The 57,671-nt window shown below is 42.8% G+C and carries 54 protein-coding genes and 6 tRNA genes (2 of these 60 cut by a window edge); 46 read left to right on the top strand and 14 right to left on the bottom strand.

Annotation, left to right across the window (positions count from 1 at the left end):
- Positions 1–416, top strand: the 3' portion of a protein-coding gene (locus M0C34_RS10410) for a VolA/Pla-1 family phospholipase (RefSeq protein WP_248715541.1). Its footprint begins 2,014 nt before the window's first position; only the last 416 of its 2,430 coding nucleotides appear in the window; its start codon lies off the left edge, out of view; its stop codon occupies positions 414–416.
- Positions 417–525: 109 nt separating this feature from the next.
- Positions 526–1,551: a protease SohB gene (sohB, locus tag M0C34_RS10405; protein ID WP_248715540.1), complete on the top strand. Its 1,026-nt coding sequence runs from the start codon at positions 526–528 to the stop codon at positions 1,549–1,551.
- Positions 1,552–1,611: 60 nt separating this feature from the next.
- On the opposite strand, the gene astB is transcribed toward sohB, so the two are convergent.
- Positions 1,612–2,952, bottom strand: a complete 1,341-nt coding sequence (gene astB / locus M0C34_RS10400) for an N-succinylarginine dihydrolase (RefSeq protein WP_248715539.1) — start codon at positions 2,950–2,952, stop codon at positions 1,612–1,614.
- A gap of 305 nt (positions 2,953–3,257) precedes the next feature.
- Between astB and topA the strand changes: the two genes are divergently transcribed.
- A complete protein-coding gene (topA, locus tag M0C34_RS10395; protein WP_248715538.1) occupies positions 3,258–5,888 on the top strand; it encodes a type I DNA topoisomerase in 2,631 nt (876 codons plus the stop codon).
- Positions 5,889–5,950: 62 nt separating this feature from the next.
- Here topA and M0C34_RS10390 read toward each other — a convergent pair whose 3' ends face one another.
- From M0C34_RS10390 to M0C34_RS10380, 3 genes are all read right to left on the bottom strand, one after another.
- The gene (locus M0C34_RS10390; RefSeq protein WP_248715628.1) at positions 5,951–6,910 is read right to left on the bottom strand and encodes a methylenetetrahydrofolate reductase; all 960 of its coding nucleotides are present in this window, start codon (positions 6,908–6,910) and stop codon (positions 5,951–5,953) included.
- Between the two features lie 97 nt (positions 6,911–7,007).
- Positions 7,008–7,772: a DNA repair protein gene (locus M0C34_RS10385; RefSeq protein WP_248715537.1), complete on the bottom strand. Its 765-nt coding sequence runs from the start codon at positions 7,770–7,772 to the stop codon at positions 7,008–7,010.
- A gap of 31 nt (positions 7,773–7,803) precedes the next feature.
- The gene (locus tag M0C34_RS10380; RefSeq protein WP_248715536.1) at positions 7,804–8,496 is read right to left on the bottom strand and encodes a sensor histidine kinase; all 693 of its coding nucleotides are present in this window, start codon (positions 8,494–8,496) and stop codon (positions 7,804–7,806) included.
- A 152-nt stretch (positions 8,497–8,648) separates the two neighbouring features.
- Here M0C34_RS10380 and M0C34_RS10375 point away from each other — a divergent pair, with 152 nt between their 5' ends.
- The 4 genes from M0C34_RS10375 to M0C34_RS10360 all read left to right on the top strand — a co-directional run bounded on the left by M0C34_RS10375 (position 8,649) and on the right by M0C34_RS10360 (position 12,001).
- Complete coding sequence (locus M0C34_RS10375) at positions 8,649–9,659, top strand: DUF2817 domain-containing protein (RefSeq protein ID WP_248715535.1); 1,011 nt, start codon at positions 8,649–8,651, stop codon at positions 9,657–9,659.
- Between the two features lie 59 nt (positions 9,660–9,718).
- Positions 9,719–10,471, top strand: coding sequence for an alpha/beta fold hydrolase (locus M0C34_RS10370; RefSeq protein WP_248715534.1), 753 nt, complete (start codon positions 9,719–9,721; stop codon positions 10,469–10,471).
- A gap of 39 nt (positions 10,472–10,510) precedes the next feature.
- Positions 10,511–11,092, top strand: coding sequence for a hypothetical protein (locus M0C34_RS10365; RefSeq protein WP_248715533.1), 582 nt, complete (start codon positions 10,511–10,513; stop codon positions 11,090–11,092).
- Positions 11,093–11,221: 129 nt separating this feature from the next.
- On the top strand, positions 11,222–12,001 hold the full coding sequence (locus M0C34_RS10360; RefSeq protein WP_248715532.1) for a lipase family protein: 780 nt from the start codon (positions 11,222–11,224) through the stop codon (positions 11,999–12,001).
- On the opposite strand, the gene M0C34_RS10355 is transcribed toward M0C34_RS10360, so the two are convergent.
- From M0C34_RS10355 to rssA, 3 genes are all read right to left on the bottom strand, one after another.
- Complete coding sequence (locus M0C34_RS10355; RefSeq protein ID WP_248715531.1) at positions 11,998–12,495, bottom strand: hypothetical protein; 498 nt, start codon at positions 12,493–12,495, stop codon at positions 11,998–12,000. The two genes, M0C34_RS10360 and M0C34_RS10355, sit on opposite strands and share 4 nt — an antisense overlap.
- Before the next feature lie 454 nt (positions 12,496–12,949).
- A complete protein-coding gene (locus M0C34_RS10350) occupies positions 12,950–13,891 on the bottom strand; it encodes a YeiH family protein (protein ID WP_248715530.1) in 942 nt (313 codons plus the stop codon).
- A gap of 158 nt (positions 13,892–14,049) precedes the next feature.
- The gene (gene rssA / locus M0C34_RS10345; protein WP_248715529.1) at positions 14,050–14,991 is read right to left on the bottom strand and encodes a patatin-like phospholipase RssA; all 942 of its coding nucleotides are present in this window, start codon (positions 14,989–14,991) and stop codon (positions 14,050–14,052) included.
- 231 nt (positions 14,992–15,222) lie between these two features.
- Between rssA and M0C34_RS10340 the strand changes: the two genes are divergently transcribed.
- The 19 genes from M0C34_RS10340 (at position 15,223) to nadA (ending at position 29,343) form a co-directional block, all read left to right on the top strand.
- Positions 15,223–15,822, top strand: coding sequence for a TetR/AcrR family transcriptional regulator (locus M0C34_RS10340; protein WP_248715528.1), 600 nt, complete (start codon positions 15,223–15,225; stop codon positions 15,820–15,822).
- Positions 15,809–17,110: an efflux RND transporter periplasmic adaptor subunit gene (locus M0C34_RS10335; RefSeq protein WP_248715527.1), complete on the top strand. Its 1,302-nt coding sequence runs from the start codon at positions 15,809–15,811 to the stop codon at positions 17,108–17,110. The genes M0C34_RS10340 and M0C34_RS10335 overlap by 14 nt, the downstream gene beginning before the upstream one ends.
- Positions 17,103–20,207, top strand: coding sequence for an efflux RND transporter permease subunit (locus M0C34_RS10330; protein WP_248715526.1), 3,105 nt, complete (start codon positions 17,103–17,105; stop codon positions 20,205–20,207). Before M0C34_RS10335 ends, M0C34_RS10330 begins: the two co-directional genes overlap by 8 nt.
- An 82-nt stretch (positions 20,208–20,289) precedes the next feature.
- Complete coding sequence (gene ruvA / locus M0C34_RS10325; protein ID WP_248715525.1) at positions 20,290–20,910, top strand: Holliday junction branch migration protein RuvA; 621 nt, start codon at positions 20,290–20,292, stop codon at positions 20,908–20,910.
- 15 nt (positions 20,911–20,925) lie between these two features.
- Entirely contained in the window at positions 20,926–21,933 is a 1,008-nt protein-coding gene (gene ruvB, locus M0C34_RS10320) for a Holliday junction branch migration DNA helicase RuvB (protein WP_248715524.1), read from the top strand.
- A 173-nt stretch (positions 21,934–22,106) separates the two neighbouring features.
- Complete coding sequence (gene ybgC, locus M0C34_RS10315) at positions 22,107–22,505, top strand: tol-pal system-associated acyl-CoA thioesterase (RefSeq protein ID WP_248715523.1); 399 nt, start codon at positions 22,107–22,109, stop codon at positions 22,503–22,505.
- The gene (gene tolQ, locus M0C34_RS10310) at positions 22,495–23,178 is read left to right on the top strand and encodes a protein TolQ (RefSeq protein WP_248715522.1); all 684 of its coding nucleotides are present in this window, start codon (positions 22,495–22,497) and stop codon (positions 23,176–23,178) included. The genes ybgC and tolQ overlap by 11 nt, the downstream gene beginning before the upstream one ends.
- Before the next feature lie 12 nt (positions 23,179–23,190).
- The gene (gene tolR, locus M0C34_RS10305) at positions 23,191–23,628 is read left to right on the top strand and encodes a protein TolR (RefSeq protein WP_248715521.1); all 438 of its coding nucleotides are present in this window, start codon (positions 23,191–23,193) and stop codon (positions 23,626–23,628) included.
- A 13-nt stretch (positions 23,629–23,641) separates the two neighbouring features.
- Positions 23,642–24,658 carry a cell envelope integrity protein TolA gene (gene tolA / locus M0C34_RS10300; RefSeq protein ID WP_248715520.1) on the top strand — a complete coding sequence of 339 codons (1,017 nt, stop codon included), beginning with the start codon at positions 23,642–23,644 and terminating at the stop codon, positions 24,656–24,658.
- A gap of 5 nt (positions 24,659–24,663) precedes the next feature.
- Positions 24,664–26,013 carry a Tol-Pal system beta propeller repeat protein TolB gene (tolB, locus tag M0C34_RS10295; RefSeq protein WP_248715519.1) on the top strand — a complete coding sequence of 450 codons (1,350 nt, stop codon included), beginning with the start codon at positions 24,664–24,666 and terminating at the stop codon, positions 26,011–26,013.
- Positions 26,014–26,041: 28 nt separating this feature from the next.
- Entirely contained in the window at positions 26,042–26,599 is a 558-nt protein-coding gene (gene pal, locus M0C34_RS10290; RefSeq protein ID WP_248715518.1) for a peptidoglycan-associated lipoprotein Pal, read from the top strand.
- Between the two features lie 25 nt (positions 26,600–26,624).
- On the top strand, positions 26,625–27,395 hold the full coding sequence (gene ybgF, locus M0C34_RS10285) for a tol-pal system protein YbgF (RefSeq protein WP_248715517.1): 771 nt from the start codon (positions 26,625–26,627) through the stop codon (positions 27,393–27,395).
- 196 nt (positions 27,396–27,591) lie between these two features.
- Positions 27,592–27,667: transfer RNA gene (locus M0C34_RS10280), tRNA-Lys, on the top strand.
- 30 nt (positions 27,668–27,697) lie between these two features.
- Positions 27,698–27,773: transfer RNA gene (locus tag M0C34_RS10275), tRNA-Lys, on the top strand.
- A 19-nt stretch (positions 27,774–27,792) separates the two neighbouring features.
- Positions 27,793–27,868: transfer RNA gene (locus M0C34_RS10270), tRNA-Lys, on the top strand.
- A 17-nt stretch (positions 27,869–27,885) separates the two neighbouring features.
- Positions 27,886–27,961, top strand: a tRNA-Lys gene (locus M0C34_RS10265).
- Between the two features lie 34 nt (positions 27,962–27,995).
- Positions 27,996–28,071, top strand: a tRNA-Lys gene (locus M0C34_RS10260).
- A gap of 25 nt (positions 28,072–28,096) precedes the next feature.
- Positions 28,097–28,172 (top strand) — tRNA-Lys (locus M0C34_RS10255).
- A gap of 112 nt (positions 28,173–28,284) precedes the next feature.
- Complete coding sequence (gene nadA / locus M0C34_RS10250) at positions 28,285–29,343, top strand: quinolinate synthase NadA (RefSeq protein ID WP_248715516.1); 1,059 nt, start codon at positions 28,285–28,287, stop codon at positions 29,341–29,343.
- Positions 29,344–29,833: 490 nt separating this feature from the next.
- Here nadA and rne read toward each other — a convergent pair whose 3' ends face one another.
- Positions 29,834–32,770 carry a ribonuclease E gene (rne, locus tag M0C34_RS10245; protein ID WP_248715515.1) on the bottom strand — a complete coding sequence of 979 codons (2,937 nt, stop codon included), beginning with the start codon at positions 32,768–32,770 and terminating at the stop codon, positions 29,834–29,836.
- 417 nt (positions 32,771–33,187) lie between these two features.
- Between rne and rluC the strand changes: the two genes are divergently transcribed.
- Positions 33,188–34,138 (top strand): 23S rRNA pseudouridine(955/2504/2580) synthase RluC, encoded by a 951-nt coding sequence (gene rluC / locus M0C34_RS10240; protein WP_256469372.1) that lies wholly within the window; start codon positions 33,188–33,190, stop codon positions 34,136–34,138.
- Positions 34,139–34,171: 33 nt separating this feature from the next.
- Here rluC and M0C34_RS10235 read toward each other — a convergent pair whose 3' ends face one another.
- Positions 34,172–34,759 (bottom strand): Maf family protein, encoded by a 588-nt coding sequence (locus M0C34_RS10235; RefSeq protein ID WP_248715627.1) that lies wholly within the window; start codon positions 34,757–34,759, stop codon positions 34,172–34,174.
- Between the two features lie 129 nt (positions 34,760–34,888).
- Between M0C34_RS10235 and yceD the strand changes: the two genes are divergently transcribed.
- The 13 genes from yceD (at position 34,889) to M0C34_RS10170 (ending at position 45,230) form a co-directional block, all read left to right on the top strand.
- Positions 34,889–35,419 (top strand): 23S rRNA accumulation protein YceD, encoded by a 531-nt coding sequence (yceD, locus tag M0C34_RS10230; RefSeq protein ID WP_248715513.1) that lies wholly within the window; start codon positions 34,889–34,891, stop codon positions 35,417–35,419.
- A gap of 12 nt (positions 35,420–35,431) precedes the next feature.
- Complete coding sequence (rpmF, locus tag M0C34_RS10225; protein WP_248715512.1) at positions 35,432–35,605, top strand: 50S ribosomal protein L32; 174 nt, start codon at positions 35,432–35,434, stop codon at positions 35,603–35,605.
- 11 nt (positions 35,606–35,616) lie between these two features.
- Positions 35,617–36,642: a phosphate acyltransferase PlsX gene (plsX, locus tag M0C34_RS10220; protein WP_248715511.1), complete on the top strand. Its 1,026-nt coding sequence runs from the start codon at positions 35,617–35,619 to the stop codon at positions 36,640–36,642.
- Between the two features lie 7 nt (positions 36,643–36,649).
- Positions 36,650–37,609, top strand: a complete 960-nt coding sequence (locus M0C34_RS10215; protein WP_248715510.1) for a beta-ketoacyl-ACP synthase III — start codon at positions 36,650–36,652, stop codon at positions 37,607–37,609.
- A gap of 15 nt (positions 37,610–37,624) precedes the next feature.
- The gene (gene fabD, locus M0C34_RS10210) at positions 37,625–38,557 is read left to right on the top strand and encodes an ACP S-malonyltransferase (protein ID WP_248715509.1); all 933 of its coding nucleotides are present in this window, start codon (positions 37,625–37,627) and stop codon (positions 38,555–38,557) included.
- Positions 38,558–38,570: 13 nt separating this feature from the next.
- Complete coding sequence (gene fabG, locus M0C34_RS10205; protein WP_248715508.1) at positions 38,571–39,305, top strand: 3-oxoacyl-ACP reductase FabG; 735 nt, start codon at positions 38,571–38,573, stop codon at positions 39,303–39,305.
- Between the two features lie 165 nt (positions 39,306–39,470).
- The gene (gene acpP / locus M0C34_RS10200) at positions 39,471–39,707 is read left to right on the top strand and encodes an acyl carrier protein (protein WP_248715507.1); all 237 of its coding nucleotides are present in this window, start codon (positions 39,471–39,473) and stop codon (positions 39,705–39,707) included.
- A gap of 75 nt (positions 39,708–39,782) precedes the next feature.
- Positions 39,783–41,027 carry a beta-ketoacyl-ACP synthase II gene (gene fabF, locus M0C34_RS10195; protein ID WP_248715506.1) on the top strand — a complete coding sequence of 415 codons (1,245 nt, stop codon included), beginning with the start codon at positions 39,783–39,785 and terminating at the stop codon, positions 41,025–41,027.
- 73 nt (positions 41,028–41,100) lie between these two features.
- Complete coding sequence (gene pabC / locus M0C34_RS10190; RefSeq protein ID WP_248715505.1) at positions 41,101–41,892, top strand: aminodeoxychorismate lyase; 792 nt, start codon at positions 41,101–41,103, stop codon at positions 41,890–41,892.
- Positions 41,882–42,874 (top strand): endolytic transglycosylase MltG, encoded by a 993-nt coding sequence (mltG, locus tag M0C34_RS10185; RefSeq protein WP_248715504.1) that lies wholly within the window; start codon positions 41,882–41,884, stop codon positions 42,872–42,874. The genes pabC and mltG overlap by 11 nt, the downstream gene beginning before the upstream one ends.
- A 3-nt stretch (positions 42,875–42,877) precedes the next feature.
- Positions 42,878–43,507 (top strand): dTMP kinase, encoded by a 630-nt coding sequence (tmk, locus tag M0C34_RS10180; protein ID WP_248715503.1) that lies wholly within the window; start codon positions 42,878–42,880, stop codon positions 43,505–43,507.
- 14 nt (positions 43,508–43,521) lie between these two features.
- The gene (locus M0C34_RS10175) at positions 43,522–44,445 is read left to right on the top strand and encodes a DNA polymerase III subunit delta' C-terminal domain-containing protein (RefSeq protein ID WP_248715502.1); all 924 of its coding nucleotides are present in this window, start codon (positions 43,522–43,524) and stop codon (positions 44,443–44,445) included.
- 5 nt (positions 44,446–44,450) lie between these two features.
- On the top strand, positions 44,451–45,230 hold the full coding sequence (locus tag M0C34_RS10170; RefSeq protein WP_248715501.1) for a TatD family hydrolase: 780 nt from the start codon (positions 44,451–44,453) through the stop codon (positions 45,228–45,230).
- A gap of 109 nt (positions 45,231–45,339) precedes the next feature.
- On the opposite strand, the gene rsmF is transcribed toward M0C34_RS10170, so the two are convergent.
- The 4 genes from rsmF to M0C34_RS10150 are packed head-to-tail and all read right to left on the bottom strand — an operon-like array spanning position 45,340 to position 50,582.
- Positions 45,340–46,767 carry a 16S rRNA (cytosine(1407)-C(5))-methyltransferase RsmF gene (gene rsmF / locus M0C34_RS10165; protein ID WP_248715500.1) on the bottom strand — a complete coding sequence of 476 codons (1,428 nt, stop codon included), beginning with the start codon at positions 46,765–46,767 and terminating at the stop codon, positions 45,340–45,342.
- 12 nt (positions 46,768–46,779) lie between these two features.
- Complete coding sequence (locus tag M0C34_RS10160; protein ID WP_248715499.1) at positions 46,780–49,344, bottom strand: MlaD family protein; 2,565 nt, start codon at positions 49,342–49,344, stop codon at positions 46,780–46,782.
- 25 nt (positions 49,345–49,369) lie between these two features.
- The gene (locus M0C34_RS10155) at positions 49,370–49,978 is read right to left on the bottom strand and encodes a paraquat-inducible protein A (RefSeq protein WP_248715498.1); all 609 of its coding nucleotides are present in this window, start codon (positions 49,976–49,978) and stop codon (positions 49,370–49,372) included.
- Positions 49,962–50,582, bottom strand: a complete 621-nt coding sequence (locus M0C34_RS10150) for a paraquat-inducible protein A (RefSeq protein WP_248715497.1) — start codon at positions 50,580–50,582, stop codon at positions 49,962–49,964. Before M0C34_RS10150 ends, M0C34_RS10155 begins: the two co-directional genes overlap by 17 nt.
- A gap of 114 nt (positions 50,583–50,696) precedes the next feature.
- On the opposite strand from M0C34_RS10150, the gene M0C34_RS10145 reads away from it, so the two are divergent.
- The 4 genes from M0C34_RS10145 to prc all read left to right on the top strand — a co-directional run bounded on the left by M0C34_RS10145 (position 50,697) and on the right by prc (position 54,180).
- Positions 50,697–50,960 (top strand): YebG family protein, encoded by a 264-nt coding sequence (locus M0C34_RS10145; RefSeq protein WP_248715496.1) that lies wholly within the window; start codon positions 50,697–50,699, stop codon positions 50,958–50,960.
- Position 50,961: 1 nt separating this feature from the next.
- Positions 50,962–51,441 (top strand): GAF domain-containing protein, encoded by a 480-nt coding sequence (locus M0C34_RS10140; protein ID WP_305883161.1) that lies wholly within the window; start codon positions 50,962–50,964, stop codon positions 51,439–51,441.
- Between the two features lie 81 nt (positions 51,442–51,522).
- Positions 51,523–52,140, top strand: a complete 618-nt coding sequence (proQ, locus tag M0C34_RS10135) for an RNA chaperone ProQ (RefSeq protein WP_248715495.1) — start codon at positions 51,523–51,525, stop codon at positions 52,138–52,140.
- Positions 52,141–52,167: 27 nt separating this feature from the next.
- Complete coding sequence (prc, locus tag M0C34_RS10130) at positions 52,168–54,180, top strand: carboxy terminal-processing peptidase (RefSeq protein WP_248715494.1); 2,013 nt, start codon at positions 52,168–52,170, stop codon at positions 54,178–54,180.
- 89 nt (positions 54,181–54,269) lie between these two features.
- On the opposite strand, the gene M0C34_RS10125 is transcribed toward prc, so the two are convergent.
- Complete coding sequence (locus M0C34_RS10125; protein WP_248715493.1) at positions 54,270–56,198, bottom strand: exoribonuclease II; 1,929 nt, start codon at positions 56,196–56,198, stop codon at positions 54,270–54,272.
- 130 nt (positions 56,199–56,328) lie between these two features.
- On the opposite strand from M0C34_RS10125, the gene cobO reads away from it, so the two are divergent.
- Both cobO and M0C34_RS10115 read left to right on the top strand, forming a co-directional pair.
- Positions 56,329–56,925 (top strand): cob(I)yrinic acid a,c-diamide adenosyltransferase, encoded by a 597-nt coding sequence (gene cobO, locus M0C34_RS10120; RefSeq protein WP_248715492.1) that lies wholly within the window; start codon positions 56,329–56,331, stop codon positions 56,923–56,925.
- Positions 56,926–57,120: 195 nt separating this feature from the next.
- Positions 57,121–57,671 carry the 5' end (the start) of an L-cysteine desulfidase family protein gene (locus tag M0C34_RS10115; protein WP_248715491.1) on the top strand. The gene runs 730 nt beyond the window's last position, so only the first 551 of its 1,281 coding nucleotides appear in the window; it begins with the start codon at positions 57,121–57,123; its stop codon lies beyond the right edge, outside the window.

Genomic DNA, 57,671 nt, shown 5'->3' with positions numbered 1-57,671 from the left:
CACAATTAGTCATTGATTCAAACTATTCAGCTTTTGCCAGTGTATTTGGTTCACTCGCTCAAACGGTTGTCGACGGAGCTGACCCACTAAACTACGCACAATCTAACTTAACAATGCCGGTATTGGTGCACGAAGTGATTGGCGACCAAGTTATTCCAAACAGTTTAGCGACACTGCCATTAGTTGGCACCAACCCTCTAATTGAAACAATGGGCCTAGATGCAACAGAAGTCACCTCTGCCGGCAGTTATGCTATTCGGTTTAACGCTGGCGCGCATAGCTCACTACTTGCACCTACAGCGAGCTTAGCAACGACGGTTGAAATGCAAACTCAGTTTGTTTCTTACGCTGTAAGCGCCGATGCTGGAAACGCCACTGTGGTGGTTAATGATAATTCGGTGATTGCTGCACCATAAGCTTAATGCTTCTCAATCTAAGGCCTGCATCGCGCAGGCCTTTTTTGTTGCTTGGTTAGTGATTAAAGCTATGGTACTAATAGCTGCTTGAAAATAAGAGGGCATAAGTTTGGATTTTTTGATTGAGTTTGGATTGTTTTTTGCGAAGGCTTTAACCATTGTTATCGCCATTATTGCCGTGGTTGTTGTCGTTATTGCAGCATCGTCTAAAACTAAACATAAAAGTGGTGAGTTAGAGGTTACCGACCTTAGTGAGCGACAAGATGATTTAGAAGATAAGCTGAACAATAACTTAATGAGTAAAGATCAGCTCAAGCAACATAAAAAACAATTAAAGCAGCAACATAAACAAGATAAGAAAAATGCCGATGCTCAAGCTAAGCCTCGTGTATTTGTTATTGATTTCAAGGGTAGCATTGACGCTAAAGAAGTGACTAGCCTGCGTGAAGAAGTGACCGCAGTATTAATTGCCGCTGGTCCGCAAGACGAAGTTCTGGTTCGTTTAGAGAGTGGTGGCGGTATGGTTCATGGTTATGGCTTAGCGGCTTCCCAGCTGAAACGCATAAAAGCTAAAGGTATTAAGCTAACCATCTCTGTAGACAAAGTTGCAGCGAGTGGCGGCTACATGATGGCCTGCATTGCAGACAAGATTATCGCCGCACCATTTTCTATTGTTGGTTCTATTGGCGTGATCGCTCAGATCCCTAATTTTAATAAAGTACTAAAAAATCATGATATTGAGTTTGAGCAGGTGACGGCTGGTGAATTTAAGCGCACCTTGACAATGTTTGGGGAAAATACTGACGAAGCTCGCGCTAAGTTTAAAACTGAATTAGAAGAAACCCACGTATTGTTTAAAGAGTTTGTGCAAGAGTTTCGTCCTCAGTTAGATATCGCTAAAGTAGCGACAGGGGAACATTGGTATGGCACCCAGGCCTTTGGTCTTAAACTTGTAGACGAAGTAAGTACCAGTGATGATTACTTAATGAGCCAATTTGCTGACAAGCAAGTCATCCAATTTAAATATCATGCTAAGAAAAAGTTTGCAGAAAAACTAAGCCAAGCTGCGAGTGTCGGGGTAGAGCGCGGAGTAATGAAATTAGTGCAATCTCAATCTTGGGATTGGACGAAATAAGCTGCCAAAGATGAAAGTAAAAGCCTGATAATTATCAGGCTTTTTTTATATCTATAATCTTTAGGCTTGCTGAAAAGGATACACCGAACCTAAATGCAAAATCTGCGTGAGTTGGTCTAAAGCGGTATTAACCTCGGTGATCAGCTGTGGGTCTCGCAAATCATCAAACACTAGGCTATCTCGGTAATGTTTATCTACCCACTGATTTAGCGTGTTAAACAGCTGCTGGTTCATCAAGGTATGTTGATTTACGGCAGCTAACTCCATATCGTTTAAAGCTACTCTCAGGCGCAGGCAAGCAGGTCCTCCACCGTTACTCATGCTTTGTTTTACATCGAAGTAAAGCACTTGTTTTATTGGTGTATCACGTGCCACTAATTGTTCTAAGTAGCGGCGTACTGGTTCTGATTCTTGACAGTTTGTTGGCGCGATTATGGCCATTTCACCTGGTGCAATGGTAATAATTTGGGTATTAAATAAGTAGCTTTTCACTGCTTCACTTAAAGCCACTTCTTTGTCGCTAACTTCTATAAAATATAGCTTATTTTCGCCGAAACGCTGCTGAATACGCTGGAGTTGCTGCTGCGTATTCAAAAATGCTTGCTGATGATAGAACAGCACATTTTGGTTACCAACGGCAATAACGTCGTTATGGAAAACCCCTTGGTCTATCACCTCTGGATTTTGTTGGATAAACAATGCTGTTTCATTATCCAAGCCATGCAAACGTGCCACTGCTTGACTGGCTTCAAGAGTTTGTCTGGCAGGGAACTTGCGCGGAGCGGGAGCATTGCTATCAGCAGCTTTTCGTCCGTACACAAAGAGTTCTAATCCGGCTTCGCCATAGTTATTACACAAGCGAGTATGATTCGCGGCGCCTTCATCTCCGTAATAGTCATTTTCTGGAAGATGCTGGTGATGTTCAAAATGCTTACTGTCGGCAAAAACCGCTTGTAAAATATTACCGGTAACTTGTGGCTCGATAGAGCGATGCAGTTTGTTGGTTAAATTTGCCGGAGTAAAATGTACTTTACCGTTTTCAGTATCAGCGCTAGGTGACACAGTGGCAGCATTTGCTGTCCACATGCTAGAAGCAGAATAACTGGCGAGTAGGGCGTCTGGCGCTCTTTTCGCGGCTTGTTCTAGTACATGGGCATCATTCCCAGAAAAGCCAATGCGTCTTAGTAGGTTAAGGTCAGGTCGCTGTTGAGGCGCGAGTACCCCTTGAGTAAGGCCTAAATCATTCAAGGCTTTCATTTTTAACAAGCCTTGCTTTGCGGCTTCTCTTGGGTTCGAGGCATTTTGGGCGTTAGACAATGAAGCGACATTGCCGAATGAAAGACCAGCGTAGTTATGGGTAGGCCCCACTAGACCGTCGAAATTGACTTCAAAATGTTTCATATAATTCCTTTTACTACACTTATCGCAAAAATGAGTTGCCTTTTATTGCAAAAGTTTCAAACAATGGTTATTTATATTGGCATATAGACAAAATCAAGCGTATAACTCTAGCCAAATTTGAGAGTTGCCGATGTTATCAGTTTGTATCTTTGTGGTCGAGTGCTTAATTATTCGCCCAATAAACCAAAGAATTAAAAAAGTTATTGACCTATGCTAACTCTCAAGCGTTATATAAAAAAGAACCAATAACTACTGCTTTCCGTCAGTGGGCCACTTATGACGGACATAATGGTAAAAAGAATAATATGAGTAAATCTCTGGTAATAGTAGAATCACCAGCTAAAGCAAAAACGATTAACAAATACTTGGGTCGCCAATATGTGGTGAAGTCGAGTGTTGGTCATATTCGTGATTTGCCTAGTAGTGGTAGCGCGACAAATAAAAAGAAAGCCGCACCTGTTTCAACCAAAGGAATGAGCGCAGAAGAAAAAGCCAAACTCAAAGCTGCTAAAGATAAAAAAGCCTTAGTGGCTCGTATGGGGGTAGACCCTGAGAAAGATTGGAAGGCTAATTATCAAATTCTTCCCGGTAAAGAAAAAGTCGTTAATGAGCTCAAAACTCTCGCCGAAAATGCTGACACCATCTATCTCGCAACCGATTTAGACCGCGAAGGAGAGGCAATAGCGTGGCACTTGAAAGAAATCATTGGTGGGGACGATAGTCGCTTTAAGCGCGTGGTATTTAACGAAATCACCAAGTCTGCGATTAAAGATGCATTTTCTCAGCCTAGCGAATTGAACATGGACCGAGTTAATGCCCAACAAGCTCGTCGCTTTCTAGATCGCGTAGTGGGTTACATGGTTTCACCGCTGCTTTGGAAAAAAATAGCGCGCGGCTTATCTGCTGGCCGTGTTCAATCCGTTGCCGTTCGTTTAGTGGTAGAGAAAGAACGAGAAATTAAAGCATTTGTTCCTGAAGAGTACTGGGATATTCATGCTGATTTAGCAACCCAATTAGGTGAAGGCTTCCGTCTAGAGGTGGCCAAAGAAAATGGTCAAGCATTTAAACCGGTTAATCAACAGCAGGCTACCGCTGCCATTGATAGTTTAAAAGGCGCAGATTACCAAGTGGCCAAGCGTGAAGATAAGCCGACACGCTCTAAACCCAAAGCCCCTTACATCACCTCTACACTGCAACAAGCTGCAAGCACCCGTTTAAGCTTTGGCGTAAAACGCACCATGATGTTAGCTCAAAGGCTCTATGAGGCCGGTTACATCACTTACATGCGTACAGACTCAACTAACTTGAGTAACGATGCTGTAGAGGCTGCCAGGGGCTATATTGTCGATAATTTTGGCGATAAGTATCTTCCAGAAAATCCTTTGCGCTACTCAAGCAAAGAAGGCGCCCAAGAAGCACACGAAGCAATTCGACCATCAGACGTCACAGTAGTGAGTGAGCATCTAGATGGCGTAGATGCCGATGCAAAACGACTTTACGATCTTATCTGGCGCCAATTTGTGGCATGTCAGATGACTGACGCTCAATACGATGCAACTACTATTACAGTCACTGCCGCACAATTTGAACTGCGGGCTCGCGGCAAGATTTTGCGCTTCGAAGGTTGGACTAAAGTACAGCCAGTTGGCAAAGCTAACAAAGCAGAAGATGGCGTGTTACCCGCGGTAACCAAGGGTGATTCGCTCAAGCTTGTTGAACTCGATCCAAAACAACACTTTACTAAGCCACCAGCGCGTTTTAACGAAGCTTCGCTAGTACGAGAATTAGAAAAAAGAGGCATAGGGCGACCATCGACTTACGCATCTATCATCTCTACCATTCAAGACCGTGGTTATGTACGTACCGACGCGCGTCGCTTTTATGCCGAAAAAATGGGCGAGATTGTCGCTGAACGCTTAACCGAAAGTTTCCAAGATCTAATGAGCTATGACTTCACTGCCGAGATGGAAGAGCGTCTTGACGAAGTCGCGGATGGCAGCTTTGAGTGGAAACAAGTGTTAAATGAATTCTATAAAAATTTCAAAGGTCAGTTAAGTAAAGCTGATGACGATGAAAATGGAATGCGTAGCAATACCCCGGTGATCACCGATATCAAATGTCCAGATTGTGAAAGACCTATGGGCATTCGCACTGCGAGCACGGGTGTTTTCTTGGGTTGTTCAGGTTATGCACTGCCGCCAAAAGAACGTTGTAAGTGTACGATCAATTTGATCCCAGGCGAGGAGGCGGTGGCCGCCGACTCAGAAGAACAAGAAACCGAAGCGTTAAGGGCTAAAGAACGTTGCCCAATCTGTGGCACTGCCATGGATAGCTATTTAATCGACGAGACGCGTAAACTGCACGTCTGTGGTAATAACCCCGATTGTGAAGGTTATGTTGTCGAGCAGGGTAGCTTTAAGATAAAAGGCTACGATGGCCCCATTGTCGAGTGTGAGAAGTGCGGTAGTGACATGCAATTGCGTACTGGCCGCTTTGGTAAATACATGGCTTGCACTGGTGAAGATTGCAGCAACACCCGTAAAATTCTTAAGAGTGGGGAAGTTGCACCACCACGGGAAGATCCTGTTCACCTCCCTGAATTAGAATGTGTTAATAGCGATGCTTACTTCGTATTACGGGACGGTGCCTCGGGTATCTTTATGGCGGCGAGTAACTTCCCACGCTCCCGGGAGACTCGTGCTCCTTTAGTGGAGGAGTTAAAACGCTTTAGAGATCGCCTACCTGAGAAATTCTACTATTTAGCCGATGGGCCAGTCGCTGATCCCGATGGGGTAAAATCGTTAGTGCGATACAGCCGTAAAACCAAAGAGCAGTACTTAAGTACTGAAGTTGAAGGCAAAGCAACCGGTTGGCGCGCCTATCACACCGATGGTAAGTGGGTGATAGAAGACAAACGTAAAAAGCCGAAGAAATAGAGAAGGCTTAAATATAAAAAAGGAAGCTTAGGCTTCCTTTTTTAATGCTGTGATACGGGTAATTAGCCGTTTAATTGTAATTGCGCGAGCTTTTTGTCCATGGTGGCTTTTAGTAGTTTATAAAGAAGGATTGCCGCGTCAATTTCTTCCTTACGATTGGTTAGGCTTTCAATGTTCAAACCTAATGGTATACCCAGTGGTAAACAGGCTTCTAAAATCTGCACCAAATTGTTATAGCAAATTAGAATGGATTCTTTTAAGGGTTTATCTGCGTTCAAGATACGTAAACTTGTCGCTTCCGGGACTGATATACCTAACCATTCGATAAACTCTAAGGTTTTAGCGCTACCACAGGGAGAGAAAGTAAGAATAATCCGCTGAGGCTGTTGCTGATGTTCTCGGCACTGATGAGCGTAGCGAGTTAACATATCGATGGTGGCTTGAGCGTTATATACCGCTTGAGACACAAAATACTGGCAACCTTGGTGTGTTTTATTCACCAACCTAGTATGTTCATCCCCTTTTTTAGCATGCCGCTCTGCAATAGTAACGCCACCTAGATAAAATTCTGAGGCATGTTGGCCGATGGCAGCGTAAGCATCAGCCAAACTTAATTGAATATCATTGCTGGCTGCTGGGCTACCCACTAACACCAAGTCTCTAATACCGTATTGGTGCCAAGCTTCCTTTAGCCATGCGACAAAGTCAGCTTGATTGCGTTGCGATACACTTTTGTAGGTGATTACCGCACGCTGGCTCTTTTGCATCAGCAATTGCGCATACAAGCGAGGATCATGGGTTTGCATGTAGGGGAAAGGACGAGGTTTATCAATGCGACTGCTTTCGTCTTGAATGTCATAAACAATCAAACCGTCGTATTCTATTTCATCTAATCGTGATAGCAATTTGTCTGCTATATCGCTAACTTTAGCAATATCAGTATTACTTTTAGGCGGGGTCGTACCGATAAAATAAACCCCGTGGTAAGGGTCACTTGAAATTTGTTGAAGTGTTTTGCGCATCATTTTTTAAATTTGTATTTTGATTGAGGCTATTCTCGCATAGCTTCAATCAAAAATCTTTAGGCGAAACAACATGAATAAGTAGACCCGTTGCGAATTACCACTTTTTCTTGGGTTGAAAAAGCACGTCTAATTCATCGGTTTCTTTATCGGCTTTGTCTTGCGCTTCTTGCTTACTGGCCGATTTTAACTTATCGCTCATCTCTTGATTCATTTGCTTCATGTTTTCCAGTTTCTTTTCTAAATAAGCATCTCGATCTGAAATGTTGCTAAGTGCAGAAATACCTTTATTAAGAAGCTGTCGAGCAGTACCCCATTGGCGTAGGGCTTGAGCTTCGATCGCACGTTTAAGAGCATTTTCGATATTGATTTTTAATTGCATCAACTCTAGACGCCGATCTTCTAATACAAATACTTGGGTATTTAACCGACCTTTAGCGTGCTCTGAACGGACTACCGCGCGAATTTTTTTAACTATTTGCAACATTTGTAGTGCGTCTTTGTCGGTATCGGGGGCTCTAAAAGCGCTGTCGCTAATTTCGCTAGCATTGCTCATTTGGTTTAATTGCCCTTGAGTCGCTCGAATTCGATTGTTTAAGCCTTTCACCGTAGGGTCGATGGCTCGAATTTGATTCAAAGCGTCCAACATTCGTTTGTGTAGCAGTTCTACCAATTCTTTACTGTACGGCAAAATCGAAGAGTGCAGCAACAATTCTTCGGTTTCGTTAATGATCGCTTTATGTTTAGCGATAGCCAAACGGCGCTCAGCTTCTTGTTTTTGTTTGAATTGCTGCACCATGTTATAGCCAATGATCAAAAATAACAGGGCACCAACACCGAGCAAGACTAAGGTAAATACCATAATTGGACCGAATAATTCCTAATTGTTCTTTTTAAGGAAGAAATAAACTGAAACGACTGCCACCTAGCGCACTATCATTTTCAAGTTGTATTCTACCTTCTTTACCATTATTGATGTGTGCTTTAGCGATCAATTTCGCGAAAAATAGACCTAAACCACTGCGATTCTTAACAAAATTCAAATGTGATGCATTTTCACTATTGGCTAATTCAATAATTTCCGATGGAAAACCATCACCGTCGTCTTCGACTTGTATACAAAGACAGTTATCGGCCTGAGTGGCAGAAATTTTAATTTGTTTTTTCGAATAACGTAACGCATTCATGACAATGTCGTTAAGCATGTAATCAACTAACACCCCATCAAAGTACCAACTTAACGAATCATCAACCTCAATGAGCACTTTCATGTCTGCTTGTTCTATAAAGGTTTGGTTTTTGAAGTAAATATCATTGAGTAAATCTCCGATATAGTTTTCTTCAATGGTCATTGGCATTTGTTCTTTTTCGAAACGATACAGTGCCAAAAGTTGCATTAAGCTCCCATTTAAACGCGATACTTCATAATGTAGCCGGGATAACTCTTCGCTATCTTCTCGACCTAATTGCTTAGAGCGAAGGGCTATCGTTTCTGTTGATTGGGTCAACATACATAGTGAATTTTTCATATCGTGTACTGCTGTAGCCAGTACCGATGAAAAATCTAAACTGTCATTTGATAGCATTTTAGCTCCTTTCGACGACTTAAACTCAGTGTAACTGATGCGCAGCTTCCTCGCAAAATCAACAATTTCAGAATGTTAGTTAGGGAAAAAAGACCGTTCACAAATTTGTCATTCGGGATTGTTAGTGTAGTAAATTTTAAACTAGACGAAAAATGCCAACCCAACATTATTTGCCCGAGCTAGAACAATTAGCTGCACTAACAAATCAGTACGCAAACTACCTAAGTGTAGAGCGGCTCTGTGAGGTATCTCATCTGAATATGCGCTTTCCTGTTGAGGCAATATCTTTGGGAATAAAGGATAAATCTAAGCCCTGTATTTGTTTTATAGGTGGCGTGCATGGCGTAGAACGGATCGGTAGCCAAGTGGTGTTGTCATTCATGAGCAACTTACTGTCGCGCTTAAGTTGGGACCAGCAACTCAATCAATTACTTACTAAGATTTGCGTTTATTTTATCCCGATAGTTAACCCGATAGGTATGGCGTTACAACGTCGGTCAAACGGTAATGGTGTTGATTTAATGAGAAACTCTCCGACAATAGCGCCTTTTGGAGCGAGCTTGTTAGTCGGTGGGCAACGTTTTTCAAAGCATTTCCCTTGGTATCAAGGTGACAAGAATCAACCAATGGAACTGGAATCCCAAGCATTATGTGAGTTTGTTAAACGTAGCTTGTTGGGAAGTCCGTATAGTCTGGTACTTGATTGCCATAGCGGTTTTGGTCAACATGACCGAATCTGGTTCCCTTACGCGAAATCTGCTAAAGCGCCAATTGACGACATTGCTTCGGTCTACCGTTTAAGAGAAGTGTTTTTTGAAAGCTTTCCCCATCAAAACTATTTATTTGAACCGCAAACTAAACACTATACTTGTCACGGAGACCTCTGGGACTATTGCTACGATCAATCCTTACAACAGCCCGGAATATTTATCCCCTTAACCTTGGAAATGGGCTCTTGGCGATGGCTAAAGAAAAACCCACTGCAGCTATTTAGTGGTGTAGGGTTATTTCACCCAATGAAAAAACATCGCGTACAAAGGGTATTGCGACAGCACCTAGTTTTAATGGAGTTTCTAATGAATAGCTGTTACTCATGGCGTCACGTAAACCAAGCAAACCGTTTGCTAGCAGCACAGCAACAGGCTAAGCAATTTTGGTATTAGAATCTACAGTCAGCTATCAAAGCGGACCAATAAGCCCGTATGCACGGCCAATACTGTTAGTGAGAGGTTTGATAAGGGAACGTCGTCACTGGGGGGCGATCTACTCAGTATTAAGTCGTCTATTTCCATCACGGCCGATATTAAGTTTTGATATCCCTGGCAACGGTTCTATGGCACATTTGAAAAGCGCCTCAACGATAGCCGAATTAAGGCAAAGTTTGCGTATTCAGCTACGCTTACAGGCCATGAGCATAAGTAGTATTGATATAGTCGCTATTTCTTTAGGTGGGATGTTAGCACTTGATTGGCAACATAATTACCCAAATGAAATAAACTCTATAGTGTTGATCAATTCTAGCAACGCGCGATTTTCGCCTTTTTTTCATAGGTTAAGCTGGCGCAGCTACCATCGCATAATTTTAGCGTTGGCGTCACGCACCATTCGGCAACGGCAACAGCGTATACTTTGTTTAACCAGCAACGCTGTCTACCGCCATCAAGATACCTTAAATCAATGGGTGGAATGGGCAGGGCAAAGTCCAACCTCTCTAAGCAACGCCTGTTACCAATTAAAAGCTGCGGCTACATTTAACTTTCCACATCAGCCCAAGGTACCGACTCTTATTGTCAGTAGTAAGCAGGACCGCCTAGTAAATTCAGCGTGTAGTGAAGCCTTAGCTTGCCATTGGAAAGTCAATCACAAACAACATCCTACGGCTGGTCATGATTTACCTCTAGATGCGCCAGATTGGTTAATTAAACAATTAAGCAATTGGTTTAGGCTTGTTGACCCTGATACCCCTCTACACTAAGTTGTAAGCACATGGATAAATAGGAAGGTAGGCATAGTGATGAAAAAATGGACATTGTTACTGTTGTTTTATTGCCCGTTAATTTGGGCAAATCAAGTATCTATTGAGGTCATTACAGAGGCTTACCCGAAACTCAGTGTATTGATAGAAAATACCAAACAAACCGTATTACGCGAGTTCGTTGCTCAAAACAATGAGAGTAGTTACACCCAACAGCAACATGTTCTCGCGCTTGAAACTGCTTCGACGGCTCATTGTCTTTCGGACTCTTTAGATAAATTGAATGGTCGTATGATTATTTTGGATTTTCATCTTAGTAACACTGTGAATAAACAGCTAAATGTAATAAGTCAAAATGCTAACCGTTCCGATCTAGAGTATTTGGTTAGTTTCCCTAATGGTGTGACTGACTGCCTACACCCAATAGTACAATTACATTTCCCTAGCTTGTTTCAATTTTCCAGCGCTTGGGGGCGAGTAGAAAATCATGAGGATTCTTCTAGCCACGCCAGCAATTTTTTTGTTATCCACAAAGTAGGCGCGGTTTACAGGTTTCAATTAGCGCCCCCCGAACCGCAACGAGCCCAGAGTTACTGGCTTAACTATTACGCTGAACAATGACCCTAGCATATTAATTAAATTGTCATAATTGATTGCAATCTATGTGGTTCAATAAACTACCCTTATTTGCTGTTGAACCTACACTTGCCACAAACCAAGAGCAACCAAACGAGTCAAAAGTTTAAGCCATTGAAACGCTACCAGTATGAACGGTATGCGCTGTTATGTCGGCTTGCTTATCCTTCAGCGATAGATTCAACACCATCTAAATTAAAAAATTACGTTTCAGTTGATGTCTTTGACCAATGGGGGCGACCGACGAGTAGAGTGTTATGGAAAGCCAGCAAAAATGAAGTCATCGTGGTGTCTCGTGGTTCGACAAATTTTACTGATTGGCTGGTTAATTTGGCTCTTTTCCCGACCAAGTATACGGTTCAACCGGGCTTGTCTTATTTCGTACATTGGGGCTATTTACAGTTATTGGAGCAGCCAAACTGTGACCCAAGTAGAGAGCAACAAACGCTTAGTGTTTATCAAAAAATAGAAGATATTTTACTCCCTCTTATTAATAGCGGTAAACGCGTTACCTTTACAGGGCATTCGTCGGGCGGAGCGATGGCGGTTCTAATGGCAGATAGGTTTGAACGTAAATGTCCAAACAAGGTAAAAAGAGTGGTTACTTTTGGCCAACCCGCTATCGGCTTATCGAGCTTCAAACGCCATTATCTATTGCACCGTAAGACCTACCGAATATGTTGCGATTTGGATATTGTGACTTTCTTACCTCCGTTGCCTTTAGTGTATTGGCACGTAGGGCGAATGTTATGGCTGCACGACGAAACTATCTACGAAAACACACCCAGTGGCTATCGTTTATACAAATCAATTATCAGTTGGTTATTACGTCCATTTACCTACCACTATATGCGCAAGTATATTCGTAATAAAGATTACTTTGATGAGATCTAATACGGGTTAGTTGAACCAAAAGACTGCGCAGCTCTAATACCTTTCTTACTCACACTAACCACTTCGGTTCTTGGCCATCTTCCGCAAAGTAGGGTGATATCTTGCTCGCTTTCTTTGTAGTAAACATATCTTTGGCCTTTGCCTAAGGCGCAACAAACGGGTTTATTATCTAAATAACTAATGCTTACAAACCCCTCTTCAGAGCGAACACTAGGGCACCAATCTTTAGTCGTTCCGCCATGGTGATTTGGTTGTTGTGCTAACAGTACAGTTTCTACATCCAATGTATTTGCAGGATGTGTTGAGAACCAATTTAGGTAGTCAGTGAAACTTAGTTGCTTCTCATAGAATTTAGCTAAGGTGACTTTTTGCATCTGTAAGATGAGTAAAACCATCACGAGTAACACGATGATGAAAGGGAACAAAATTCTATAAAGGAAAGTCGCTAGCATATTTTCTGCAGTAGAGTGAACAATGGGCGTTGATTCTAACAAAAATGTGACATATGTCTAATTAATATTCCATTAGATGATCACTTATGACTGTTGGGGAACTCTAATAAAACCTGCTAAACCTACACGGTATTTTTGTGTTAACTGGCTCTAGGAGTCCTTAATGATCAGCCTAATAGCTTATAAGTTAGTGGACTAGCTTATAGTCAAAGCGAATTTGTATAGCAGACCTGCTTGAGTAGTATGTTACCTCACCGAGGAGGGCTTATGTTTCGAAATCTTGTACTTATCTTTGTGTTGCTATGTTTAATCATCGCTTGGTTTAGTAGTGACTTGACGAGAGCGATATTCGAAGCATTGGCATTTTTCGCTGTTCTAATTATGTTGGCATTCTCCTTCACGAGCAAGAAGACTAAACAAACGAACTAACTAAACTGTTTAGTGTTATTGACTACTCTCATCTAGGGCAAAGAGTCGTTGAGAGTACAACAATTAGCTAATAAAAATTTACGATTACCCATAGCGATGAACAAGCTATAGATACCCAAAGCCCAATTCCTAATAGCAAGGGTTTTAGCCCTGCCATTTGCAAGTTTTTTGCAGTAAGTCCATAACCAATAAAAAACAGGCAAACACCCAGTAGCTCTTTCGAAAGAGTAAACAATCCCTCATACACGCGACTAAATTGCGGTACATAGTTACTGATAAGCATCGCTAAAATATAGAAAAAGATGAAGTAGGGAACAGAGAATTTACTGTCTTTTTCTTTAAAAATTACCGCACTTAATAAAGCCACAGGTATTATCCATAAGGCGCGGGCTAATTTAACGGTGGTGGCTACGGTTAAGGCCTCGTCTCCGTAGGCAGCAGCGGCGCCAACAACAGAAGAAGTGTCATGTATGGCGATGGCTGCCCAGTAACCAAATTGAAGTTGATTTAGCTCGAGTAGATGGCCTAATAATGGAAAAATGAAAAGGCCACATGCGTTAAGGATAAACACTGTCGCTAAAGCCAAAGACATTTGTTTGCTGCTGGCATTAATTGCAGGCGATACCGCTGCAATCGCACTTCCTCCGCAAATAGCTGTACCAGTAGAAATAAGGTAGCCGGTTTTTTTATCTATATCTAAAGCTTTTGTGGCTAAGCCCCCTAATATTAAGGTAAATAAGATAGAACCCACGATTAGACCAAAGCCGTGTTGTGTATATTCAATGGCTTGACCGATGGATATACCAAATCCCAAACCAACTACAGAAATAGCCAGTAAACGCTTAGTGAGGTTGCTAACATTTATTGCCTTTGGGCTTAAGCCTATACTGGCTAGGCATGCGCCGAAAACTAATGCTGCGGGTCCATTGACCCAGGGGCTTAACACCAGTAAAGCGACTAAGACGCAGACAACATCAGCCTTGCTATATGCTTGTAACTTTTTCAGCATGATTCCCCCTAAATAACTAACAGTATTATAAAGTCTTTGGCTTTGTGGGGATATCAATATAAAAAGCCGACCTAAACGACATGAAGCACCGTTAGTTATTGATATTCATTAAAAAAATAATTAATTATCAATAATATTGATTAAAGTTATCGATATTATTATTGCCGCTTTTGGGCTGTTTTTGACAAAAATAGTTCTTCTTCGATTTGTGGGCGCATCAATTCTGTGACGCGTTTTCCTTCGGCAATCGCTTCTTCTGCACGGTGAAAATCCATGGTGCTAATGTTACCTAGTTTAGGCGATAGCAAAATATCGGGAGGATCACCAGCCATGCGAGTGCGGGTTAGGCGCTCTTGCATAATATTAATCGATGTAGACATCACGCCAATCATTCCTGGAGAGCGGTGACTTTGTTGTTTAAGGTTTGCCAGCATTGAGTTTAAGAAATCTTTACCGCCGCCTAGCAATCGCCAAAATGCTTGATTGTTACCATCATTATGTTTCGAATCGTCTATATCGCCATCAAGCAAATTTAGCCGTGATTTATCACTATTAAGGTTTACCGCGATTACCACATCCGCTCCCATAGCTCTAACCAATGATACCGGCACAGGATTAACCACGGCACCATCCACAAGCCATTGTCCGTTTAACTGATAGGGCGCCATTAAACCCGGCATAGCACAAGAGGCGCGCACTGCATCGCGTACCTTGCCGCTTTGTAGCCAAATCTCTTTGCCCGATTCCAAGCCCGTTGCAACACAGCCAAATGGAATCTTGAGTTGTTCTATATTACTCGCGCCAATGTACTTCTCTGCGGCATTAAACACTTTTTCACCGGTTAATAAGCCTCCTCGATTAAGGGAAATATCAAGTAAATTAAAAACCTGCCAACTTGATAAACTTAAGGCCCATTCAGTTAACTCATCAACTCTTTGGCATGCGTAAGCGGCCCCAACCAAAGAACCAATAGAACAACCTCCAATCACCTGTGGCTGCACGCCCATTTCTCGCAAGGCCATAATGACCCCCAAATGAGCCCAGCCTCTTGCCGCGCCGCTACCTAGTGCTAGGCCTACTACAATATTCTTATTCGCCACTACATTCCCCCTGTAAAAGACAATCAATCTACATGTTGTTGCCGTTAAACAATTAATAACGCTTAACAAATTGGCCTAAATTCATGGAACTGGCAACAATAAAGAATTTAACTTAACGCATCTTAGACGGTTATTGTCTAAAATATTCTTCAAGTGAGGAATATTGGCTAATAAATGAGACATAAAAACAAAGTCGGTCGCCCCAAAGGGGACAGTCAGGCAAGGCAAGAGTTGATAAAAGCTGCCACCATTCTGTTTGTGTTGCACGATTACGACAAAGTATCTATACGAATGATTGCTGCTGAAGCTGCCGTTGATCCAGCACTCATCCGCTACTACTTTGGCAACAAAGCCAATTTATTTGGGGAAATGTTAAACAGCGTAGCCAAACCGGTATTTGCATCATTAGATGGACCTGTTAACCATCTAAATACCAGCAACCTGACAAACCTAATGCGTAATTACTATAAAACGATGGTCGATAACCCTAATTTCCCCAAGCTAATTTTTAAACTGGGATCAATGCCAAATGGACATGAAAGTACCCAGCAATTTGAGCACGTGATCAATAATATGGGTAAATTTAAAAGTAAGCGGCTTTTTGAACATTTGTGTAAGGATAATTCTTTTATCGATGGCGTTGATGCCGAGCTTGCGCAACTCAGCTTTATGAGCCTAATGGTCTTTCCATTTTTGATGCCTCAACGTTTATTAGAAAAAAATGGAATACAACTTTCAAAAGACAAATTTATAAAACTTGCCGAACACAATATTCAGTTGTTAGAGCGCGGACTATTTAAACAAAAGGATGATAACAATGAGAGTAGCTAAGCCATGGTTAATACTGCCCGGTGTCGCAGTGGGGATACTATTGCTTGCTGTAGCGATAATGACTAAAGAAGTGGTTCCACTTAATAGTGAACACCAAAACTCTCGTTTAGTGGAGGTCCGCATATTAGAAAAGATGGAGAGTGCGCCTGTTGCACTGGGCTATGGGAAAGTTGAGCCAAAAAATACTTGGGAGGCTGTGGCAGAAGTCTCAGGCAGTCTAGTTTATCGTCATCCGCAACTCGAAGAGGGCCGGTTTCTAGAAAAGGGCAGTTTGTTGTTAAAAATTGACCCACTTGAATACCATCTTCAAATGACTCAAGCAGAAGCAAACTTAAACGCTAGCAAAACTCAACTGGCAAGGTTAGAACAAGAATTGGCTAACTATCAAACCAGCTTAGACATCGAACAACAACGAGCAGTTTTGATTGAAGAAGAGTTTTCACGCAAGCAAAAACTAAAAGACCAGAACTTGATCTCTAGTTCAGAATTAGAAACCGAAAAACAAAATGTACTTACTCAAAACAAAGTCATACAAGATTTAGAAAACGCCTTGCAATTGGTGCCAGATGATAGACGGGTACTAGAAGCGCAATATGCAGTAGAGCAGGCTAAATACCAAGACGCTCAACGCCAATTAAGTAAAACCGAGATTGTGTTGCCTTATGACGCAAAAATAGCCGAAGTAAATATTGAAACTAATCAGGTCGTGAACCTGCAATCAGTGATGGTGGTTGCTCAGAAGTTAGATACCATGGTGGCTCACGTACAATTGTCATTGACTGATATTAGAAAGCTAATGGAGAGTGTCCAGCACTATCGTAGTCAAGCAGGTTTGCCCTCTATCGACGATTTAGAATTTACTGCGAGCATCAGCTTAGTGGCGTCTGGTATCGAGTATCGTTGGCCAGCTAAAGTGGCGCGAGTTGCAGAATCTGTCGATGTAGAGCAGGCGACTGTAGGCATGTTTTTAGAAGTCGAACAAAACCTAGCTAATATGGATTTTGCCAATCAAATCCCGCTTACCAAAGGGATGTTTGTGGAGGCTGAGATTACAGGCTACCCCCAAAGTCAGTTTGTTGTACCAGAAAAAGCCTTACACGGTGACAGTATCTATTTAATTGACGAAAACAACCAATTAAGAATTCAACCGGTTAACATCTTATTTAGAAGCAAAAATGGGGTAGCGATTAGTGGTGATCTGCAACCTGGCCTGCGCCTAATATTGAACGACCTTATCCCAGCGGTGAACGGCATGGATTTGCGGGTAGAGGGTGAAAGCAATGCTTAACTTTTTTATTCGTCATCCAACTCTAGCCAACTTATGTATGGTGAGTTTTCTGCTATTGGGTTTAAGCAGTTTAGGAACGCTAAAACGCGAAACCTTTCCAGAATTTACCAACCCTTTTGTTATCGCTACTGTCGTTTATCCTGGCGCGTCTCCTAGTGAAGTTGAAGAAAGTCTCTGTATGCGTATGGAAGATGCTGTTGACGGCTTATCGAATATAGAAGAAACACGCTGTGAAGCGGTTGAAGGGCTAGGTTCGTTAATCGTAAAACTTGATGGTAAAGCTGATGTAGGCCGTATGTTAGTCGACATTCAAACTGAAATTAATGCGATTAAAGATTTTCCCTTAGAAATCGAACCGCCCGTGGTTAAAGAAATGGATTGGGCTGAACCGGTTGTTGATATTGCCATTAGCGCTCCGGCTTCTTGGCCAGATCTGAAAGCCTACGCTGAACAACTTAAACATACTTTGAAAGTAGATTACGGAGTGGCGATTGTGACGGTCAGTGGTTTTTCCGACCACCAACTTCGTGTTGAACTCGACCACACCGCGTTACGCAGGCTTAACTTAAGCGTCACGGATGTTGCCGATGCTATCAGCAATCAAAATATCAATTTGCCAGCCGGTACCATTGAACTATTCGAAAAGAACTTACTTATACGTTTTGACCAACGAAAACGTGATCCGGTGGCGTTAGCCAAAACCGTGATAGCCGCCGACCCTAAAGGTAGTGTGGTGTATCTTGGTGACATCGCAACCATCACTGACCGTTTTGAGTTAGACGAAGAGAAAATACTGTTTAACAATCTGCCGTCAGCGGTGCTTAAAATTAGTAAAAACAAAGCCGATGATGCACTGCGTATTAAAGCTTCTGTGCAACAATTTGTCGATGATCAGCTTTTGATAGCGCCAACAGGGGTCCAGCTTACCTTAACCAATGACATGTCCTCTTTGCTCAACGACCGCTTAACCATGATGCTTAAAAATGGCTGGCAAGGAATAATTTTGGTTTTCTTAAGCATGTGGTTGTTCTTCTCGTTACGCTATTCTTTTTGGATTGCAGCAGGATTGCCAGTTGCTTTTATGGGTGGCTTGTTTTTGATGTCAGTGGTTGGCTTATCGATCAATGTCATGACACTGGTTGGCCTGTTAATGGCTATCGGCATTATGATGGATGACGCAATTGTGATCGCTGAATCGATTGCTTCTCATCTTGAAAGAGGCATGAATGCCGATCAAGCCGTAATAGAAGGTGTTAAAAAGGCCGCACCCGGTGTGATATCGTCGTTCTTTACCACCATCTTTGTACTTGGCAGTTTAATGTGGTTGGACGGGCAAATGGGAGCAGTGCTGAGTGTCGTACCCATGGCCTTGCTATTGGTGTTGTGTATTAGTCTTATTGAAGCATTTTTGATTTTGCCTAACCATTTACGCCATACCTTGCAGCATCAACCCATCGAAAAACCTGTTTCAGGTCTGAAAGCACGATTTTTAGCAAGTTTTGAAAATTTCAGATTATATAAATTAGTACCAGCGGTAGCTTGGGTAGTTAAATGGCGCTATGCGTCTTTGGGCGTTGTATTTGCGTTGTTTTTAATGTCGTTATCTTTAGTAGTAAGTGGCGCTTTAAAATTTACCGCATTTCCCGAGCTAGATGGAGATATTGCAGAAGCAAGACTGATTTTACCACCGGGTTCCAGCTTGTCACAAACCGAGGCCATGGTAGAAGAAATCGTCAATGCAGCCACGCTTGTCGGTCAACAATTCACTAAAGATAACAATGAGCCGCAAGCGCTTATTCACGATATTACCGCGCAATATAACTTTAACGCCAATGCCGGCGAAGTTGGGCCACACGTCGCTACTGTGCGTCTAGACTTGCTGTCGGCAGAAGTCCGTAACAGCTATATTGAAGACTTTATCAGTGCTTGGCGAGACAAGGTAGGAGAGCAGGCATTGCCGGTGTCTCTGGCGTTTACTCAGCCAACTATGGGGCCAGCTGGCAGAGCAATTGAAGTTCGATTGCAGCATTCTGATCTAGATACATTAAAAGCCGCGTCAGTTGATTTGCAAAATTATCTTGGTCAGTTTTCTGGGGTAAATAGCATATTAGATGATATGCGTCCCGGTAAAGAAGAGGTTGTCGTGTCTCTGCGTAATGGGGCTGAGTCATTTAACATTAATGGACAATTGGTGGCTCAACAATTACGAGCGGCTTATCAAGGCGCTATCGCAGACGAGTTTCAACTGGGTGCTGAAAATATCCAAATTGATGTCAGACTTAACAAACTACAAGCGGGAAATTTGCAGTCATTAGCTAACTTCCCAATTGTTCTCAATGACGGAAATCAAGTACCGCTATCAGCGGTAGCAAATATAGAATACCAACGTGCTTATGTACGTATTCAGCGTATCAACGGCCTACGTACTGTCACTGTAATGGCTGATGTAGACAGCCGAAAAGCCAATACCAGTGAGGTAATGAGTTTAGTACAAGGCGAATTCTTACCCACATTGGTTGCAAAATATTCAGGCTTGCGCATTGATTTTGAGGGCGAAGCTAAGGAGAGCGCAAAAGTAGGCGCTTCGTTAATGAAGAGCTTTGGCATTGGTATATTTGGTGTTTTTGCCATTCTAAGTTTCCAGTTTCGTAGTTACTTAGAGCCCGTTATTGTGCTTACCGTTATACCGATGGCTTTGATCGGCGTATTGTGGGGGCATTTTTTACTTGGTCATAGTTTAAGTATGCCATCGATATTAGGATTCATTTCATTAGCTGGCATTGTTACCAACGATTCAATCCTATTGGTTCAATATATACGGCACCATTTAGATGATGGCGATGATGTTTACGACGCGGTTGTTAGTGCGAGTAAAGAACGGTTTAGAGCTGTATTCCTCACCTCATTAACTACCGCCGCAGGTTTACTGCCATTGCTGCTAGAAACTAGCCTACAGGCCCAAGTTGTCCAGCCTATTGTCGTCTCGATTGTTTTCGGCATTTGTGCGTCAACCTTGATGGTATTATTTATTATTCCGGCGGCTTACGCGATTTTGGCTGATTGGAACTTGGTACATAAACATCAGCGCTTAGATTAATATTACCTACTGATGCTAAAGACTGGATAAATATCCAGTCTTTAGGGTAAGCTATTGCTAATTCAGGATTGGAGAACACGAAGTGATAGCCACGATTAAAGGTATCTTAGAAGATAAAGCCCCACCTTTTGTATTGATTGATGTAGCTGGAGTAGGGTACGAGATACAACTTCCGATGAGTTGTTTTTATCAATTACCAGAGTTAGGTGAGTCAGTGCGCTTACTGACTCACTTTATTGTACGAGAAGACGCTCAGCTACTTTATGGTTTCCACGATAATCAATCACGTTCTTTGTTCAAAGAATTGATCAAGGTTAATGGCATTGGGCCTAAAGTTGCCTTAGCTATCTTGTCTGGCTTAAGTTGTGAACAATTCGTTTTTGCAGTCAAACACGAAGATTTATCCAGTTTAGTCAAAGTCCCCGGAATTGGAAAAAAGACCGCTGAAAGACTATTGGTAGAAATGAAAGATAGGCTTAAAAATTGGAACGTTGAACTCCCAGCAACGCCGATAAGTGATACGATTAATGCAAATGGAGATTTGCCTTTGCGACCCACGGTTGACCCTAAAGAAGAAGCTATCGCGGCATTAGAGTCTCTTGGGTATAAAATCGTGCAAGCTGAGAAACTGGTTAAGCAAGTTTGGATCGCCAATATGACAAGTGAACAATTGATACGTGAAGCCTTGAAGGCTGCGCTGTAATTAAGGTTTAAAGTAATGATAGAAGCTGATCGTTTAGTGGCAGCGACCCCAGTTGCAGAAGAAGAAACCGTAGACCGGGCCATTAGGCCTAAACACCTATCTGATTATACCGGGCAACAAGCGGTAGTGGAGCAGTTAGAGATATTTATCGAAGCTGCGCGCCGACGAGATGATGCTTTAGATCATTTACTCATATTTGGCCCGCCAGGCTTAGGCAAAACAACGCTAGCTAACATCGTTGCCAACGAGTTAGGGGTTAATATCAAAACGACTTCTGGCCCCGTCTTGGAAAAAGCCGGTGATCTAGCTGCTTTACTTACTAACCTTGAGCCCGGAGATGTGTTATTCATCGACGAAATCCATCGTTTAAGCGCAGTAGTTGAAGAAGTGCTTTATCCAGCAATGGAAGATTATCAACTTGATATTATGATTGGGGAAGGGCCCGCAGCACGTTCTATTAAATTAGACTTGCCGCCTTTCACTTTGATTGGCGCGACAACTAGAGCGGGGATGTTAACCTCGCCGTTAAGAGACCGCTTTGGTATTGTGCAGCGTTTAGAGTTTTACAACACCAAAGATTTAACCGAAATAGTAAAACGCAGTGCTCACTACTTAAACTTAGAGTCAGACGAAGATGGTGCCTGGGAAGTGGCGCGTCGCTCGCGAGGAACGCCGCGAATAGCCAACCGTTTATTACGTCGTGTTCGTGATTACGCCGATGTGAAATTTGATGGCAAAGTTACTCAAGATATCGCCGAAAAGGCGCTAGATTTATTGAGCGTAGATAGCGCTGGGTTTGATTACATGGATACCAAACTCTTAGTAGCAATTACTGACACCTTCAGTGGTGGCCCTGTAGGTTTAGATAACTTAGCGGCGGCAATTGGTGAAGATAAAGAAACGATAGAAGATGTATTAGAACCATTTTTAATTCAACAGGGCTACTTACAGAGGACTCCGCGCGGTCGTATTGCAAGTGACAAAGCTTATCTGCATCTAGGATTAGATTTACCCAAACGTTAAAACAGCTGTCGTTTATCAACGACAGCTCGCCTAAGCAAGCGGCTTAAAGTGTTTAATTTTAAGCCGTTAATCTAAATTTATTCAGCAAATCTTCAAATTAAGTGGTTTGAGTCTTAACCTTAAGCACTTGCCTGTGTATAGTATTTTCTAATTGTAAAACTAAGGTAGGTTTAATGTCGATTCTTGCTGTACGGGTTTATTATGAAGATACTGATGCCGGTGGTGTGGTTTATCACGCTAACCATATAAAGTACTTCGAACGCGCCCGCACTGAATGGCTGCGAGAGCTTGGTTATGACCAAGATAGCCTAATGGAACAAGACCTTTGTTTTGTTGTACGCGCTCTCACTATTGACTATAAACTTCCTGCGCGCTTCAACCAATTGCTCTCTGTCACTACCCGTATTGATAGCATGAAACGCGCGAGCATGGTTTTTGAACAAACAATCACAAATGCTGAACAACAAGTCATTGCCCACGGAATGGTTACCGTGGCTTGTGTCACATTGTCATCAATGAAGGCCACGGCCATTCCTGAAATATTAAAAGAGGATTTACTCGGTGCACTCTGATATGTCATTTATTGGCTTGTTTTGGCAGGCTAGCCTACTCGTAAAATTTGTAATGTTATTGTTGTTGAGTATGTCGGTCTATTCGTGGGCGATGATCATTAACCGGAACAAGGTACTCAAATCGGCTAAGCAGGCCAGTGATAGCTTTGAGCAAAAATTTTGGTCAGGCGTAGATCTAAACAAACTCTATCAAGAGAGCAACGCGCGTGCTGATCATTTGCAAGGCATGGAACAAATTTTTCATTCTGGTTTTAGAGAATATGTTCGCTTGCACAAAACCAGTGGGCGTAGCCCCGATGCTGTGATGGATGGGACCTACCGTAGTATGCGGGTCTCTTTGTCTCGCGAAGTTGAGTCTTTAGAAAATCAACTACCGGTACTTGCCACTATTGGATCGATTAGCCCCTATATAGGCTTGTTTGGTACTGTTTGGGGGATCATGAATGCATTTATAGCATTGGGTGAAGTTCAACAAGCTAGTTTAAACATGGTTGCACCGGGTATTGCCGAAGCGCTGATTGCAACCGCTATGGGGTTGTTCGCGGCGATCCCAGCGGTCATTGCTTTTAACCGATTTTCTACCAACGTAGCGAAATTAGAAAATGCTTACGTGAATTTTATGGAAGAATTTTCCAGTATTTTACATCGCCAAACCCATACTGGCAGTAATTAAAAAGGGGCGAGTATGAACTATTATCAACGTCCCAAACGCCGCTTAGTCGCAGAAATTAACGTGGTGCCTTATATTGATGTAATGTTGGTATTGTTGATCATTTTTATGGTTACTGCGCCGCTGATTACTCAAGGTGTTAAGGTAGATTTGCCACAAGCTAGTGCTGAAGCAATGCCAGAAGACAGTAAGCCGCCGTTAGTGGCTACGGTGACCGAAAGTGGTCAGTACTATTTAGACACAGGTGAAAGCAGTAATTCAGCCAGTGAGTCTTTATCTGGGGATGATTTACAGGCCTTGGTAATTGCACATTTGCAATTAGACCCTAATTTACCCGTGGTAGTACGTGGTGACAAAAACGTGCGTTACGAACAAATTATAAATTTGATGGTATTGCTGCAGAGTGCAGGTGTGCCTTCGGTGGGTTTAATGACCCAGCCTGACAATAATTAGAATAGGAATAGCATTGAAGTCGCCATTTAGCCTATCGGTTATTATCTCAATTTTGCTACACGCCGTGCTGTTTATAGCGCTGGTGTGGTCGGTAGATTTTGAACGGGTTAAGTTAGAGCCAACACCTAGCGCACCGATTATTAATGCAACAGCGGTTGATATAAACCAAGTAACGCAGCAAGTTGAACGCTTAAAGCAACAGCAAAAAGCCAAAGTAGATAAAGAAAAACAGCGCACAGCTCAAGCAGAGAAAAACGCCGAGCAAGCGCGAAAGAAACGCTTAGCTGAAGAAAAGCGAATTAAACAACTTGAGCTTGAAAAACGCCAGCAAGAAGATGCCAAGCGTAAAGCAGACGAACAAGCCCGCCGCGCTCAAGAAAAACAAAAGCTCGAGCAGAAAAAAGCCCAACAAGCTGAGGCGCAACGGGTAGAAAAAGAAAAACAACAAGCAGCCGCTGTAGCAGCAGCTGCCGCGGCCGAAGCCGATAAACAACGTAAATTGGAACAACAAAAGCAAGCTGAAGCCGCCGCTAAAAAAGCCGAAGAAGCCGCTCGTAAAGCTGAACAGGCTGCCAGAGAAGCTGAACAATTAAGAGTGCGCAAAGAGGAAGAGGCTCGAGTGGCTGCTGAGAAAGCAGCAAAAGAAAAAGCCCAACGAGAGCGACAAGCAGAAATGGCCCGTCAAGAAGCTGAATTTGAAAAAGCGATGCTAGAACAAGGGGCTACCGAGCTAAATGCTAGGCGTCAGAAGCAAGTGTTAGGTGAAGTGGATAAGTATCGCGCCTTGATCATGTCAGCAATTCAACGTAATTGGTTGACCGAGCCCAGCATGTTAGGCAAGCAGTGTAGTATAGATATTACCTTAGCGTCTAGCGGCCTTGTCATTGATACAGGCCCAGGGCGAGGGGATCGAGCGGTATGTGAATCTGCGCGCCGAGCAATTAAAAAAGCAGTGACTTTACCTGTATCTAGAGATCCAGAAGTATTCGCTCAAATGAAAAATATTACTTTAACCTTAAAACCGGAATAGCTGAGATGATAAAAAAACTGTTGTTGAGTGTAAGCTTGGTGTTTTCATTTATAAGTGTTGCTCAAGCTAACCTCGAAATTGTAATCACCGAAGGTGTAGACAGTGCTCGACCGGTAGGGGTTGTGCCTTTTGTTTGGCAAGGTCATGGTCAAGCTCCACTAGACTTGTCAAAGGTCGTTGCTGCGGATTTACGCCGCAGTGGTAAGTTTAATCCAGTGGCGATAAGTGATATGCCACAAACCCCACAAACGCTAGAGCAAATCGACTATGAAGCTTGGGCTGCACTAGGCGTAGAAGCAGTCTTAACGGGAAAAGTTGAAGCTGTAGAAGGGGGGAAGTTTAAAGTAAGCTACATACTTGTTGATGTACTGCGTGGTCAAGTTACTGCTGGTAATAAACAAGAGCTTAAAGACGGCCAACTAGTCACTAAGCAAGATCACATACTTTTAGACCGATATAAGAGTGTCGCTCAAGCGCAGCTCAGACAAATGGCGCACTTAATATCTGATCGTGTATATCAGTCGTTAACCGGCGAAAGAGGTGCATTTTTAACTCGTATTGCCTACGTAGTCGTTGATCTAGAAGCTGCTATGCCTTATCAGCTTCGAGTCAGCGATTACGATGGTTATAATGAATCAGCCTTGGTCCGTTCGAAAGAACCATTAATGTCTCCTTCGTGGTCGCCCGATGGTAAAAAGCTTGCGTATGTAAGCTTTCAAAATCAGAAAGCAGAAATTTATACCATTGACGTATACACTGGGCAAAATGACCGTTTAACCACTTATAACGGTATTAACGGTGCACCAGAATGGTCGCCTGACGGCAAGAAACTCGCCATGGTGTTATCTAAGGATGGTCAACCAGATATTTACGTACTGGACCTTGCCTCTAAAAATTTGTCACGGATAACTAAGAATCGTCGTATTGATACTGAACCCACTTGGTCGCCATCAGGAAACGAATTGTTGTTTTCTTCAGAAAGAGGCGGAAAACCGCAAATTTATCGAGTGAACCTAGATACTAAAAAGGTAAATCGAGTCACTTGGGAAGGTGAAATGAACCTTGGCGGTACTGTTACACCCGACGGGTCTGCGTTGGTGATGGTAAGCCGAGTCAACGGGCAATACCGAATCGCCCGTCAAGACTTTGATACTGGCTATGTACAGGTATTAACCCGAACCCAATTAGATGAATCCCCAACTGTAGCGCCAAATGGAAGTATGATTATGTATAGTACTGTAGCAAATGGGCGACAGGTACTGGCATTGGTGTCTATGGATGGACGTTTTAAAGCTACCTTACCAGCAAAAGAAGGAAGCGTTCGTGCTCCGGCATGGTCTCCGTTCTTGAACTAAAACACTATGAGATTACAAGGAATCCATAATGCAATTTGAAAGACTATTCAAAACTCTTATTTTAGGCTTAGCGTTTACCGGTTTAGCCGCCTGTAGTGCCAATAAAACAAGTGACAGTGACGTTAGTGAGCAAGAGAAAGCTGGCGGAATGGTAATTGAAGAGACGACTGATGGCCAAACAGCGGGTGGGGTAGAGACTGGCACCATTGACCCAATCTTGAGTGGTGAAGAAGAGCAACGTCAGAAAGCAGCAGAGTTACGTCAAAGCCAAGTGGTTTACTTTGAATTTGACCGTTCCGACATTCGAGATGAGTTTGCTGAGATCTTAGAAGCACACGCTAGTTACCTACGTGACAATCCATCAGTAACGATGCTTATAGAAGGCCACACCGATGAGCGTGGTACACCAGAATACAATATCGCTTTAGGTGAACGCCGCGGCAAGGCAGTATCTAAGTACTTGCAAAGTCTAGGTGTACTAGCTTCACAAATCTCAATAGTTAGCTACGGCGAAGAAAAGCCGGTTGATAACTCGCATACCGATGCAGCTATGGCTAAGAACCGTCGCGCTGTGTTAGTTTATTAATACGCTTAAACGTGTAGAGTGATTTATGAAATTTAAAATGATTACGGCTACTTCAGTAGCCGTTTTATTATCAGCAAATGTGTTGGCAGCAGCACCTGTTGAAGAAGCCGGAACCGGCAGCGCGGTTGCATTAAGTAGTAGCGCGCTTAGTTCAAGTAATTTAAGCATAGAGCAACGTATAGAGCGCTTAGAGAGAATGATCCAAGCGCGAAATCAAGTCCAGTTGGATATGCAGAACCAAGTTGAAGAACTGTCAGACAGCATGTCAACAATGGTCGGTCAAATTGAACAAAACAATTATCAAATTGAACAGATGATTGAGCGCCAGCGCGAGATCTATCAAGAGTTAGACCGTCGTTTCGCCCAAGTACAAACCTCAGCAACAACGACTCAAGCTACAGCCGTCGCTACGCCAACGGCCGTAGGTGAAGACCAAGCCTATGACGCAGCGGTTGCTTTAGTGATGCAAGATAAAAACTACGATGCAGCCATTCCCGCATTCGAAACGTTCATTAGCGACTTTCCTAAATCTAGCTATGCCCCTAATGCGCATTATTGGCTAGGTCAGCTACAATATACTCGTGGTCAGCGCGCAGAGGCATCACAACAGTTCAATACAGTTGTTAATGATTACCCTCAATCTAACAAGGTTGCTGAATCTTTGTTAAAACTCGGTATCATTGCGCAATTTCAAAATAACAACGAAGAAGCAAAGAACTTGTTTACACGGGTAGTCGAAGAACACCCTAACAGTGCAGCCGCCGGTTTGGCTAAAAATCGATTGGCACAGTTTTAACCTTAGTTTTCAGCAGTAAAGTGCAGCAAATTCAGAAATCTGTACAAACTTGAAGCTGGTTGCTTAATTGCTGAACGCTTAGAAAAAAAGATTCAAATTACTATTGCACAACAGTCTTAAATCCGTATCATAGGCCGCCGTTGAGTCAGGTCAATTGCGCAAGCAAAATGCACCGGGTTTAATTGAAGTTCAAAGTGGGTTGTTAGCTCAGTTGGTAGAGCAGTTGACTTTTAATCAATTGGTCGAAGGTTCAAATCCTTCACAACCCACCACTTTGGATTTCAGCAGTGTTAGATTAGTTAGGGTTGTTAGCTCAGTTGGTAGAGCAGTTGACTTTTAATCAATTGGTCGAAGGTTCAAATCCTTCACAACCCACCAATCTACTACCGCGCATAGTGGGTCGTTAGCTCAGTTGGTAGAGCAGTTGACTTTTAATCAATTGGTCGAAGGTTCAAATCCTTCACGACCCACCACTATTTTACGACGATTTGGGTTGTTAGCTCAGTTGGTAGAGCAGTTGACTTTTAATCAATTGGTCGAAGGTTCAAATCCTTCACAACCCACCAAATCGGCTCGTTTAAAATAGGTTTTTACAGTAATGGGTTGTTAGCTCAGTTGGTAGAGCAGTTGACTTTTAATCAATTGGTCGAAGGTTCAAATCCTTCACAACCCACCATTGCTGTTGAAACATTATCACTTTTGGGTTGTTAGCTCAGTTGGTAGAGCAGTTGACTTTTAATCAATTGGTCGAAGGTTCAAATCCTTCACAACCCACCAATATCTCTCCCTAGTTTATTGCTTTAAGCCTACTAATTCTTTAGTCCAATAACTGACATTTTTAATTAGCTCGGTGTATAATGTCCGAATCATTAACATCCCAGATGTAGTTATGCTTGAGTTAGAATTCTTCAACGAGTCAATTTATCCTTTCCCGCCAAAGCCGCTCAAATTAGATGAGCAGCAGCGCTCTGAATATAAAGAGCGCATAAAGCGCCTATTGATAGAGAAAGATGCAGTATTGGTAGCCCATTATTATACCGATCCTGAAATACAAGCCTTAGCCGAAGAAACGGGTGGTTGCGTTGCTGACTCATTAGAGATGGCAAGATTTGGCAATAATCATCCCGCTAAAACTTTATTAGTTGCTGGCGTTAGATTTATGGGTGAAACAGCTAAAATTCTTACCCCCGAGAAAACGGTAATCATGCCAACCTTAGAGGCTACCTGTTCACTTGATCTCGGCTGCCCAGAAAAAGAATTCTCAGAGTTTTGCGACCAGCACCCAGAGCATACCGTCGTCGTATACGCAAATACATCTGCCGCAGTAAAAGCCAGAGCTGATTGGGTGGTAACATCGAGCATTGCAGTAGACGTGGTTGAGCATTTAGATGCCGAAGGACATAAAATCATTTGGGCACCTGATAAACACTTAGGTGGCTATGTTGCGAAACAAACTGGCGCAGAGATGTTGTTATGGCAAGGCGCTTGTATCGTTCACGACGAATTTAAGGCCAAGGCCTTACGTCAGTTAAAAATACAATATCCCAATGCGGCTATTTTGGTTCACCCTGAGTCTCCAGAAAGTGTCGTCGCTATGGCCGATGCAGTCGGTTCAACGAGTCAACTTATCGCTGCAGCCCAACACTTACCTAATAAGCAATTGATCGTTGCAACCGATAAAGGCATTTTTTACAAAATGCAACAAGTGTGCGAAGGCAAAGAGCTTATCGAAGCACCCACAGGCGGAAATGGGGCAACCTGTCGTTCTTGTGCGCATTGCCCCTGGATGGCGATGAATGGCTTGCAATCGATAGAGGAAGCCCTGGTTGACGCGAATGGTAAAGAAGTATTTGTAGATGAAGCGCTTATCGAAAAAGCCTTAATACCACTTAACCGTATGCTAGGTTTTGCGCAGTCAAACAAACTGAAAGTTAAGGGCAACGCATAGTCTTACACGCGTAGTTCAGACTTAAACTCGTTTATTCAAACAAGCGAGTTTAAGTTTTTCTTCATTTCTTTTTACCTTCAGCCTTAATCTTTCCTAAATCGTCATAAATCAACGCTTAGCAGTCCAAGTTCATTAAGCAGGCACGGGTATCAAAAAACCAACAACGGCTTACAGCCACGCTATCAAGGCCACTTAAAGGTGCTTACTCGACAGAGTATACCCTTATTGCGTAAGTGCAGAGTCATTCAAATATTTACTGCTTGTTCTACCACCTCATTGTCCTGTGTTGTTTACTTTGAAACTAAGGTCGCTTAACTCTTTTTTATCATTGAGTGTAAGGACGTTTATTCAAGGATTGATCGTTAACTGTTGAATGCCCAGATAATAGAAAATAAAAAACCGCAGTCATTTCTGACCGCGGTTTTTTTGTTGTATAAAGACCTGATTGAGATTACTTAAGCGGCGCTCTATGTGCGCCGCTTAGTTCAAGCTAAGCTCCAGGCTTAGTCATCGGACTTTGCGAAGAGGTCGTAGAGCTACTACTAGTGACTCTGCGTGTACCAGTGGTAATAGGCTTACGTGCGTATGGTTTTTTCACTTCTTCACTTGTTGCTGGTTTCACAACAGCTGGAGCGGGCTTTGCCATAGCCGCAGAAGAAGCGCCTTTGCCTTCAACTTTGCTTGGCTTCAACTTACCGCGATTACTACGCTTAGGTTTAACCTCAGCTTTTACCGGCTCAGCAGGCGTTTCAGCTTTTACTGGCTCAGCAGGCGTTTCAGCTTTTACTGGCTCGGCAGGGGCTTCAGCTTTTACTGGCTCGGCAGGGGCTTCAGCTTTTACTGGCTCAGCAGGGGCTTCAGCTTTTACTGGCTCAGCAGGGGCTTCAGCTTTTACTGGCTCAGCAGGGGCTTCAGCTTTTACTGGCTCAGCAGGGGCTTCAGCTTTTACTGGCTCAGCAGGGGCTTCAGCTTTTACTGGCTCAGCAGGGGCTTCAGCTTTTACTGGCTCAGCAGGGGCTTCAGCTTTTACTGGCTCAGCAGGGGCTTCAGCTTTTACTGGCTCAGCAGGGGCTTCAGCTTTCACAGGCTTTGCAGCTGCAGTGCTAGATGCTTGCTCAGATTCTGGGTAGCGAGAATCTACCACATCTGCATTAGCTTGTTCTGCTTTCGGTAAGTCATTAAAACGCTTGCGCCCAGCATTACTTGATGAGCGACGACGACGTTTTGGCTTAGGAGCATCAGTACCTTCAGTAGCTTTTGCTGGCGCTGGGGCCGCTACTGCTTGGGTGTCGGCTTTGACTGGCGCAGTGTCAGCCGGTTTAGCTTCAACAGGTGTTGTTTGCTCTGCCGGTTTATCGGCATTCATGCGAACTTTTTTACGCAAATTGCGACGTTCTCTACGTTCCTTTAACTGTTGCTCTTTTGGCGCAGCGTCTTTTTGAACCGATGCTTCGGGTTTTGTTGATTCAACGACAGCTTGCTCACGCTTAGGTTTGTTACGGGTATCCTTTCGACGACGAGTGTTAGCGCCTTCAGGTCTTTCAGTACGTTCAGTACGTTCTTTACGCTCTGGGCGCTCAGTTCTACCTTGCTGCTTATTATTGCGTTTGTCGTTACGTTGATTATTTCGTTGATTGTTACGACGGCCATTGCGTTTATCTGATTTGTCGTGGCTACTCGTTTTTGTCTGCTTTTTCGGCGCTGGTTTTTCTTCACCTGCAAATAAAGCACTAATGAAGCTAGCTAAGCGACTTAACAATGACGGGCTATCTGATTGAGCGTTAACCACAGCTTTAGCCGGTTTATTGGCAACCGGGGCGGCTGGAGCAGCGGGTGCTGCAAAACCTTGTAAAACAGGTTGCTCAGCTTCAATTTTTTCTTTAGCTACTTGGTTAGGCTGATAAACCGGAGATGGGTTTTCGGTGGTTAACTGATAGCTAGTTTCTTGAGTTTCTTCACCGCTACGTAGGCGTGTCACATCGTAATGTGGCGTTTCCATGTGTTGGTTAGGAATGATAATTAAACGAACATTATGACGTTTCTCAAGTTTGTTAATTGCTACACGTTTTTCATTTAACAAATATGCGGCTACAGGCACTGGTACTTGTGCATGTACTTCAGAGGTATTTTCTTTAAGCGCTTCTTCTTCGAATAAACGTAAAATAGACAGCGCTAAAGATTCGTTATCTCGAATAGTACCTTGACCGCTACAACGTGGGCAGATATGAGTACTTGATTCGCCAAGGGAAGGGCGAAGGCGCTGACGCGACATCTCTAATAAACCGAAGCGAGAAATTCGTCCTACTTGCACACGAGCTCGATCTTGACGAACCGCATCGCGGAAACGATTCTCTACTTCTCGTTGATTCTTAACTGGAGTCATATCGATGAAGTCGATAACGACTAAACCACCTAAGTCGCGTAGGCGTAATTGGCGAGCAATTTCGTCAGCGGCTTCTAAGTTTGTTTGTAGAGCGGTTTCTTCAATGTCTCCGCCTTTAGTTGCTCTAGCAGAGTTAATATCGATAGAGGTTAAGGCTTCAGTTGGGTCAATAACAATCGAACCACCAGATGGAAGACGAACTTCACGTTGGAAGGCTGATTCAATTTGCGACTCAATTTGATAATGATTAAACATTGGAACTTCGCCATCATAGCGCTTAATGCGACTAACAAAATCTGGGCGAACTAGTTCAATATGTTTTTTAGCTTGGTCAAAAATAGTTTGGTTATCGATCAATATCTCACCAACATCGCGGCGTAAATAATCACGAATAGCACGAACAATAACGTTACTTTCTTGGTGAATTAGAAACGGCGCTTGTTTTGACTTAGATGCTTCGGTAATCGCTCCCCAATGATTCAACAGAACTTTTAAGTCCCATTGTAATTCGTCAGCAGATTTGCCTACGCCAGCAGTACGAACGATTAAGCCCATACCATTTGGCAACTCTAGACCGTTCATCGCTTCTTTTAATTGGGTTCGCTCATCGCCTTCTATGCGTCGAGATATACCGCCAGCTCGCGGGTTATTGGGCATTAATACCAAGTAACTTCCGGCTAAACTAATAAAAGTAGTTAAGGCTGCGCCCTTATTGCCTCGTTCTTCTTTATCAATCTGAACGATGACCTCTTGGCCTTCTTTAACCACTTCTTTGATGCTTGGACGACCTTGATATACGTAGCCTTCAGGGAAGTATTCGCGGGCAATTTCCTTCATTGGTAGGAAACCGTGTCGATCTGCGCCATAGTCTACAAAAGCAGCTTCCAAGCTAGGCTCTACGCGGGTAATTTTACCTTTATAAATGTTCGCTTTCTTTTGTTCATGACCAGGACTTTCGATGTCTAGGTCATATAATCTTTGACCATCGACCAATGCAACGCGCATCTCTTCAAGCTGCATTGCATTAATTAACATTCTTTTCATTTATGTTGCCTTGGGGTTTGTTTGATTAAAACAACCTCTTAAGCAGCACATAACCTGCCTTAAATGGCCAGACCCTGTGTTTTATAGTTAGAGTTATGTAGGTAACCTCACGGCTAGCTGCTCTAGTCTTTAGGGCGCATTTTGGCGCTTGTATAAATAAGAGCCCCGCAACAATTGTCTGTTGCCGAACTGTATAATCTATTCTATTTAGCTTTGATTTAAGGCAAATACTTGTGATTGCCTATCAGGTTGCTATGAAAATTCTTATCACCAAGCTAGCTAATTTTGCAAAAATATAGGGCTTGGTGGCGGTGCCAAATAAGGAAAACCATTAAAAACGGGCACTTTAAGCCTTACAAATATAGCAAAGCTATATTTTTCCATCAAATTATTTATGAGCATGTTACAATTTTTGCTATGAATACCGAAAATAAAGCGGTTCAGATGGTCACAATAAGTGACGACGAGGCTGGACAAAGAATAGATAACTTTCTCTTAAAGCGGCTTAAAGGGGTGCCTAAAAGTCGTATTTATCGCATTTTGCGTAAAGGAGAGGTTCGGGTTAACAAAAAGCGGATAAAACCAGAATATAAGATCGCCGCAGAAGACATAGTAAGGATTCCACCGATTAGGGTAGCCGAAGAAACCGGCTTACCGTCAAATAAACTCAATCAAGTGGTTCAGTTAGAACAGCACATTGTCTATGAAGATGATTGCTTGTTAGTACTTAACAAACCCTCTGGTATGGCCGTGCACGGTGGCAGTGGTTTAAGCTTTGGCGTCATTGAAGCTTTACGCTCTCTTCGTCAGGATTGTCGTTACCTTGAACTGGTACACCGAATCGACCGAGATACATCAGGCCTATTATTGGTTGCCAAGAAACGTAGTAGCTTGCGAGACCTACATCGGCAATTAAGAGAAAAGGTTGTCCAGAAGGATTACTTAACGTTAGTCCATGGCCAATGGCCAAAAGCGGTTAGAACCGTAGATGCACCGCTACGAAAAAATGCAGTAGCTTCAGGCGAGCGAATAGTGATTGTTGACCATCAAGAAGGAAAACCATCATTAACACGTTATCGTATCGAACGACGCTATGCCGATATGACCTTAATGAAAGCGAGCCCTGTCACTGGCCGTACTCACCAAATCAGGGTGCACAGTTTATATCAGGGGCACAGTATTGCAGGTGATGACAAATATACGAGCCGAGAGCTATTGGCCGAATCTGCTGCTCAGGGCTTAAACCGATTGTTTTTGCATGCTTGGCAAATTCGCTTTGAACATCCAGCGACACAAAAAGAGATGCATTTAACCGCTCCTTTAGAGTCAAGTTTACAAGCTTATTGCGACAAGTTGACACCACTGTAGTAAAAGAAGGAGGCTAGACCTCCTTCTTTTCGTTTACTGAGCGAGTAGCTCTACGCCTTGTTGTTCTAGCAATTCACAAAGCTTTATTAGTGGTAAGCCTACTAAGCTATTTGGATCATCGCCGCGTAAGTGGCTAAATAACACAATGCCCGAACCTTCGCTTTTAAAGCTACCTGCGCAGTTATAAGGTTGCTCTTGTTTTAGGTAGCGCTCGATTAGTGCAGGACTGAGTTGGCGAAAGCCAACATCAAAGGTATCGACTATACTCACAAGCTGTTTGGTTTCGCTGTTATACAAAGCGAGGCCGGTATAAAAGGTAATAATCTGACCACTGGCGTCGGTAAGTTGTTTTACCGCGTTTTGATAGTTTCCCGGTTTGCCAACAATTTTCTGGTTAATACTGCACACTTGATCCGAACCTATAATAAGGTGTTGAGTAAACCGTTCAGCACCTGCTAAAGATTTTTGCTCGGCTAATCGCAACACTAACTGCTCAGCGGTTTCGTCAGTGTGAGGGCTTTCATCTATATCTGGATTAAATGTTAGAAAGCTTGGAATAATTTTCTCAAGCAGCTGTTTTCTAAAAGGGGAACTAGAGGCAAGAACTAAGCGATTTTCCATCATTTTTTAACCAATTTTGAAAGTCTGATGATTTTAAACCCAATCTTTAGCATTTACGATGCCTAAGAGTATGAAAAAAGCAGAAATTGTTTTGACTATCACTGAGCGTAACTATATTATGCGCGCCTTATGCAGAAAGTGAAATTACCAGTAGAAATCGACCCGTTCAAGACGGCGAAACGAAAGTTAGACTATCAAGGCTTGCTTGAGGTCATACGATTGCCCCGTTTAAACGATGCGATTTTGAAAGTGAATAGTGATGTAGACGTCTGGTTACGCTTTGGAACTGACCCTCAAGGGTTGGTTGTCGTTCAAGGCAGAGCGTTAACTGAGGTTGAGTTAGAGTGCCAACGTTGTAATGAAACATTTAGTTTCCCTATCGACGTTGAGTTTACTTACTCGCCAGTCTGCGATGAATCGCAAATAGATGAGTTACCAGAAGATTACGAACCGCTACAATTAGATGATGACAATTACTTTGTTGTTGCTGAATTAATTGAAGACGAGTTGTTACTATCGTTGCCAATTATTGCTAAACATCCTTTAGAGGATTGTAAGGTTAAGCAAAATGAACAAGTCTTTGGAAAAATCGAAGTGGTGGAAGAAGAATCTAAACCGAATCCGTTTGCAGTGTTAGAAAGTTTAAAAAAGAAAGACTAGGAGACTGGGTCAATGGCTGTTCAAAAAAGTAAAGTTACACGTTCAAGACGTGGCATGCGTCGTTCACATGATGCAATTGCAGATAATGTTGCATTAACTACTGATGCTACATCAGGTGAGCTTCACCGTCGTCACCATGTTACTGCTGACGGTTACTACCGTGGTAACAAGGTTATTAACAAGTAAATTTTTGCATTTTGCAAAAAATTACAATTGCAGTTGATGCAATGGGGGGCGATGTTGGCCCCCTAGTTACAGTGCCTGCCGTCGCGCAGGCACTTAACTTTTATCCTCATCTTAATATCACCTTATTTGGTGACAAGCAGCTCATCAATTCCCTTTTAGTTGCTCATAATTTAGCCCAACATCCACGGCTTACCTTTATTCATACTACACAAGTCGTTACTGCAAACGATAAACCTCTTACCGCACTTCGTTCTCGTCGACAATCTTCGATGCGTTTAGCTCTAGATATGGTTCATCAACATCAAGCCGATGCTTGCGTGAGTGCCGGGAATACCGGGGCGTTAATGGCGATGGCTAAAGTGGTGTTAAAATTATTACCTGGAATCGAGCGCCCAGCGTTAGTTAGTCATCTACCAGAAGAAAATGGTAAAGGAAGCTTTCTACTTGACCTTGGCGCAAACTCTAGTTGCGATTCTGACGTGTTGATGCAATTTGCAGTAATGGGCGCGGCCTTAGCCGAAAGCGTTTGGCAATTGGATAGCCCAAGAGTAGCGCTGTTAAATATCGGTGAAGAACAAATAAAAGGTAATGATGTCGTTAAACAAACAGCTCAACTGCTTGAAAACTCAAGTTCAATTAATTACATTGGCTTTGTTGAAGGTAATCAAATATTTAGTGGCAAGGCAGATGTTATAGTATGTGATGGTTTTGTAGGCAACATCGCCTTAAAAACCGCCGAAGGTGTCTCTCAATTAATTTTGTCAAAACTAAAAAAGCAATTTGATGTAAATTGGTTCGCACGTTTTGTATTAAAATTATTTCTACCGAGCCTAAAATCACAGCTCAAGCAACTGAACCCCGACCAGTATAACGGCGCGAGTCTGTTAGGATTGCGCGGAATTGTCATTAAGAGTCATGGTCATGCCGACGAAGAGGCATTTTTACAAGCTATTCACCAAGCGGTTGCCGAAATACAGCAACAAGTGCCAAGCCGTATTACCGACAAACTTGAATCATTATTAATTGATAAGCATTAAGTCACTTATGTACTCAAAAATATTATCTACAGGTAGTTACCTGCCAAGTAACGTCAGAACCAATTCCGATCTAGAGCAAATGGTCGAAACCAGTGATCAGTGGATTACCGCTCGAACGGGAATTAAAGAACGTCGTATCGCTGGAAATAACGAGTCAGTCGCCGACATGGGCTATCATGCTTCGGAACTGGCCATTGAGCGCGCAGGTATAGATAAAAACCAGATTGGGTTGATCATTCTTGCTACTACCTCAAGCGAAAATGCCTTTCCGGCAGCCGCTTGTGAAGTACAAGCCAAACTTGAATTGCCTGGCGTGCCTGCCTTTGATATTGCGGCTGCTTGTGCAGGCTTTACCTATGCGCTTAGCGTTGCAGATCAATACATAAAAAGTGGTTTAGTTAAAAATGCGCTGGTTATTGGTGCGGATAAACTTTCTCACATGTGTGATCCCGATGATCGTTCAACTATCATCTTGTTTGGTGACGGCGCAGGTGCTGTATTGCTAGGCGCCAGTGAACAGCCCGGATTATTATCAACCCATATTCACGCTGATGGTCGATACGGAGATCTGCTTAAGTTGCCACATCCACAAAGAGGGATGTCTGGAACTCAAATGGAATCTTATATGACGATGAGTGGCAATGAAGTGTTTAAAGTTGCGGTTACCCGTTTAAGTGAAATTGTAACAGAAACACTTGCGGCAAACGGCATTGAAAAAGCAGAGTTGGATTGGCTGGTACCCCATCAAGCCAACTTTAGAATTATAAAAGCAACCGCTAAAAAGCTATCTATGTCTTTAGATAAGGTTGTTCTGACCTTAGATCGACATGGCAATACTTCTGCTGCTTCCGTGCCTATTGCTCTTGATGAAGCGGTAACCGACGGAAGAATTAAGCGCGGACAGCTAGTATTGTTAGAGGCATTTGGTGGCGGTTTTGCTTGGGGCAGTGCCCTAGTCAGATTTTAACTATTAGGATAGATAATGAGTAAATTAGCGTTCGTATTTCCAGGGCAAGGCTCACAAAGTGTGGGCATGTTAGCTGAATTAGTTAGCGAATACCCAGTGGTAGCCAATACTTTTCAGCAAGCGTCAGACGTATTGGGTTACGATTTAGCGGGCTTAATCGCCAACGGACCAGCTGAAGAACTAAATGATACTAGTCGCACTCAGCCTGCCTTGTTAGCTGCGTCGGTCGCGCTTTGGCGTCTATGGAACGAATTAGGTGGCACCCAACCAAGCATGTTAGCTGGCCACAGTCTTGGTGAGTACTCGGCATTAACTTGTGCTGGCGTTTTGGATTTTGCCGATGCCTTAAAGCTCGTTGAATACCGCGGGCAGTTGATGCAAAAAGCCGTACCTGCTGGAGTTGGCGCGATGTCAGCGATTATCGGTTTAGGTAATCAAGAAATTCTTGACGCCTGTGCGCAAGCGGCTGAATCGGAAGTGGTTACCGCGGTAAACTTTAACTCTCCAGGCCAAGTTGTTATTGCTGGCCATAAAGCTGCTGTTGAACGTGCCAACGTACTCTGTAAAGAAGCAGGCGCTAAACGCGCACTGCCATTACCAGTAAGTGTGCCTTCCCATTGTGCTTTAATGCAGCCTGCAGCTGACGAACTTGCAGGGTATATAGAAGGGATTACTTTTTCTGAACCTCAGTTTGACGTTATCAATAACGTTGATGTAGCGATTGAAACCGACGCAAAAGCGATCAAGTTAGCTTTGATCAAACAACTTTATAGTCCAGTACGTTGGACTGAAACCGTTGAGACAATGGTGAGCAAAGGCGTTGATACCTTATATGAGTGTGGTCCAGGTAAAGTACTCACTGGTTTAGCAAAACGAATTCATAAACCATTAGTTGCAGCTGCAATTAATGATCTAACATCAGTTAAGTCTGCTTTAGATAATAAGTAACGGAGAGAATTAAATGACTTTGCAAGGTAAAGTTGCACTAGTTACCGGCGCGAGCCGTGGTATAGGAAGAAGTATCGCAGAGGCGTTAATCGCTAAAGGTGCTAAAGTTATAGGCACAGCGACTTCTGACAACGGCGCACAAGCTATTAGCGACTATTTGGGTGACAACGGCGTAGGTTTAACCTTAAACGTAACCGATAGCGAATCCATTAAGCAATTATTTGTAGATATTAAAGCTAGCTACGGCGACATCGATATTTTGGTTAATAACGCGGGTATTACCCGTGATAACTTACTGATGCGTATGAAAGACGATGAATGGGAAGATATTATCAATACTAACCTCACGTCAGTTTTTCGTTTAAGTAAAGCCGTATTACGTTCTATGATGAAGAAGCGTAATGGTCGTATCATTAGTATTGGTTCAGTGGTCGGTACTATGGGTAACGCCGGACAAGCGAACTATTCTGCAGCTAAAGCTGGCGTATTGGGTTTTACTCGGTCATTAGCTAGAGAAGTCGCTTCTCGCGGGATCACAGTTAATGCGATAGCCCCCGGATTTATTGAAACAGATATGACGCGCGCACTTGACGAGACACAACGTGATGCTATCTTGTCGCAGGTGCCTATGGGACGTTTAGGTGATGCTCAAGAAATCGCCAAAACCGTCGCGTTTCTCGCGAGCGAAGACGCGGCCTATATAACAGGCGAAACAATTCACGTTAACGGTGGAATGTACATGGTTTGAGCGAAGGCTTAAAAAATGTGCAAAAAATTGATAGATCGCAAGTTTTTTAGCAAAATAACTACTAAAAACGTGGTTAGACCACTACGGTTAGGCTTGCAAAGTATCTGTGTTTGAATACACTATCGCAACAACGCAGAAGCGTATTTACTAAGGAAAAATATTGTCATGAGTGCAATTGAAGAACGTGTTAAAAAAATCATCATCGAGCAACTTGGCGTAAGCGAAGACGAAGTTAAAAATGCAGCTTCTTTCGTAGACGACCTAGGCGCTGATTCTTTAGATACAGTAGAATTGGTTATGGCTTTGGAAGAAGAGTTTGATACTGAGATTCCAGATGAAGAAGCTGAAAAAATTACTACTGTACAAGCTGCAATTGATTACGTTCTAAATAATCAAGATTAGTAAAAAAGTGGGCGACATCAGTCGCCCATTTGCATTCCCCCTAAGATAAGCAAATCCCCCCTTGGAGGCACTTCAGTGACTAAGCGTAGAGTCGTTGTTACCGGCATCGGTGCGTTATCACCTGTAGGTAATACCGCTGAATTAACCTGGCAAGCCGTTAAAGCTGGTCAAAGTGGTATTGGACCGATTGATCACTTCGATATCGAAGCATTCCCAACTCGTTTTGCGGGTTTAATCAAAGATTTCGACGTCGAAAAATTCATGAGCCGTAAAGATGCTCGTAAAATGGATGCGTTCATTCAATATGGTGTGGCAGCAGGGCTAATGGCTTTTGATGACGCGGGTATTGAAGTCACGGAAGAAAACGCAGATGGCTTTGGTGTATCGATTGGTTCTGGAATCGGTGGATTAGGCTTAATTGAGCAAAACCATGAAAGTTATTTAAAAAATGGACCGCGTAAAATCAGTCCGTTTTTTGTTCCATCAACCATTATCAACATGGTTGCTGGTCACTTATCGATAATGAAAGGCCTGAAAGGTCCAAATATCGCCGTGACCACAGCGTGTACCACGGGTGCCCATGCTATTGGCCTCGCAGCAAGAATGATTGCCTACGGCGATGCTGAAATTATGCTGGCCGGTGGAGCAGAGAAAGCATCTACCCATCTAGGTATGGGAGGTTTTGGCGCAGCTAAAGCGCTATCAACGCGTAATGATGACCCAACTAAGGCTAGTCGTCCTTGGGATAAAGACCGCGATGGTTTTGTGCTAGGTGACGGTGCTGGCGTAGTGGTTCTAGAAGAATACGAGGCAGCTAAAGCCCGCGGAGCTAAGATATACGCAGAACTTGTCGGTTTTGGTATGAGCGGAGACGCTTACCACATGACGTCACCACCTGCCGATGGTGATGGCGCTGCGCGCTCTATGGCAGCAGCAATAAAAGATGCAGGTATCGACGCTGCAAGCATCGACTACATCAACGCTCATGGTACTTCAACACCCGCTGGTGACATTGCAGAAACACAAGCCGTTAAAACGGTATTTGGCGAACATGCAAATGAAGTATTAGTTAGCTCGACTAAATCAATGACTGGCCACCTATTGGGTGCAGCTGGCGCTGTTGAAGCTATTATTTCTGTTCTCGCTATTCGCGACCAGATCGCTCCACCCACCATTAATTTAGAAAACCCAAGCGAAGGCTGTGATTTAGATTATGTAGCGGGTACCGCTAGAAACGCTAAAATCGATTATGCCTTATCGAACTCTTTCGGCTTTGGTGGTACTAATGGTTCATTGGTATTTAAAAAGATTAGCGATTGATTGTTGGTTAGCGTTACAATAAATTCGAAGCCTGATGTTATCATCAGGCTTTTTTATATTTGGGGAAATAGCTTTGCAAGTTGAAGAGCTTAACAGTGCAGACCGTGGTCTGAATTACGGCGATGGTTTTTTTACAACGGTGTTGATTAAAAACCACCGGCCTATGCTGTGGAGCTACCACCGGCAACGGTTACTCAATGCAGCGCAAGCTCTTAAGTTTCCACTTATTGATCTCGATGAGCTCTATGCAGCGCTCTTGCTTAAAATAGAAAACCTTAAAGACGGTGTAGCAAAGATTGTTATCACTAGAGGTGTAGGCGGGCGAGGCTATGGCTTACCTAAATCTGTTTCTCCGAACTGCTTGATCAGTACGGGTGCTTTACCCACCACTTACCCAAATTGGCGAGAAGAAGGCTTGCACCTAGGTATAGCGCAGCAACGCTTAGCTAGCGGCTCAAGTTTTTCTGCGGTAAAAACCTTAAACCGCTTAGAACAAGTAATGATGAAAATTGAAGCCGATGAATCTCAGTTTGATGACTTGGTTTGCGTTGATATTTTTGATCATGTGATTGAGTGTGTAGCATCTAACTTGTTTTGGGTTAAAGGAAAAAATATTTATACATCTGATCTGAAAGGGTCCGGTGTGGCAGGCGTTCAGCGACAGTTTCTATTGGATAATGCCAAGGGATCTCCCTTCAGTGTTAAGCTAGGTAGCTATTCAATTAGCGACATCATCAATGCAGATGAAATTTTTATAAGTAATTCACTTATACAGTTCGCGCCTGTGAGGCAGCTCAATGAGCAGGTATTTCAACAAAACGACACATGTCGTTGGTTTCAACATTTGGTGAATCATGTTTCGTAAGTTTACTTTAGCCTTTGTTATATTGCTGATGATCGCAACAGGTGGCGCTGTTTGGCTTAACAGTTTTATGCAGCAGCAGTGGCAGTTGTTAAGAACGAGTCAGCTTCAACAAGTGTCGGTTGATGTTGGTGACAACTTTTACCGAGTAAAAGATACTGTATTTAGCAACACGGCAGATGACAACCTGTGGTTAAAACTTTGGTTTAAACTTAATCCAGAACTCGGTCACATAAAAGTGGGGCGTTATCAATTACCGGAAGAGTTGAGCCTAGCACAGTTGAACGACATTCTTGCAAGCGGCAAAGTGGTGCAGTTGAAAGTTAGTTTAATTGAGGGCGAAACGTTTAAACAATTCTGGCAAAAGCTTAATCAAACTGACGGTATAGTTGCCAGTGAGATGAGCGAGCAAGAATTGTTGAACTGGCTTGAGAGTGATTACACCAAGCTCGAAGGTTTGTTGTTGCCAGAAACCTATTTCTTTGTGCATGACACCGCTGCTGAGCAAATTGTAAAACGCGCTTATCTTGCGTTAAACCAAGCCTTAGATAAACAATGGCAACAGCGAGCTAAGTCGTTACCTATTGATTCTCCATATCAAGCATTAATCTTAGCGTCAATTATTGAGAAAGAAACAGGCGCCAAGTTTGAACGCCCACGTATATCTTCGGTGTTTGTAAATCGCCTCAATAAAGGTATGCGTTTACAAACCGACCCGACAGTCATTTATGGGATGGGTGAGCGTTATGATGGCAATATTCGACGTAAAGACCTCCGCGAGGCTACGCCATATAATACCTATGTCATTAGAGCCTTACCGCCAACGCCTATCGCTATGGCTAGTGAAGACGCGATCGCTGCTGCGCTAAATCCTGAGGATTCAGATTATTACTATTTTGTGGCTAAGGGCGGCGGCGAACACTATTTTTCAAAAAATCTCGCTGAACATAACCGTGCAGTTCGCAAATACATTTTAAAGAAGTAAATCATGACCACTGGAAAATTTGTAGTAATTGAAGGCTTAGAGGGTGCTGGTAAAAGCACTGCTGTTTCCGCGATTCAATCGATGTTATCAAAGCATAATATCGATTTTATAAACACCAGAGAGCCCGGTGGTACGCCAATAGCTGAAGCGCTTCGCAGTATTGTTAAAGAAGGTGTAAGTGGTGAGCAAGTCTGTGATAGTACAGAGCTACTGCTCATGTATGCCGCTCGCGCTCAATTGGTAGAAACTACGATCAAACCGGCTTTAAATGAGGGAACATGGGTAATTGGAGATCGCCACGATCTTAGCTCGCAAGCCTACCAAGGTGGCGGAAGACAGCTTGGTGTAGAGAAGTTAAAAGCCATTAAGCAGATCGCGATTGGTGATTTTGAACCTGACCTAACACTGTACCTTGATATAGAACCCAGCTTGGGTTTAAGCCGTGCTAGAAACCGGGGCGCGCTCGATAGAATTGAACAACAAGCGCTAAGTTTTTTCGAACGAAGTAGAGACGTTTACTTGCATCAGGCGAACAGCAGCGACAATATTAAGATTGTTGACGCAAGCCAAAATATGCAACAAGTTGCTAACGATATCGTAAGTATATTAGAGCAATATTTAGAAAGTTTATAACTGGGAAAACAACGATGAGTTTGCCGTGGTTAGGATACACTTGGAAAACGCTTTCTAAACAATTGCATGAGCAAAACTTTCCACAAAGCGTGTTGTTAAGGGGAGAGCAAGGTTTAGGTAAGCAGCAGTTAGCCCGTTTTCTGGCTAAGACTATACTGTGTTCAACTCAGCAGCATCAAGCTTGTAATCAATGTCATAGCTGCCAAATATTTGAAGCAGGCACCCATGGTGGCTTCTTTCAAATATCTCAAGACAAACCTAAAGTGGATGATATTCGTGAATTAAGCCGCTGGGCTGGCCAAACGAGTTCATTAGGCTCAAGTAAAGTGGCGATTATCAGTGACATTAGTTTACTGAACGACGCGTCCAATAACGCATTGCTAAAAACCTTAGAAGAGCCAGTAAATGATACTCACTTCATTCTAATCAATCATTTACCATTCAAAGCGATGCCCACTATCCTTAGTCGTTGCCAAGTCGTTAACATTAAAACGCCTAGCATTGAAATGGCGGAGCAGTGGTTGCTTAAGCAAAAGATTAGGTTAGACCAAAACTTTTCGCTAATATACCGTTTTTGTAATAGCTCTCCGCTTAGGGTATTAGAGTTTTACCGCGAGCAGCAATTTAGTGAATTGGAATTGTTCATTGAGCAGTTTCAATTAATGACACAAGGTAAAATAAATAAGCTTGCCGACATCTTACAAAAAGATACCCAAAAGTTAAGTTGGTTATCGCATACGCTGGCCTTAGCCATAAGCTTGCAAGCTGGATTAGTTAGACCCTCTTTATACCCGCAACTGCAGACAGAGAGCCTGTCAGTAGACTGTCTTAATGGTTGTTATCGAGAACTCATTTCGCTAAAAAAACAGCTAGAAGAATTTCCTAGCTTAAACATTAGCCTCCAGTTATACCCAATATTTTCACAATTCAAGGATTAGCCCCGGTGTTAGTAGATTCACATTGCCATTTAGACCGCCTAGATTATGAAACTAAACACGACAACGTTGCCGATGCTTTAGCCAAAGCTAAAGCAGCAGGCGTTGATTACTGTTTAGCTGTTGCAATTTCTCCTGATAAGTTTCCAGTAATGATGGAGAAAGTAGGGCAGTTTGAAAATGTGTTTGCTTCTTGTGGTATGCACCCGCTGTATGTTCAAGACCAACCCTTTGATAAAGAAATATTGGCATCGTATTTGTCCCAGCCCAAAGTGGTTGCCGTTGGTGAAACGGGCCTCGATTACTTTTACGCTGCAGAACACAAACAATTACAACAACGTGTCTTTATTGATCAAATAGAATTAGCCGTTGAATACAACAAGCCGCTAATCATTCACACTAGAGATGCTAAAGAAGATACCCTGAAACTGCTTAAGCAACATAAAGCTGAAAGTTGTGGCGGTGTATTACACTGTTTTACAGAAAGTCTAGATATGGCCATGGCCGCTATTGAGATGGGATTCTACATATCAGCCTCTGGAATTATCACCTTCAATTCTGCGAAACAGTTACAAGAGACTTTTCGTCAGATACCATTAGATAGAATTCTGGTTGAGACCGACAGCCCATACTTGGCCCCGGTTCCTCATCGAGGAGAAGAAAATCAACCGGCTTATACCCGAGAAGTCGCAAATTTTCTGGCTGAATTAAAAGGCCTATCAATAGAAGAAGTTGAATCAGTCACTACGAGTAACTTTTTCAAATTGTTTAAGCAAGCTAAGCAGTAAAAAAACGGCTCCACTCTAATCCTTGAGCGGAGCGTAGGGGAAGGGCTCTGTGTAGAGCCTTTGCGCTAATAGTCAATTAAGTGTAGACCTCAACGCTAGCTTTGCAAGTTCATCGCAAGCCCTTGTCTTTCACTAACTCTCGTGGGTAAGAATTTTTTATTTTGTTTCTTATCCATTTTCCTAAGCCAATGACTTGTCCGTTATAGACTAACGCTACTTCGCCTTTGTTATTATTTGGGTAAGCAATATCTTTACCTTGATAAAACTCATGAGCTTGTTGCTGATCTAACTCAACGCTGTTCTTGGTGATTAAATGACCCAGGGCTGTGATAGCATCATGGCTACTGCGAAAACCTTGTTTGAATCCTTCTGCTAACTTTAATCCTACTCGCTCAAATCGCATTTCATCCTTCACAGCCAAGAAGCTATTGGGTAATAACCAATAGTCATCACCTTTATTAAATACTGAGTGGCTGGTAGGTAGTTGAATACCAAATGACTTAACGAAGTGTTGCTCAACGGCTTTTGTTTGTTTAGTTGCAGCTTGCTGATAGGCGAACGGCTTGATCCGTTTGTTAATCGGTTCGGCCGGCATAGACTGTTCGCTTTTACGAAGTGCTGCGACGAAAAAGCCTTCACTGTCGAAACGTTGCGGCCAGACGTGTAAGTAACCCTCTTTCGTTATTGCTTGCTCGCAGCCAGCAAACAATTGATTTAAGTTGATAGCCTCAAAGTGAGAAGGATATTTTTTAGATACAGCGGCAATCACTTGCTGATTTTCTTGTTGGTTAAGCGTACAAGTAGAGTAAACCACTATGCCATTAGGTTTTAAAGCATGCAGTGCACTTTCCAATAAATCGGCTTGTAGGGCCGCTATTGTAGTTACGTGTTGTTCGCTCCAATTCTCTAAAGCTTGTGGATCTTTGCGCAAGGTGCCTTCACCAGAACAAGGTGCGTCCAGCAAAATAGCATCAAACTTTTCTGGCATCCAAGTGCCAAAGACTTCTGCACTAAAATGGGTAATGGCTGTATTGATTACCCCACAGCGCAACAGGTTAGCACTCAATATTTTCACCCGGCTAGCAGAATACTCGTTAGCAACTATCGCTCCTTTTCCTTGTAGAGAAGCAGCGAGTTGAGTGGTCTTAGAGCCCGGTGCGGCGGCAGCATCTAACAGTAAACTATCTTCATCTGCTTGGAAGCAGTGAAACAGAGCACTCACTGGCAACATAGAGCTAGCTTCTTGAATATAAAAAAGACCGGCCATGTGCTCTGCACTGTTACCCAAAGAAATGCTTTGGTCTTCCCGCTCTATCCAAAAGCCAGCCTCACACCATGGGATAGGTGTTAATTGCCATTGATTATGCTTAGCGATGTCTAGAAAGTTACTGATTGAGGTTTTTAAGGTATTTACCCTAATGCTTTTACGCATAGGTTGTTGGCAAATAGCTTTAAAACTGGCCAAACTCAAATCACTGGGCAAATCTTGTTCTATTCGCTCGATGAACTTAGCTGGAAAATTAATTGTTTTACTCAAAACGGATAAATACTATGGCTGGATTGATGGGCTCCATTGTAGCCATTTTTCATCATAAGTGGGCTGTAAATCGAACTTATCTTCACTCATGGCCACTTCCGCGTAGGGTTCTTCTTGAGGAGTGGCAAAGGCGATCCCACCGCTTAACAAGGTTTCCACTGAATCTAAGCGTATATTGGCACCACCTAAGCCCAGTTTTACGTCCATACCCGAAGCATTCCAAAAAACACTATTGGTTCTAACTAAGTGTCGGTATTTTGATTGGATAGATAGACGCGCTAGGATTCTTGAACCGTCTTTGGCTAATTTTGCATCGTCAACAGTACCCACTTGATACTGTTTATATAACACTGGACTACCAATTTTCAGCGAGCCAAAGTGGCTTGAGCTTAACCAAATATGTAAAGCATTTTTGTCGCTGTTTGGTGCCTGCTTTAATAAATTAAATTGCTGTAACGGTTGGCCTTTACCGGGCAGGGCATTGATAAAATCACCTTTGATTAAGGTGTCTACATTTTTTATTTCTGTGAGACTGATTGACGCGCTTTCTTGCCAGTAAACACTGCCGGTTCGCGCAAAATTACGGTAATAGGGATAATCTAACTCCGCGAATGCCTGTAACTCTGACAGGTCATCATTAAAGCTCAAATCGATCACTTTGCCAATCTGTTGCCCTTGGTATTTGATGGGCATATTTTTACGCAAGCCATTACTGTTTTGAGTCGTCAAGGTTATCGCCAGATGGCGTTTAGTGGCTTGTTGTTTGTTTTGGTATATTTGGCGGGTGCCTTCTTTGCCTAGCTCTTCAAATTGATCGAAGCTAACCCCACCTAACACTATAGATTTTAAAGATTCACTCGTTACCGATAAACCGTCTAAACTGGCTTTTATTTCGATACCTGAAGCATGCCAAAAGCGTGTGTTATCTTGAACTAAATGGCGGTAGTTTCCATCAATCGATAAACTGACTTCAATATCACCCTCTTTTCGTAGCTTATAGTGAATAACTTTACCCACCGGAAGCTTACGAAATAACACTGGGGCCCCTTCTCCTAAAGAGCCTAATTGCTCAGTAACAAAGGTCAGTTTAAGCGCAGAGCCGGCTTTTTCTTTAGATAGTAACGCGCCTTGACGGCTATCATGTAAAGTGAAAGAAGCCATCGTTGAAGGTTGAGTAGATTTACCGGGTATCAGCACAATGGGGGTATTAATAAAACCACTAAGACCGCTACTTTCTATGGTTAGGCCATCCATGTCAGCTTCTACTGAAACTGGGCTTTGGCTGAAGAAACGGCTTTGTAGACTTAACAAAGATGCATATTGTTGCTGGACATAGGCGTCAATTTCAAACTGTCGCTCTACCAAGCGAATGCCTGTTACCTTACCGATGGTTAAGCCTTGATAAACAATAGGGCTACTAATCGAAATACCATCTACTTTGTTGGTTTTCAACACCAGAGTGCGGCTACCCGTTGGCGCTTGAGACATCAACGACAAATTAAACTCAGCTTGCGGCTCTCCTTGTTCGGCTAATACTTCGATTTGTTTAGCCCCTAACATAGCGCTGAGGTTCTTAACACCACTTAAACTAATCTCTGGTTCAATCAACACTAGTTGGGTGGTGTTATTAAACAGATCTTCGTATTTTGGTTCTACCAAGGCTTTAGCGACAAAGTTATCATGGCTTCCACTGTTTTCTACTTCGGTAATGAAGCCAATGCTCGCGCCACGGTAAACAAGTTTACTGCGATTGGCCTGTAAACCAAATTGCTGGTCCATATTAATCAAGATAGGCTTGCCTCGATGAGAGTCTTTTAAATTTGGGAATAACCTAAATTGTTGACCTTTGTCAGCGGCCGTGGACTGGGTAGGGCTATCAAAACTTACCCCGCCAGAAATGACACTGGCTAAACTCTCACTGCTGATTTTAACGCCGTCTAAAGAGATGTCTGCGTTAAATCCACTCACGTTCCAGAACCGAGAGTCAATTTTAACTAAATGGGCAAATTGGGGTTTAATTTGTATATCAAATTCGACTTTCTGAGTATCTTCTAATTGAAAACGTTGAACTTCTCCCACTTTTATCTTTTTAAAATATACCCCTGAGCCAATATTTAAAGAGCCTAGGTCGTCGGCGATTAAGCGAATGTTTAGGCCTTTTCCGCCAATAATGTTTGGCGCTTCATTAAGCGCAACGAACTGTTCAGCGGGTTTACCTGAACCAGGATTGAGTTCAATGTAATTGCCTGATACCAGTGCATCCAAACCGCTAATTTCTGTAATCGACGCCTTAGGTGTCACTAACCAAAACTGACTATCTGTTTTTAATAGTTCTTCAGCTTCTCTTTTAATGTCTACCTTTACGATAACACCTTCAAGTTTAGGCGATAGTTCGATAGCTTTTACCACCCCAATATCTAATCCCTGATAAAAAATTTGGGTTTGACCAGCGGTAATACCTTTTGCACTATCAAACAAAATATCAATTTTAACGCCAGCCTCTGACCAAGCTTTAAACAGCAACCAAACGCCAAGTAACAAGGCAATGATCGGCAGTAACCAGATAGGAGATATCACTTTTTCTCTTTTGAATTCCGGAGCGCTAGCGTTGTTCAAGTTCTTTATCCCATATCAGTCGAGTATCAAAAGATTTAGCTGCAAATAAGGTGAGTATAACCACTACGCCGAATGCGGTAGCGCCGGGGCCAGCTTCAACCCCCACTAAATTATTACGTTCAAATACCGCTATCATAATCGACAGTACAAATAGGTCTAACATCGACCACTTGCCAATAATTTCGATTATCCTATAAATGACGATGCGCTGTCGATTATCTAAATTAATTCTATAATGCAGGCTAAGTAAGATAACGGCTAAGCCCACTAACTTCATCACTGGTACGACAATACTGGCAACAAAAACCACGATTGCAATCCCCACCATGTCGTCCTTTATTAGGCTGATAACCCCCGACATAATGGTTTCATATTGTGGCGCTCCTCGGGTGCTCAACACAGTGATTGGCAAAAGGTTAGCGGGGAATAAACCAATGGTCGCAGCAATAATAAAAGCCCAGCATTTCTGCAAACTGTGAGGCGTCCTGCTGTGCACTGCCATATGACAGCGATGACAGTGAGTCTCTTGTTGATTCATGGTCAGTTTGCAATGACGGCAAAGCTTTAAGCCTACTTGCTTAGCGGATGTGTACATATCGTTCCCAATACTCGGCGGGTTCTAAACGTTGAATTAACCGAGTCGATAACACTAACGTAATGCAGATACACCAAAGCCCATAACCTAAATCTATATCTGCATATTCGATCAGTTTGACCAGAGCCACCAAAAAGCTAACGATATACACCTCTATCATGCTCCAGTGAATTAAATCATCCTGAAAATGTAAAGCCGTGGCTAAGCCTGGTGACTTCCAACCAATAGAGAGCGAAAAAGAGGTGTAGGAAATTAAGCAAAACAAGATGATAGGCGCTAGAAAGCTGGCGATAACCACCGAAAACCCGACTAAATAATACCCGTGCTCTAGTAATAACACGGTCCCTCTAAGGATATTGGCTGAACTAGGAATGCCTAAAAAGGTAAAACTTAACAATGGGTAGGTATTGGCTAATATAACCATGACCAAACAACTTAATGCCAAGGCGAGCTGGCTAGAAAAACGAACTCTGCTGCCACGTGCTAAAACATGTTTACAGCGTGGGCAAACAAGAACATTTCCGGCACGGCAATGGGGACGAGTATCTACTAATAAATCGCAACTTGGGCAAATAGTTAGCTTTGATGATTCAACAGATTTCATAAGTTCATATATTAGCTTAATTAAATGACATTTTGTTGTATAAATTTGTTACTAGTAGTTTAAATCCGATTAATGCATAATCCCTGTATATAAAAACAGTAAACGGAGGCAGCAGTGGCTGTAATTATAAAATATGTCGTCGAACGTAATGGTGTAGAGAAAATGACATTTAGTTCAAAAAAAGAAGCTGATAGCTACGACAAAATGTTGGATGTTGCTGATCAACTAAGCTTGCTGATCAAACACGCTGAACCCAAAATAAGTGAACAACTAGCCGAAAACTTAGGTTTTTATTTGTCTTCACAAAGAAACGCTCTGCAACACATATTGAAGGGCCAAGAGTTTGACCCATCACTTATCGAGAAAGAAGAGGTATAAGTTGGAACAGCTGTCTAGTCGCTATATAACATTAGGCAAGCAGCTTGAAGCGCTGCTTGATAAAGAGCTACCCTATATTTCTAACTTAGCTAACTTTTCAGCTTTATTGTGGTTGGAGCTTGAAGACATTAATTGGGTTGGCTGCTACATCGCAAACAATGCTAATGACACCTTGTTCCTTGGCCCTTTTCAAGGTAAACCCGCATGCACCTCAATTAATGTGGGTAGGGGAGTATGTGGAGAGGCTTATGCGACACAAAGCACTTTGCGAATAGCCGATGTACATAAATTTCCAGGCCATATAGCCTGCGATAGTGCCAGCGAATCTGAGATTGTGGTGCCTTTTTATGTCAATGGACAAGTGTTTGGGGTTATCGACATTGATAGTCCACGCCTTTCTAGATTTGATCCAATTGACCAAGTTGGTATCGAGTATTTGGTCAAAGTGCTAGAAAATAACTTGTCAGAATTGCATTTTTAATGGCTTTTCAACATACGCTCACTATAATAGCCGAAATCAGCGCTGTAGCTGTACCAGTTAAGATGTATAAGAAAGGTCATCATGGAACAAACTAATAAACTGAAAAATAGCAAAGAAGTCATTCAATATTTGACGGCGCAATTCCCTAACTGTTTTTCTTTAGAGGGTGAAGCCAAGCCGCTCAAAATTGGCATTTTTCAGGATTTAGCTGAACGTCTTAAAGAAGACGAGAAAGTTAGTAATACTGTATTGCGCTCAGCCTTAAGACAATATACGTCTAGTTGGCGTTATCTGCATGGCGTTAAAGTTGGCTCTAAACGAGTAGACTTAGACGGTGTAGAAGGGGCTGAAATTGAACAAGAGCACGTTGAACACGCGCAAAAGACCTTAAAAGAAAGTAAAGACAAAGCCTTTGCTAACAAAAAGGCTCAAGCAGAGAAAGCAAAAGCTGCTGAGCGTAAACCAAAAGCAGAATTCAAACGTTCTAGTAAACCTAAGCCAGCTAATAAGCCTGCGGTCGAAAAGAAGCCGATTGAAAAGCTAGACAGTAAAGACTTGGTAGCAGGGAAAAATGTTCGCGTATTGGTAGGTAAAACGCCAATGCCAGGACAAATCGCTGAAGTCACTAAAGATGGCATAGCTGTTACACTTACAAGCGGTATGTTGGTTAAAGTGAAAGCCGAACATATTGTTGCATAAACGAATTTAGCAGTGAGATAGGTGCCTATGAAATTTTTGAGCGGTCTGTGGTTATTCTTTTTAACGCTTAGTTACTCTACATTGTTGTTCGCGCAATCCCCTCAATTGGGTCAGGATGCGCTACCAACATTAAGTCAACAAAGTCAGCATGCTGCGGCAGCTAGTCGAATTAGCAAAATTTATACACGTTCTCACTACCGAAGCATTCCATTCGATGATGAGTTATCAAGTGAAATCTTTGATAAGTTCATTCAGCAATTGGACGGTAACCGCAGTCTATTCTTAGAAGAAGACTTGAAAAGGTTTGAACACTATCGCTACAGTTTAGATCAAGACATTCCTAACGGTCGTTTAGAGCCTCTCTACTCAATGTTTGATTTGTCCCTCAAAAGACGCTATCAACAATTGGTCTTCTCGCTGCAACAGCTCGACGAGCCGATGGACTTTACTAAAGACGAAGAGTTTCAATACGATCGTCGAGAAGCGAATTGGCCTAAGACTCAAGCTGAAATTAAAGAGCTCTGGCGTTTAAAAGTAAAATTTGACGCGCTAAACTTGAAACTGGCGGGTCGTGAAGACGACAAAATCATTGAAGTGTTAACTAAGCGCTACAACAGTGCGATAAAACGCTTAGTTCAAACCGACAGCGAAGACGTTTTCCAAACGGCTATGAATGCTTATTCTCGCAGCATTGAACCACACACCAGCTACTTATCTCCTCGTAATGCAGAACGTTTCCAAATGGAAATGAACCTCTCTCTAGAAGGGATTGGTGCGGTTTTACAGGGTGAAGACGAATATACGGTTATTCGAAGCCTGCTACCAGGTGGACCAGCAGCATTAAGCAATCAGCTTGGTCCAGAAGACAAAATAGTCGGCGTAGCGCAGGGTAAAGAAGAGCTGGTTGATATTATTGGCTGGCGTCTCGACGATGTGGTTGATTTAATCAAAGGGCCTAAAGGTACTACGGTTAGACTAGAAATTTTATCGTCAGGCGGAAAAGTTGACGGTAAAACAAAAATCGTTGACATTGTTCGCGATAAAGTTCGCTTAGAAGACCGTGCCGCGAAAAGTGAAGTGATTGAGATAAACGGCAAAAAAGTAGGGGTGCTCAACGTACCTAGTTTTTACGTTAATCTTAGTCAAGACGCTGACGTTGAACTACGTAAATTAGACGAACAAAACATTAGCTCGTTAATTGTAGACCTACGCGGTAATGGTGGCGGCGCATTAACTGAAGCAACCGCATTAACAGGTTTATTCATCCCTAGTGGCCCTGTTGTGCAGGTGCGAGACCAACTAGGTCGTATCAGTGTCAATCCTGATAATAGCAATTCAGTTTCCTACAGCGGGCCAATGGTCATTCTAGTGGATCGTTACAGTGCTTCAGCTTCAGAAATTTTCGCCGCTGCTCTACAGGATTATGGAAGAGCCATTGTCATCGGTGAACAAACTTATGGTAAAGGTACTGTGCAACAACACCATAAATTGAGCCGACTGTATGACATGTACGAAAATGAAACGGGTTATGTGCAGTACACCATCGCTAAGTTCTATCGCATTAATGGTGGTAGTACTCAACATAAAGGCGTAGTACCAGATATTTCATATCCATCGGCTTTACTTCCAGAGGAAACAGGCGAAAGTGTTGAAGACAATGCCTTGCCTTGGGACAAAATAAAACCCGCTAAATATAGTCTGTTAGGGGATGTAAAACCGTTTGTTGAACCGCTAGAAAAAATGCATCAGCAGCGCATCGCTACCGATACAGAGTTTCAGTACATTGTTACCGATATCGCTGATTACCAGAAAGAAAAAGACAGAGTATCGGTTAGCTTAAACGAACAAGCACGTATTGCTATACGCGATAAAAAAGAGCAGAAACTGCTTACCCGCCTAAACGAGCGTTTATCAATGTTAGGAATGGAGCCAGTAAAAGACTTAGACGACGCCCCTAAAGACCTTGAATTTGAAGACGCGTTTCTTACAGAGGCAGCGGCAATTGCAGTTGATTATCTTGAGCTAAGAAATCCAAGTTAAGCACTACAGCTTAATGCAATACACAAAAAAGCCAGCTACTGCTGGCTTTTTTATTGGTTATTCTGTCTAGAGATCAGCTATTCAAAACCTTATTCACACAAGGCCGCGATAATTGTTTGCTGTAGCTTTTTAACTTCTACCACTCGCACAGAAACTGTGTCACCGAGATTGTATTGCAGATCACCCGTAGCAATATAACCTAACTCACTCTCAATCGTTAACTCTTGATCCTTGGCGGCTAATTTAGTCTTAGGGATAAATGCAGGCGCACCGCTAGCCAATAAGCGTACATTTAATCCGCCACGGTTAACATTCGTGATTTCTGCATCTAAGCAAGTTGTAGCATCTTGCTCTGCAAAATATTCACAATACAAGAAGTTTGCCATTTCACGCTCAGCAAACTTATGGCGTTTACGATACTCGCTTAAATGCTCAGTTAGCTGTTCTGTTAAAGGTGAAGATGGTTGTTCGCCCGCAAGTGCGCATTTTATTAAACGGTGATTTAATAAATCGCTGTATTTTCGTATCGGAGACGTCCAAGTGGCGTACTTAGCCTCACCTAATCCAAAATGCGGTAAACACTGCTCACTGTAAATACCAAAATTGAAATGGCGTTTTACTAATTGGTCTAAGCGTTTATTGTTTGTCGCGAGGATGGTTCGTCTAAGCTGACAAAAATACTCAAGGTCGTAAAGTTGGTCTTTGTCGGCAGTAATATCAAATTTAGCTAATAACTCGATAAGAGAATCCACTTTCTCTGGCTTAAATCCAGAGTGGCAGGCAAACACACCGAAGCCTAAATGCTTATCCAGGTATCGACCACCGCTAACATTGGCTGCAATCATTGCCTCTTCAACCATTCGGTTGGCTGCGCGTCGTGCTTGGCAAACAATATCAATGACCCGGCCTTTATTGTCCAATACAAAGTCGTAATCTGATTGGTCACCAAACACAGAAGTGTTTTCGGTACGCCATTGGTGACGTTGTTGACTCATTTTTTCTAGTTCGCGCAAAGCCAGTTGTAGAGCTTGGTCCTGACTAAACTCTTCGTTGTTCTGCTCTAAAAAATTTGAGACTTGAGTGTAGTTGAGTCTATGTCCTGACTTAACGGTTGCTAAATAAAAGCGTGCGTCGTCTAGTAACTCACCGGATCCTGTAATGGTCATTTCACAGACCAGAGCAGGGCGCTCTTGCCCCGCCAACAGCGAACACTTTTCATTGGCTAATTTACTAGGCATCATTGGAACGGTGCGAGCAGGAAGATAGAGAGTAAAGGCCCGTTTTGCGGCCACCGCTTCAAGAGCGCTGCCTTCGGCTAAATAGGCGCTTGGATCGGCAATGGCTACCTTAAGCGACCACCCTTCATCCTTAGCAACAATAGATACCGCATCATCCATATCTTTGGTGCTTTCACCATCGATGGTGAAAAACAATTCGTTGCTGATATCGCGGCGTTCTGCGCTGGGGTCTAGCAAACTCAGTTCGGCTTCATATTCCGGCTGGTCCCACGCTAATTGATGCTTAGCCGTGGTCGCTTTCCATCGAGCAAAGCTGTCATCGTTTTCAGCTACATATTCGAAAATTTCAGCTTGGAAATGCTTTTCTTTTAGGGCGTGTTTAATCAGCCTAGCTTTAACCCAATCCCCTTCTTTTATAGAAAAACCACTGTCTTTAATGACTTTTGCGTTAAGGGCTTGATTAATTAAAGGATGGTCAACGATAACTTTAGTACGACTATCAACAAACTTTACCCGTGCGATAAAAGTATCAAGGGCCGCCTCGATGAGTTCTTCTGGCTCTGCTGCTTCTTTTCCGTTGCTTTCTCTAACAACCGCACTGATCCGGTCACCATGAACCAACTGCTTCATGAAGGGAGGGGAAATAAAATAGCTTTTTTTATTGTCAGTCTGTAAAAAACCAAAGTTTTTATCGGTAGCTTTAACAACACCTTCAACCGTTGGAATCGTCTCTCTAATTTGCTGCTTTAGCTGGGCTAATAGAGGGTTATCTTTAAACATAAAGGGTTCCATCAATAATAGTGAAGGCACTATACCCAAAGGTTTATAGCTATTCTAGCGAAACAATGCTGGTTTGTTAGCTTTAGCTCAGGCTACACTTGCTAACAAATTGTTAATCCGAAGGATAGGGATGAGTAAAGATCAAGATAAGCATCAACAACGTCAAGAAAAGTTAAAGCAAAGTGTTGATGAAAAGGTGGCTGAAGCTTCCATCGAAAAAGGTTTGGTATTGGTTATTACCGGTAATGGAAAAGGTAAATCTACAGCCGGCTTTGGCAATGTTGCTCGCGCTACCGGCCACGGTTTTAAGGCGGTAGTTGCACAATTTATCAAGGGGGGCTGGGAGTGTGGTGAGCGTAACTTGTTAGCCAATAACGGGGTAGAATTTGCGACCATGGCCACCGGATTCACCTGGGAAACCCAAAATAGAGAGCTAGATAGCCAAGCCGCCCAAGAAATTTGGCAACGCTGTAAACAATGGCTAAGTGATCCGTCTATTTATCTAGTGTTATTAGATGAGATTACCTACATGTTGAGTTACGACTATCTAGACGTAGATGAAGTCGTAGAGGCCATCAATCAGCGTCCCAAAGAACAAACCGTTGTAGTCACCGGGCGAGCCTGTCACCGCAAAGTTCTAGACATAGCGGATACTATTTCAGAAGTTAAAAACGTTAAGCATGCGTTTGATTCCGGAGTCAAAGCACGTAAAGGCGTAGATTGGTAGTGAGTAACTAGTGGCGACTTTTTAGTCTAATTTAAAACAGAAAGTCGCTATTTGAATTGTTGATAGAAGAAATTATCGTTTATTGGCAATTGTTAGTAAATCTAACTCATTTACCAAAGCTTTAACGTAAAGCACACAAAAATTTTCTAGCTGTTCCAGCCTATTATTTATAAAAATGGCGAAATGGAACAGCAAATGAATCACTGGCAATCTTACATATCATTAGTACAAACAGAAGTCGTACCGGCATTAGGTTGCACAGAACCCGTGACGGTAGCCTTAGCTGCGGCTAAAGCCACCGAGATTCTCGGCCATTGCCCAGAAAAAATACACGTAAACGTTACCCCTAATCTTTACAAAAATGGAATGGGGGTATTTGTTCCCGGAACCGGCAAAGCCGGTTTGCCAATAGCTGCAGCTGTTGGTGCGACCGCGGGTAACGCCCAGCGTGGTTTGGAAGTGCTGGCTGAAATTAGTAAAGAAGCGCTAGCACAAGCGATTTCCTTACTAGAACAAAAAGCAGTGTCGGTCACCATGGTCTCTAACCAAGACGTACTCTATACCGTAGTCACTGCAACTTACCAACAAACAACAGTGGAAGTGTGTATTGCCAAAACCCACACCCGTTTTGAATACATTAAGCTAAACGGTCAAATCATACAGCAGGCCGACACATTACAATGCACCCATCCTGCTGAGCAACAAACTGTAGAGTTGAATCTTGAAAAGATTCTAAATTTTATTGA

Source organism: Agarivorans sp. TSD2052, from assembly GCF_023238625.1.
Taxonomy (GTDB): Bacteria; Pseudomonadota; Gammaproteobacteria; order Enterobacterales; family Celerinatantimonadaceae; genus Agarivorans.
This window is presented reverse-complemented; position numbering and strand designations above follow the sequence as displayed.

Bases quoted from the DNA above. Each gene is read 5' to 3' on its own strand.
- M0C34_RS10335 (WP_248715527.1), top strand. From the start codon at position 15,809: ATGAGAGTAGCTAAGCCATGGTTAATACTGCCCGGTGTCGCAGTGGGG.
- M0C34_RS10375 (WP_248715535.1), top strand. From the start codon at position 8,649: ATGCCAACCCAACATTATTTGCCCGAGCTAGAACAATTAGCTGCACTA.
- M0C34_RS10125 (WP_248715493.1), bottom strand. From the start codon at position 56,198: ATGTTTAAAGATAACCCTCTATTAGCCCAGCTAAAGCAGCAAATTAGA.
- mltG (WP_248715504.1), top strand. From the start codon at position 41,882: ATGTTTCGTAAGTTTACTTTAGCCTTTGTTATATTGCTGATGATCGCA.
- M0C34_RS10150 (WP_248715497.1), bottom strand. From the start codon at position 50,582: ATGAAATCTGTTGAATCATCAAAGCTAACTATTTGCCCAAGTTGCGAT.
- ruvB (WP_248715524.1), top strand. From the start codon at position 20,926: ATGATAGAAGCTGATCGTTTAGTGGCAGCGACCCCAGTTGCAGAAGAA.
- ybgC (WP_248715523.1), top strand. From the start codon at position 22,107: ATGTCGATTCTTGCTGTACGGGTTTATTATGAAGATACTGATGCCGGT.
- tolB (WP_248715519.1), top strand. From the start codon at position 24,664: ATGATAAAAAAACTGTTGTTGAGTGTAAGCTTGGTGTTTTCATTTATA.
- tmk (WP_248715503.1), top strand. From the start codon at position 42,878: ATGACCACTGGAAAATTTGTAGTAATTGAAGGCTTAGAGGGTGCTGGT.
- M0C34_RS10175 (WP_248715502.1), top strand. From the start codon at position 43,522: ATGAGTTTGCCGTGGTTAGGATACACTTGGAAAACGCTTTCTAAACAA.
- topA (WP_248715538.1), top strand. From the start codon at position 3,258: ATGAGTAAATCTCTGGTAATAGTAGAATCACCAGCTAAAGCAAAAACG.
- cobO (WP_248715492.1), top strand. From the start codon at position 56,329: ATGAGTAAAGATCAAGATAAGCATCAACAACGTCAAGAAAAGTTAAAG.
- tolR (WP_248715521.1), top strand. From the start codon at position 23,191: ATGAACTATTATCAACGTCCCAAACGCCGCTTAGTCGCAGAAATTAAC.
- acpP (WP_248715507.1), top strand. From the start codon at position 39,471: ATGAGTGCAATTGAAGAACGTGTTAAAAAAATCATCATCGAGCAACTT.
- M0C34_RS10390 (WP_248715628.1), bottom strand. From the start codon at position 6,910: ATGCGCAAAACACTTCAACAAATTTCAAGTGACCCTTACCACGGGGTT.
- M0C34_RS10380 (WP_248715536.1), bottom strand. From the start codon at position 8,496: ATGCTATCAAATGACAGTTTAGATTTTTCATCGGTACTGGCTACAGCA.
- fabD (WP_248715509.1), top strand. From the start codon at position 37,625: ATGAGTAAATTAGCGTTCGTATTTCCAGGGCAAGGCTCACAAAGTGTG.
- M0C34_RS10330 (WP_248715526.1), top strand. From the start codon at position 17,103: ATGCTTAACTTTTTTATTCGTCATCCAACTCTAGCCAACTTATGTATG.
- nadA (WP_248715516.1), top strand. From the start codon at position 28,285: ATGCTTGAGTTAGAATTCTTCAACGAGTCAATTTATCCTTTCCCGCCA.
- astB (WP_248715539.1), bottom strand. From the start codon at position 2,952: ATGAAACATTTTGAAGTCAATTTCGACGGTCTAGTGGGGCCTACCCAT.
- M0C34_RS10385 (WP_248715537.1), bottom strand. From the start codon at position 7,772: ATGGTATTTACCTTAGTCTTGCTCGGTGTTGGTGCCCTGTTATTTTTG.
- pal (WP_248715518.1), top strand. From the start codon at position 26,042: ATGCAATTTGAAAGACTATTCAAAACTCTTATTTTAGGCTTAGCGTTT.
- M0C34_RS10215 (WP_248715510.1), top strand. From the start codon at position 36,650: ATGTACTCAAAAATATTATCTACAGGTAGTTACCTGCCAAGTAACGTC.
- M0C34_RS10155 (WP_248715498.1), bottom strand. From the start codon at position 49,978: ATGTACACATCCGCTAAGCAAGTAGGCTTAAAGCTTTGCCGTCATTGC.
- prc (WP_248715494.1), top strand. From the start codon at position 52,168: ATGAAATTTTTGAGCGGTCTGTGGTTATTCTTTTTAACGCTTAGTTAC.
- rne (WP_248715515.1), bottom strand. From the start codon at position 32,770: ATGAAAAGAATGTTAATTAATGCAATGCAGCTTGAAGAGATGCGCGTT.
- M0C34_RS10365 (WP_248715533.1), top strand. From the start codon at position 10,511: ATGAAAAAATGGACATTGTTACTGTTGTTTTATTGCCCGTTAATTTGG.
- ybgF (WP_248715517.1), top strand. From the start codon at position 26,625: ATGAAATTTAAAATGATTACGGCTACTTCAGTAGCCGTTTTATTATCA.
- M0C34_RS10235 (WP_248715627.1), bottom strand. From the start codon at position 34,759: ATGGAAAATCGCTTAGTTCTTGCCTCTAGTTCCCCTTTTAGAAAACAG.
- fabG (WP_248715508.1), top strand. From the start codon at position 38,571: ATGACTTTGCAAGGTAAAGTTGCACTAGTTACCGGCGCGAGCCGTGGT.
- proQ (WP_248715495.1), top strand. From the start codon at position 51,523: ATGGAACAAACTAATAAACTGAAAAATAGCAAAGAAGTCATTCAATAT.
- yceD (WP_248715513.1), top strand. From the start codon at position 34,889: ATGCAGAAAGTGAAATTACCAGTAGAAATCGACCCGTTCAAGACGGCG.
- M0C34_RS10350 (WP_248715530.1), bottom strand. From the start codon at position 13,891: ATGCTGAAAAAGTTACAAGCATATAGCAAGGCTGATGTTGTCTGCGTC.
- rpmF (WP_248715512.1), top strand. From the start codon at position 35,432: ATGGCTGTTCAAAAAAGTAAAGTTACACGTTCAAGACGTGGCATGCGT.
- rluC (WP_256469372.1), top strand. From the start codon at position 33,188: ATGAATACCGAAAATAAAGCGGTTCAGATGGTCACAATAAGTGACGAC.